Consider the following 56,064-nt stretch of genomic DNA (forward strand, 5'->3'; position numbering starts at 1 on the left):
CAGCGACGCGGCGTTCTTGCAGACGATCCGAACCACCTTCAGCGACGCGGCGCTCCAGCAGACGATCCGAGCCACCTTCAGCGACACGGCGCTCCAGCAGACGATCCGAGCCACCTTCAGCGACGCGGCGCTCCAGCAGACGATCCGAGCCACCTTCGGCAACACGGCGCTCCAGCAGACGATCCGAGCCACCTTCAGCCAGACGGCTTTCAATCAACTTGTCCGAGCCGCCTTCAGCGACCAAGGTGTGAACGGGTGTTGCTGCAAAAGCGTTGACTGCAAGTACCGAGAAAGCGATGCCGAGGATGGTTTGGCGTTTCATGATCGTGTGCTCCGGGGTGTATTGGGTTGGTATGGAGCTGATGTTACGCCGCGGATTTTTTATGAGAACTTCATTGGCGTGATGGTGACTATCGACGCCAGCGATGTATGCCGCAAGTCCGGATTCAGAGCTTCTGCGCCCGAATGCATAGTTCTCCGGTGGCGCGGGTCAGGGCCAGATCATGCAGTGAGTCGTGTGTCAGGCCCTGCCGGGCCTTGGCCAGCCAGACCGGGCAATTCGGGTCGCGTCGATGCGGCGCGAAGTCGGCGTACTGGCGCAGCAGGCGGGTTTGCAGCTCGTCCAGGCGCGGACGAATCTGCCCGGCCAGATCCGGTCGCGGGGTGTCCGGCGCCGCACCAGCCGCTTGCCATTGCGCGAGCAATCCGTACTGCACCAGTTTGTTTGCCTCCATTTGTGCAGCGATCAACTGGGCGACTTCTTCGGGGTCGAGCTGGTGTTCGGTCGCCAGGGTGCGGGCATTGGCGATGACCTGGGCTTCGCGCGGGCTGTCCTGAATCGGCTTGCCACTGTCCCATTTTGTCAGGGCGACGAGGTCGCCGATGTTCAGGCGTTCGTTCAAGGTTGTCAGCAACGGACGCAACGATTCGGAGGAAACAGGGAGCTCGGCGGCGCCGGCAGCGTGGCTGAACAGAACCAGCAGGGAACAGGTCAGAGCATTTCGCAACGGAGTCATGGGCAGGCGCGTTCCACAAAAAATAGTGCCGACATTTAAGCCTTGAGCAGAGGCGATGTCGACCCGACTTTATCCCGCCCATCTAGCGTAATATCCCTCGCATCTCCCACCCCGAGAACGATCCTCAATGCAAACCCCCAGCACCATCAAACCGCTCTGGCAAACCTACCTGCTGTTCCTTGCGCCGATGGTGTTGTCCAACTTCCTGCAATCGATGTCGGGCACGGTCAACAGCATTTACATTGGGCAGATGCTCGGTACGCAAGCGCTGGCGGCGGTGTCGGGGATGTTTCCGGTGATCTTTTTCTTTATCGCGCTGGTGATCGGCCTGGGCGCGGGCGCCGGGGTGTTGATCGGCCAGGCGTGGGGCGCGCGCGAGGCACACATGGTCAAGGCGATCGCCGGGGCAACGCTGTTGCTGGGGGTGTTGATCGGCTTGCTCGCGGCGGTTCTGGGCAGTGTATTTGCGCGGCAGGCCTTGCAGGGGCTGGGGACCCCGGAGGATGTACTGGACGACGCAGTGGCGTATGCGCATGTGATGATGTGGATTCTGCCGTCGATGCTGGTGTTTGTGCTGTTCACGCAATTGCTGCGCGGAGTCAGCGACACCGTGTCGCCACTGTTGGCGCTGATCGTGTCGACCTCGGTCGGGCTGGCGCTGACCCCGGCGTTGATTCGTGGCTGGTTCGGTCTGCCACAGTTGGGCATTCAAAGTGCCGCCTTCGCCGGCCTGGCCGGTAACCTGTCGGCCATGACGTGGCTGGCGTGGCGGCTGATTCGCAAGGACCATCCGCTGGCGCCGGACCGCGAGTTCTTCGCGGCACTGCGCCTGGACGCGGCGATTCTCGGCAAGGTGCTGCGCATCGGCCTGCCGACCGGGGTGCAGATGATCGTGTTGTCGCTGTCGGAGCTGGTGATTCTGGCGCTGGTCAACCAGCACGGCTCGCAGGCGACAGCGGCCTATGGCGCGGTGACGCAGATCGTCAACTACGTACAGTTTCCGGCGCTGTCGATTGCCATCACCGCCTCGATCCTTGGCGCCCAGGCCATTGGTGCCGGGCAACTGCAACGCCTGGCAGCGATCCTGCGCACCGGGTTGTTGATCAACGTGTGCCTGACCGGCGGTTTGATCGTGCTCGGTTACCTGTTGTCGCACTGGTTGCTGGGATTGTTCCTGACCGAAGATTCGACCCGGGCGATGGCTGAGCACTTGCTGCACATCATGCTGTGGAGCCTGTTGGTGTTCGGCTTCCAGGCGATCATCGGTGGCATCATGCGCGCCAGCGGAACGGTGCTGGTGCCGGTGATTATTGCGATTGTCTGCGTGGTCGGCGTGCAGTTGCCGGCAGCTTACTGGCTGGACGGTCAGTACGGTTTGCAGGGCGTTTGGATGGCGTTCCCGGTGGCGTATCTGGGCATGCTGGTGTTGCAGACGCTGTATTACAAACTGATCTGGCAGCATCAGAAGATCGAGCGGCTGGTCTGAGCCCGAGCCACATCGGCAGACAAATGACATGGCGCATTCGCCGGTTGTTTGCTTAAGTCAGTCGAGGCCTCGAAGGTTTGCCCTGTCCGGAGAATCCCATGCGTGCCCGATTCACCGCTGTGGCCCTGTTTGCCTGCCTGTGCGTCACGAGCGCGGCGCAGGCCGCTGAATACAACCGCGTCAACACCACCGCCAGCCAGATCAGTTTCACCTACAGCCAGATGGGCTCGCAGATGTACGGCACCTTCGGCAAGTTCGACGCGACATTGCAGTTCGACAGCGACAACCTCGCCGACGCCCACACCACATTGCACATCGACCTCAACAGCATCGACGCCGGCAGCACCGACGCCAACACCGAACTGGTGAAACCGGCGTGGTTCGATACGCAGCGCTTTCCCGTGGCGGTGTTCGAGTCCAGTCGTTTTACCCGGGTCACGGGCAATCATTATCTGATCGTCGGCCAGCTCACCCTCAAGGGCATCACCCGCGAGGTGCAGGTGCCGGTCGAGCTGAAACCGGACAGTTCGATCGGCATTTTCGACGGTGAACTGGTGCTCAAGCGTGACCAGTTCGGACTCGGGGCGGGGGAGTGGGCGGACACTGTGGTGTCCAACGACATCGCGATCAAGTTCAAGGTGGTGGCGCCACAGCAGTGACGCCAGCCGGTCAGGTCAGTAGGCGCGCCAGTGTCCCGGTGCCCAGCGCCATTCACGTCCATCCCAACGATAGTGACCGGCGACCCAGTGATAACCGGGCGCTGGCATGACCGGCACGACTTCCACCGGCGGCGGTGGCCGATGCGGCCGTACCGGTTCGACAATGCAGCCCGACAGGGTGATCGCGACCAGTGAGGCGGCGAGCAGGGTTTTCAGGTTTCGCGACATGGTGGTCTTCCCGGTAGATAAGTTGTTGTTGCCGAGCGGGCTCAACGGGCCCAGTGGCCTTCGACCCAGTACCAGTTAGGACCGCGCGCCTGCCAGTGGCCTGGTCGCCAGTGCGCGCCGTACCTCACTGGTTGCCAATGACCGGGCATCCACACGTAGCCGCGTCCTTCCCAGCGCCAGTGACCCTGATCCCAGACATAACCGGGACGCGGGCCGGGCATCACTTCCATGCGCATCGGCGGCGGGGCTTGCTGAACGATCACCACCTGCTGGGCAAACGCAGGCGCACTGGCCAGCGCCGCCAGTGTCACAGGCACCAGCAACAGGGTTTTTCGCCATTTGAACAGTGAACGCAAAACGCTCATGACAACTCCTCAAGGCCTGCGTTAAAAAAGTGAACGCAGCTGAAGAATTGGACGCCAAATCGACGAAAGATCCGCTCCACGGAGGATGAAATTTTCTTCAGGTCAACCGCGAGCTCCTACATAAAGCAGGTGGCGGGACACGGTATGATGTCGCGGTTTTTCGTCGGAGTTCAGCTGTCATGCCACGCATCACCCACTACAAATCCCCATGCCCCGAAAGCGTCAACAGCCAGATTCTGCAACTGGTGGTCGATTACCTGACCGACATCAGCGCGGTCGGTCTTGGCCCGAGCAATCTGCTGTACAACGTCTATCAGTACGCGGTCGGCTATGAGGTGCATCTGTATCTGGAAGCGCTGAATGGCGAGAAGGGCACCGAGGTGGAATTGCTGGTGGCGACGGCCGAGGACGACCCGGAGCGGGTCACCGGTTTCCTCTTGTACCTGCCGGTGCAAGGCGATTGGGAAGCGTGCAGCGTCGCCTACATGGGCGTGCGCGAAGGTTATCGGCGCCAGGGTGTGGCGCGGGCAATGATCGGCGAGATGATCGGCCGTTATCCGCACGCCGAGCTGACCTGCAGTGTCGGCAAAGTGCCGTACTTCGAGGCGCTGGGTTTCGAGGTGATCGGCGCGCGCGAAACCCAGGTGTTGATGAGCACCCGGCATTACCGCAGCAATGGCCTGCGCGGTTTCATCGACACCACACCGATCTATCGCTCGCTGGAAGTGCAGCAGATCCACACCTACCTGCTGCAGAAAAACGGCAAGCGCGCGATGCTCGATGCCGAAAAACAGCGCGACCGGCATCTGGATCAAACTATCCGTCACGTCGAAGAATTTGTCCGTCAGCGCCTGACGCTGCACTGAGTCCTGAGTCCGGCGCAAAAAAACGGACAAAAAAAGAGCCTCAAGGCTCTTTGATGGGGAGAAGTAGAGCCCATGAGGCTCAAGCTGCGCATGAAACAGGGAACAGGCTTGATTTGGGGTTCAGAACACCCGTTCCCTACGCAGTCGCTCAGGAGTCAAGCGCCTGCGTACCTTCATCATGGGAACGCGCGGGGGCCGACTCAAGTACCGCTAGTCGCACGGGCGGCGGCCCGTTCCACCATTGCGATGATGGTCGCGAACAATTCGTCCTTCGCTTGCCCGGCACTGATTTCAGCACTGGCGGCAGCATTCGACAACGCCTCGGCGGCACCGAGCATCGCGCGCAAACCGGCCTGGGTGATTTCCCCGCCAGCAGCCAGCGGTTGCAGCACACTGCGGCACTTTTCGAGGAAGATTGCCTCGTAGTCGCGCTTGATCTTTTCCAGTTCCGGCGTGCTGCCCAGCGCTGCAATGACCCCCGGAATCTCATTGCCCTGCAATAACACGCAATCGACGTACGCCGTGGCAATCACCGTCGCGGTGTCGATCAGCGTTGGCGGGCACTGGTCGATCGCTGCATCCATCACCGCAGTCTGGCGAGTATCGAAGTCGCGATACAGCGCCGCGAGCAAGCCCGAGCGAGTGGTGAAGTGGTCGTAGACCACCGGTTTGGTCACCCCGGCCTTGTCCGCCAGATAACCCAGGGTCAGGGCATCGGTGCCCTCGGCCCGAATGATCTGCCAGGCGACGTCGAGCAACTGGCGGTTGCGATCTTCGCGCGACAGGCGACGTCGCGGTTGGGCAGGAGAATCGGCTTCGGTCATTTCTGTGGTTGACATCGGTTATATACCAAACGTAACTTACTGTTCGTAACTTACCAAGAGTACATAGCCCTTGGTCAGCGCAAACTTACAGGAGAATGACCATGCACGCATTGATTGTTGTGGCGCATCACGAACCGCGTTCGCTGACCCACAGCGTGGCAACGCAGATTGCCGAGGGCTTGACCCGCGCCAACCCCGCCAATACCCGGGAAATCGCCGATCTGTACGCCGAGGGATTTCAGCCGGTGTTCGGCGCAGCGGATTTCGCCGTGCATCACCGTGAGGCGCGGCCGCCAGCCGACGTATTGGCGGAACAGGCACGGATTGATCGGGCCGACGCTCTGGTGCTGGTATTCCCGGTGTACTGGTGGTCGATGCCGGCGTTGCTCAAGGGTTGGATTGATCGGGTGTTCAGCAATGGCTGGGCGTTTGATTTCGCTGGCGACCTCAAGCATGTGAAGAAGCTGCAGCGCCTGCGCGTGCATCTGGTCGGGCTTGCGGGGGCCGATGAACGCGCCTACGAACGTCACGGTTATGGCCCGGCGATGAAGGCGCAGATCGAACACGGGATTTTCGATTACAGCGGGGCGACGGTAGTGAGTTCGACGCTGATGGTGGAGTCGGAGGTGCGTGATCCGCAGGAGCATCTGCAAACGGCGCGACATATCGGCGCCCAGATGTTCACCTGAATCTCACCTCCTGCAGCAGCTGCCGAAGGCTGCGATCTTTTGATTTTTTTAAAGCAAGATCAAAAGATCGCAGCGTGCCGCAGCTCCTACAGTTCAGCGGGCGCCGGGCCAGCCAGCCTCGGCGAGGGCGGCGAGCAGTGTTCCTGGATCCAGCCCCGGCACCGCATGCCCGTTGCCCTCGGTGCTCTCGCTGGCGAGCAGGGCGTTGATGATCGCTTCTTCCACCGCTTCTGTGGCGGCAAGAAACAGCTCGCTGATGTGGTCGTTGTTGACCATGCGCAAGCCGTCGCAGGTTGGCGCGCCTTTACCCTCGTAAGCGGCGGATGGCACCTGCTCGTTGCCGGTGGCAAAGGCAATGAAAATGTCGCCGCTGTGGTCTTCGTTACCGCCGCCGCTGCGCGCCAGACCGAGGCTGGCGCGCTGTGCCAGGCGCGTGCATTGATGCGGCAGCAGCGGTGCGTCGGTGGCCAGGCAGACCACGATCGAACCCATGCCAGGATGCGGCAGCGAAGCCCGCAGGAACGGCGAATCCACCTGCTCCATGTAGCGACCCACCGGATAACCGTCGACCCGCAACTCGCTGCGAATGCCGTGGTTGGCCTGGACGATCGCGCCCACCGTCCAGCCGCCCTGAGCGCTGCTCAACCGGCGTGAGGCGCTGCCGATGCCACCCTTGAATTCATGGCAGATCATGCCGCTGCCGCCACCGACGGCGCCTTCTTCAACGGCACCGTCATGCGCTGAATGCAGCGCCTCGGCGACATGCTCGGGTTTGACGTGAAAACCATTGATGTCGTTGAGCAAGCCATCGAAAGTTTCCAGCACCACCGGCATGTTCCAGTAAAGGCGCCCGTCGTCCGGTTGCTGTTGGCGATCCAGCGCAATCAACGCATCGCGCACGACGCCGAGGCTGTGGGTGTTGGTGAAGGCGATGGGACTGGTCAGCAGCCCGGCCTCGCGAATCCACTCAAGGCCGGTGGCATCGCCATTGCCATTGAGCACATGCACCCCGGCGAAGCACGGTTGCTGGTTGGTCGAGCCGCGACGCGGTTCGATCACTGTGACGCCGGTGCAGATGTCACGTCCGCTGTCGCTGCGGCCACGCACGTTACTGTGGCCGACGCGCACGCCGGGGACGTCGGTGATGGCGTTGAGCGGGCCGGGTTGCAGTTGGCCGATGCGGATGTTGAGGTCACGGGCACGAGGTTTCATGGGATGTCTCTCTATAAAAAGGCAGAAATGAATGAGCGGGGCTGAACACGAAACCCTGTGGGAGCGCGGCTTGCCCGCGAAGGCGGTGTGTCATTCAAAGGAGATGTTGACTGACCCGACGCATTCGCGAGCAAGCTCGCTCCCACAGGGAAATGTGTTGGGGTTACTGGCCGTTCTTGACCTTGCTCCACACCCGCGTGCGCACGCGTTCGGTGGCTTTGGGCAGCGGTTCCAGGGTGTACAACGTGGCCATCGCCGACGCGGACGGATACACCGCCGGGTTATCCCGGGTGGCCGCGGCCACCAGTGGCGTCGCGGCGCGGTTGCCGTTGGGGTACGACAGGTGATCACTGACCGGCGCGATCACTTCCGGGCGCAGCAGGTAGTCGATAAACGCCAGACCCTGAGCGCGGTTCGGCGCATCCTTGAGCAGCACCAGCGTGTCGAACCACACTGGCGCGCCTTCCTTGGGCAGGCTGTAGGCGATCTTCACGCCGTTGTTCGCCTGTTCGGCGTTGGTTTTGGCTTCGAGCATCGCGCCGGACCAGCCCACCGCTACGCAGATGTTGCCGTTGGACAGGTCGCTGATGAATTTCGACGAGTTGAAGTAGGCGATGTGCGGGCGCAGTTTGAGCAGCAGCGCTTCGGCTTTCTGGTAGTCCTCGGGGTTGGTGCTGTTGGGCGGCAAGCCCAGGTAGTGCAGGGCCACCGGGAGCATCTCCGACGGCGAGTCGAGCATCGCCACCCCGCACTGGCCGAGCTTGGCGAGGTTCTCTTCCTTGAACACCAGATCCCACGAATCCAGCGGCGCCTTGTCGCCGAGCGCGGCGCGCACTTTGTCGACGTTGTAGCCGATGCCGTTGGTGCCCCACAGATAAGGCACGGCGTATTGATTGCCGGGATCGTTGTTGGCCAGTTTGCTCAGCAGATCGCTGTCCAGATTGTTCCAGCCCGCCAGTTGATCGCGAGGCAGCGGGGCGAGGGCGCCGGCCTTGATCAGCGTCGGCAGGCTGAAGTTGCTCGCCACCACCACGTCGTAACCGCTGCGGCTGGTCAGCAGTTTGCCTTCGAGCACTTCGGCGCTGTCGAACGTGTCGTAAACCGGCTGAATGCCGCTGTCGCGCTTGAAGTCAGCCAGGGTCGTGGGGCCGATGTAGTCGTACCAGTTGTAGACGTGCACGCTCGGCGCATCCGCGGCACTGGCGGCGAATGTGACGCCAAAACAGGCGAGCAGGCCAAGGTTGATGCCCCGGTTGATATAGCCACGACGACAACGCATGATGCGGCACTCCTGGCCTGCGGCAGGCCGGTGATTGACAGGAGTGCTCAGCCTATCGGGGCGGGCGCGCCTGACCCATTCCCATCATGGGTTACACAAAAGGGGTAGTGCGTGGACGCGTTGTTGCAGGAGTTGCCGGTGCACCAAAGTCTGGCGCGGGTATTTGCCGCCGTCGGCCAGGACGCTTTCTGGCGCGCGCTGGTCGACACGCTGCGCCTGCTGGTGCCGCTGGACAACGCGCTGGTGGCGCTGATGAAGGCGGGGCAGGCACCGCAATTGCTGATCGACTTCGACAGCAAGGGCCGCGCCGACGAGCAGGAAGAACTGGCCAGCTACACCGCTGGCATGTACCTGCTCGATCCGTTCTACCAAACCGCCTCGACCGGCATCGCCGACGGCCTGCACAGCCTGGCCTCGGTGGCGCCGGACCAGTTTATGCACAGCGAGTATTACCAGAGCTACTTTCGCTCGGTGGTCGGTGAGGACGAGTTGCAGTTCATGATCAACATCGAGGGCGGAGTGCTTGGCCTGTCACTCGGACGCTCGACGGCTTTCGATCTGGCGGAGCAGGGCCGTCTGCTGTGTGTGCGCGACTGGGTGTTGGCGGCGATGCGGCGCCATATGCAGCTGTTGCCGCCGCAAGGGACCGGCAGCGAGCCGGTGGCGGGGGATCTGGCAACGCTGCTCGATCGCTTCGATGCGCGCCTGACCATCCGTGAAGTCGACACCGCGCGGCTGATTCTGCAGGGCTTTTCCAGCAAGGCCATCGCCCAGCAGATGGGCATCTCGCCGGAGACGGTGAAGGTGCATCGGCGCAATCTCTATCACAAGCTCAATGTGACCGGGCATGGCGAGCTGTTTGCGCTGGTGTTGCGCCCACCCACCCCCTGACCCACCACAAATTCCTGTGGGAGCTGGCTTGCCAGCGATGACGCCCTTACAGCCAACCAATCCCAAACTGAATGCACTCAGTCAAATTGTGGGAGCTGGCTTGCCAGCGATGGCGGCCTGCCAACCGACCAACCTCCCACCTGAATGCACTCATTCCAACTGTGGGAGCGGGCTTGCTCGCGAAAGCGGCCTATCAGACAAAATCAAAACAACAGAGCAAACCCCGCAAATAAACATAACCCCGCAACCACGTTTAAAGTACATGAACCGTTACGCCATACCGGCTACAACGCCTTGCGCCGTTACCGACGCGTACGCCAGAATCCGCCGGCTTACACGGCTGTGCGACGGGCTTATCGTTTCCCTGTCACTGAAAATCAGTGATCGGGTTTGGTAGCCCGTCTGTAATAGCTGTATGGCAACACCTTTGCAGTCCCTTTGTGGGGCTCGTTTTTATGGTGGTCATGCGTGGGGCTCACTCGTGAGCGCCGGGTTCCTATTGCAGCCGGTCTACCAACCCGCGTATGGCCACCACCCCTCGTTTGGTAGCGAGAGTGATGGCTCCTGAATAACTGCAATAGGAGTACATCCATGTTCAAAGCCACACCCAATCCCCCGGACACCTCGATCCCGTACGACCCGGCCTTCGACCCGCAGAAGATAAAAGCGGCGACCGACCGCGCCATCAACTTCTACCTCAACCCCGGCGCCCTGAAGATCTCGATCCCTTCAACCTCGTCATGCAGGGCGAACAGAATCTTCCTCATCGACCCCCACCGTGGACGAAGAAACCTTGCTCGTCGAAGCCTGCGAATCCCTGGCCTCAGCCACGGTCATGCTCGGCGATTTCGCCGGCACGCTGGAGGGGCCGAGTCGTAATACGGTGTTGGGCATTGCGCAGGTGGTGATGCTGGGGGAGTTGGCGGTGAGTCAGGCGCTGGATAATGTGGTGCCATAGGAATAGTCGACAGCAGTAACGGCATCATCGCGAGCAGGCTCGCTCCTACAGTGGATCTGCGTTGGTCACTGGTTAAGTGCCCGGCAAAGATGCCTTGTAGGCGTGAGCCTGCTCGCAATTGCCATCAAATAAATAACAGACCCTTATCCCGATCACTGATAGCGACAGCCCCACAATAGATCCCGCCTTCGAGGCACGAAAGTCAGCGACTTTTGGTGTCTGAAGGCAATGACGCAAGTGTTCTTGTTTGTTTAGAGATCGCTTAAACATCCATGAGCTACATCGTGCCGGATCAGTGATTGAACAGGCACGATGTCGGGAAGTTTCTTTCATTACGGTATATCTACTTCAGCGTCCCATTTCTCAGCCCAGGTTGCGGCTTATAGTACTGATTCTTAACATTCCCACCCCAAAGCACGTAACTCCCGTCTCGACGTCTTGCCGCGAAAGATGGATCAATAGGCGGTGGATTGGGAGGCGGTGCCTGGTAAAACGGATAACGTTTGATTGAGTAGAGCTCCACGACCTCATCGCTGAGGTACTGGGCCAATTCTGGTGGAATTTCCCCAGCATCTTCCATCGCCAAAGTTGCTCCCCAGACGATGACCGCGCCGTACACACTCCCTTGAGTCGCCACAACGCCATACGCGCCATTTGTACAGTAAACGCCAGTAATCCTGCTGGCCATCAGTGCCTGGCGAACGCCTAGCGAGATTGCTCCCCCGTGAGTATTCATTCCCCAGACCACCACGGCTCGGGTCCTACCGTCGTCGTGCTGACTCAAAAGAAAGAAGCTCAAATCATTGGAATAAAGGCTGAGTATTCCTGGAACTGTAATGGCTCGACTACCAACATGACCGTGAGCATCTTCGGGCTTTGGCTGCATATCCTTGATGGCTGCTTCAATCTCGTTACGAGTGGCTGCAGTGATGGAGGCTCCTCCATAACGCTGCGCTCCCCAAGCTTCTGCCTCTCCGCGTTCGGTGATAATGCAAAACGCCCAACGAGTTGCCTTGCATAACAGTACACCGCCACGCGCTGCGATCAGGGAAGCCGATTCAGACATCAATCCGCCCTCACCATTGAGCCCCCAACTGACAGCCTTACGTCTGTCACGGGTGATTGCGCAAAATGCTGTGGTAGATGCCGTGACTGAATTAACGCCACCGTCATTGATGATCGTCTCCAGCTTGCCAGACGGAATTGCACCGCCATCGGCTGCCTTTCCCCACGTCACGATTTCGCCATTACGCCCAATTGCACAAAACGCCGCCGCCGCTGCAATAATTCGTTCGACGAATATATTGTCGAGTTGCACTTGTGCATCGGCGTTAATTGCTCCGCCATTATTAGTATTGCCCCACGCATAGACTTTGCCTTTTTGCGTACGAACGGCGAACGCGTTTTCCGTCGCGTGGATGGCGACCGGTGCATCAAACCAAAGGGCTCGCTGGATCAGTTCCGGAATGGTATCGCCGGAGCCTTTCAAACCAATAGCGCCTATTCTGTTTTGATCACCTGTCGGATCTTTATAGATGAAAGCGAAACACACTCGGTTGCTGTAAACCGACTCGATATCAGTCAGCTTCACGGAGTGGCCGGCCGGAATATTGGCTCCCCAGACCAGTAGCTGATTGCTCGAACCGTTGGTTACCAGTGCGGCAAAATCCTTTTCAGTTGAAAACAATCGAGTAGCCGGATTGTTTTTCAGAAAATTGATGATGTCGGGTGGAACCGGCAATCCCCAACCCGTCTGCCCCTCGAAGTAAATATCCTGCGTATCCGGATCAATCAGGCCAAAAGCGCCTCCCGTCGAGACAAATACTCGATCAGGCGGCTCAGGAACATGGGCGGAGAAATTTCCCCATTGCTTTAAAAAACTGTTCTCATTTTCCTCCCGGGTGATGCCTTGAAAATCAGGGTCTACAGTTTTGGCGACAGAGCGGGTTTCCTTACCGGTCTCACCATTAGCGGCCACCGGAGTGACAGCGAATATGATTGCTCGTCCGCTGTACTCAGACTTTATCCGCAAATCGATGGCTACACCTTCGGGCGCTTCGATTTTTACGTTATCGAGATACCACTGATAGCGGGAAACTCCTTCAGGATTTTCATCAGCATTGTCATAGCGATAACTGCCGCGTACAAAACCACCAATGACTGGTTCCCCGATGATGATCACGTCCCGCGCAATCGGTTCGGCTATCGTACTCATTGCGATGCTCCTTTGCGTTCAGGTGAACTGCTGTAGTCGCTAGCTCAGTTGCGCCCTGGTTCGAATTCTTCTTGTTTGACGTGGGCACCCCACGTCACATAATTGTTGTTAGATTTGCGTGCCGCGAAGGCGGCTGGAACCGTCGCGGTCGAAGGTGCTGGAGCGCCCTGGATGGTATAAATTTCGACAACACCGCTACTCAATGCGTCTCGAAGAGCGGCCGGAATTGTTCCGCCATCCTGTGAGGCACGTCCCCAGGTGACGACCACACCTTCGGTTGTGCCTTGGTCAACCAGAGCTGCGTAAGCACCATTGCTGCAGTAGATTTTTCTAATGCGACTGGCCATCAGTGTTTGCTTGATATCGCTGGGTATCGTGCCTCCCGTCGCAGCCAAACCCCAAGAGACCAGATTCTTTGTGCGTCCGTCGGGATGCCGGTTGAGCAAGACAAAGCTGCCATCGTTGCGCGTCAGTTCGATCGCCTCACCGTTGGTCAGGGTGACACTGGCAGACACGCGACTATTTAGGCTTTTTGAGAATCTGGCATTGCTGAACATGCTCTCGATCTGCGCCTGGGTTTCGCCTTGCTCCAATAACGGCTGTGCATTCAAGGGCAAAGTCGAGGTTTCTTCCCCGGCGCCTTGGGCCGGAATGGCTCCACCACCGTGGCCTGCCGATCCCCATGCAGCCGCTTGTCCGCTTTCGTTGATGAAGCACATGGCCCAAGGCGCAGCTGCGCAAAGCGCGAGATTTCCTCTGGCTGCAAGGCTGGCGGCGGCCTCTGACATGGTTCCGCCGTATGCAGCCAATCCCCATGTAGCGGCTTTTCTGCGGCCTCTGGTTATGGCGATGAATGCGCTGTCATTGGCAATGACATTCAGCGCTCCGCCATCGTCATAAATTTTCTCAAGAGTTGCTGCGGGAATAGCGCCGTTAGCGCCCCAGGCAATAATTTCTCCGGATTCCGTCAGGGCACAAAATGCTGTTCGGGAAGCAACAATGCGATCGACTGTCATGGAATTCAATTGAGTCTGTACATCGATCGGAATTGTCCCGCCATTCGCTGCGTTACCCCAGGCATATACGCGTCCACTGTTTGTGAGCACGGTGAAAGCATCGAGAGTGGCGTAGATGGCTTTCGGGCGATCAAACATCAGTTTGTTTTGTACTTCGACCGGCACCACACCGCCCGTTGCTGCCGTACCGACAGCGCCGATGGTGTTTTCCCCGGAGGGCGGATTTTCATATATGAACGCTAGCGAGGAGCCGTTGCTGTAGACCGACTTGATGTCTTGAAGGTTAGGTAACGTCGCCGGTATTCCAGGCCCCCAGACGAGCAACTGATTGTGTTCACCTATGGGCACCAGGGCACCAAAATTCGTTGTGGTGGTGAACATTCTGATAGCAGGGTTGTTTCTCAGGTATGACGCAATCTCTGGAGGGACTACGCCACCAAAGCTCTGCGTGCCTACAACAGTGACGTTTTGTGTGACTCTGCTCTTCAGGGCAAATGCTCCTGCGGTGGAGGTGAATACTCCGTCCTTTGGTCCGTTCGCATGAAAAGCGAACTGGCCTCTCTGTTTCAAAAAACTGTTTTCACTTTCTTCATCTGAAATGTTTTGAAAACCATCCTGGACTACTTGAACGGGACTGGAAAATGATTCGATGCCTGTTTCTCCCGATGCCGCAACGGGAGTCACCGAAAACGTAAGTTTCATCCCTGCATGCGCAGTGACCAAGGTCAGGTCGATTGAGGTCGCGATAACGGTTCCGCCGCTTGCCTCGTCATACCAGCAAAAGGTGGATTTCCCTTCGGGATTTTCATCTGGGTTTTCATATATGTAGCTGCCAGTCAGGGTTCCACCTATTTCAGGTTCCCCCATGATTGCTACTTGTTTGACGATCGGAATTGCTTTGGTGTTGGTGTTCATACCTGTAACTCCATTCGACGAGTGCCCTGTTCGCGGGCAGGCAATGTGAGCGAGATGAACTCACTCGGTGTAAGAAACCAGCCCTGACAATGCCTTCAGATCAGGCGCGTTCGGGCCTGCCGACTGCAGTTGCCTGTCCGCGCTCAGTAGCACCAGATGCGGGCCGGCTGCGTAGGCACAAGCAACGGATTGAAGTTGCGTAGATGAGGTGTTTACGCCCCAGGAAACGGCGCGATGTGTGGTGAGCACTGCACTGAATGAGCCATAGGAACTGGCGATTGAAAGGGCAGGGGCAAGTCCTTCGGGAATCTGTCCACCCTCCTCGGACACCCCCCATGCGAATAATGAACCGTCGGTTTTGAGCGCACAAAAAGCCGTCGTCGACCCCGATAGATGTGACACGCTTTGAAGACCGCTGGGCGTCTCGCCACCAAACCGTTGGTTTCCCCACGCGATGACCGTCCCGTCAGATCTCAGGGCGGCGAATGCGGCACTGGTGGAGGTGACAAGAACGACTTCTTCTGCAGAATTATGTGTTCTGCCAGGCATCACGCCCCCGTGCTCGGGCGATCCCCATGCGACGACACTGCGATCAGCGTTCAGCGCACAAAAGGCGCGGTCACTTGCAGACAGTTGGATAGCTCCGCGCGCACCGGATACCCAAAATCCCTCAGGCCAACTGGCTCCCCAACTGAATACGCGACCGTCAATTAATAGCACTGTGAAGTCTGCGGTGTTGCCGATGACTTTTTTGGCAGGACCGAGCTCAGAGATAGCAGATACAGGGATCGAGCCTCCATATTCAGGGTTGCCCCATGCGACAAGTTGGCCGTCTTTACGGAGGGCGACGAAAGCGCCATCGGTCGCTGCCAGTTTTCCTACATTCGTAAGTTCTTTCTCGATTTCTGGCGCAATGTAGCCTCCAAGAGAAGTAGCTCCCCAGGCAACGACGGTGTCGTCTTTTTTCAGTGCAGCAAATGCGTGGCCGCCAGCTGCCACATAACGCACATCTTTCAACTCGGATGGCGGCAACATTTCAGTGTTATCACTCCATCCAAAAACACTTCCGTCGTCTTTGATAATGCAGCCGCTGTGACGGTTTGCGAGATTGAATATCCCGCTGACGTTGCCGGGACGCAGCACTGTGCGAGCAATGATGTTCTCACCGTCCAGCAGGGAAACGATCAAGGGTTTCTCTGGTTCGGTATCAAGAAACGACTGGGCTAGGGCACCTTCGGTATCGCCCGCGTACATCCATACAGCTTCAGTTGGGGTATTGATTCTTCCATTTATTAGAAAAGAGGCGGTCAGACGGCTCAAGTTCGAATGGTAGCGTGGGGAGGTCTGTGACCGGTTGCCTACTACAGTGAGCTTTCCGGAGTGTGAATTACCCACCACAAAAACCAACGGGTTCGAATGACTGGTATTGCCTGTTTCGAACCGCAGAATGCTGTAGCTGACACTGAGTGTTTCCCCTCGTCGGGCTTCGAAATACTGCTGGACAAATGCCGCATCAAGGGTGAAATCCACAGGTTTGCCGGCATTGAGGGCGTTGAGGATTTTGCTGCCTTCGTCAAGCAGCACGTTATAGGCATCACGCAATTGCCAGATGACCACATCTTTGGCTTTGGTCGGGTTGGCGATCGGGTTCGGACAGGTGATTTTGCTCGTGCCGGTGGGCAGGTCCTTGGGTTCCAGTGCGCCGTCCTGTTCACCAAGGACGATCGGTGGCACCAGTTCCGGTTTTGCTTCGCCCACCGTCAGCAGTGGCGCATGCAAGGATGCCCGAATGACGATCTCATCGTCCTCGTCGCTGAGCACGTTGTAGGACAGATCCAGAGTACCGCCCTCGAGGGTCTTGAGGTGCCGGTTATCATCTACGCTGACGATGAACCCTGCCGGATGTGTGGCCTCGTCCGCGTCGGGGAAATGCCACGGCAGCTCCGGCTCATAGGTGCTCAGGTCGGCCCGGGTGCCCAGCCATTTGAGTTCAATGGCCATGCCTTCTTCGATACGCTCGTCGTTAGGGATACGGACGCGAATCGGCGCCAGGTCTGGGTGGAGCGCACCACCGACGGCATCCACGGCGATCGGCGCTGCGAGACGATAAGGTTCACCGATGATGCTGATGAAGCGACCTCTGGAGTGCTGAATGACCGCGCCGCCCCGTTCCAGCTCGTAGAAGAACAGCGCCTGGGTGTTGGCCAGTGCCCGAGCGGCGCTGTTGGGCAAAAGGATTTCGACCACCACCGGCGGTCGTTTGCTGATGGTTTGACGAGACTGGCGCTTCACTGGCTCGCCGCTTTCGGAAGTGCCCTTGATGTACATGATGATCACATCGTTTTCCTGGTACACCCCCTCTGGGTCAGCCCAGACCTTCAGCAGCAGTTCCTCGTCATTGAGCAAATCGAGGTCCAGGACGTGACCGTTGGCCTGATCAAGGATCGGTGCATCCAGTCGCGAGTTGCCGGTGTCGACGACGATGCGGGTTTCCGTGCACCAGTCTTCGGCCGCGTTGTTTACAAGGTCGTGGACGGTGAAGGTCACGGCCAGTCCGTCGGGACCTGAGTCCCCAGCCTCGAGAATGTCCGCTTCAGTGACCAGGACAACGATGGGATGGGCGTCCGGGTCGTCGACCTGGGGCTGCGTGACCGGTATGGAGTAAACCCGCACGCCGCCCCAACTGAGCGTGATCACATCACCGGCTGCGCAGTTCGGATAAGGCAGTTTCGAAGGGCTGCCGGGTTTGGCCTGGATGATGACCTGCACGCCATTTTTGGCGCTGTCACTGTCCACGCCGTCGGCGACGATTTGCGGATCGATGTATTGGTACAGCTCCGAATGCTCACCGGGCCTGGGGTTCACATCCTGGCCACCGGGCAGTTCGAGCTTGATATAGATCCTGACTGGCGGCTCGTAAGGTTCAGCGACCTGGTTGGCGCGATGCACGGTATAGCCCAGTGTATGAGGGCCGCTGTTGATGCGACCCGGTTGCACCCACAAGGTCACGCGCTCGTCGATCTCGATGTCCTCGGTGATCGTGTGCTGATCGACGCTGGCGCCATCGTAGTACAACTCGACCCAGTCGCTCTTCCTCATGTCGGCCCATGGCAGGATGAAAACTTTCAGGCCCTTGAGCGGGAAGTTGTCCAGTGCGGCTGCACGATTGATGCCCCATTCACCGGATGGCAATGGCGGCTCGGTACGTCCGGGGATTTCCGGAGCTCGCAAGGCCTGTGGGGCAATGCCGTTAACGGGGTGGGTCAGCATGGCAGGTACTCCGGCACGAGTTTGAGTGACGGAGTCATTTAAGGCGGGTGACTGAGGGTTGGCTACTGTCAGAAATTACAGGTGAGGAGGTATTTGCGATGAACGGTCGTGAGGCGCTGGGGTGATTGTTCGCGGGCAGGACAGGGCGAAAGTCGTCAGCGGCATGCTCAGTGAGCACGCATTGTAGGTGGGGACGGTTTGATCTCGGCCTGAACGACAAAACCCGCCGCCCCGGTTGATCGGGGCGGCGGGTTTTGTCCTTCTGAAGAAATGGGTTGCCGGTGAGTCAGTCTTCGCGAGCAGGCTCACTCCTACAGGGATGAGCGGGGTTCGCGGGATGTCGGGTCAGTCGAGGCGTTTGAAGACGAGCGCCTTCAGACCGCTCTCAGGATCAATATCCGGAAACTCCGGCGGATTCTCCAGCCGCTGCTCAAAGCGCAAGCTTGGCGCCTCTTGCGTCACGCCATCGATCAAAAAATCCGAACCAAATGACGGATCATTCATGCACGCCAGCACCGTGCCGTCTGCCGTGAGCAATTCCGGTAAACGACGCAATACGCGCTGGTAATCCTTGGTCAGCAGAAAACTGCCTTTCTGGAACGATGGCGGGTCGATGATCACCAAGTCGTACGGGCCGCTGTTGATCACCTTGCCCCACGACTTGAACAGGTCGTGGCCAAGGAAACTCACCTTGCTCAGGTCATGCCCGTTCAAGCGATGATTGTCGCGGCCACGGCTGAGGGCGGCGCGGGACATGTCGAGGTTGACCACATGGCTGGCGCCGCCTTCGATCGCTGCCACGGAAAACCCGCAGGTGTAGGCGAACAGGTTCAGTACGCGTTTGCCCGCTGCCTGCTCACGCACCCAGTTGCGCCCGTAGCGCATGTCGAGAAACAGCCCGGCGTTTTGCTTGCGGCCCAAGTCGACGCGGTACTGCAAGCCGCCCTCGACGATGCTCATCTCCTCGATTTCATTGCCCAGCAGCCATTCGGCGGTGCTCTGCGGCAGGTAACGATGTTGCACCAGCAAGGTGTGGGCGCCGGACTGTTGCCACTCGGCCGAGGTGCTGAGGTCGAGCAGCGATTGCTTGAGCGCTTCGAGCTGTTCGGGCTGCGGCTCCTTGAACAGCGACACCAGCACCACGCCTTGCAGCCAGTCCACCGTCAGCTGTTCCAGCCCCGGCCAGCAACGCCCGCGGCCATGGAACAGGCGGCGGGTTTCGCTCGGTGTCGCAGCGATTGCAGACAGCAGATGGGCGCGGAGGGTGGCGAGGGCTTCAGGGTTCATCAGTCACGGTCGGCAAGCAAAAGGGCCGGCATTTTAACCACAAAAACCGCCTGACGAACGCCGGTCAGCCAAGGCCACTGTCGACTGTTAAGAAAAGACCTGTATCAAAAATGAATTTATGCAGGGCGCGCTGCTCATACCAGATAAGCAGCGGATTTGAGCCGCTAAGTCGTTAATGCAATTCAGGGAGTGCCAGTTCATGAGTCCAACACCGACACCGAGCGCGCTCCTTCCTGGCGGGTTGATTCTGGTGGTTGAGGACGACCCGTTGATTCTGGAGTTTCTCTGCGAAATTCTTCAGGAGGAAGGTTTTAAGGTCGAGCCGCAAACCAGCGCGGATGCCGCCAAGCTGTATCTGGAAAAGCACGCGTCGGATGTCGCGTTGCTGCTGACCGACATCACCATGCCCGGTGAAATCAACGGCGCCGGGCTGGCCAATCTGGTTGGCGACCGCTGGCCGGAAAAGCCGGTGATGGTCATGTCCGGTTATGAAACCCCGGAAACTTCCGGGGTCAAGCATCCGGTGGCGTTCATCAAAAAGCCCTGGGCGATCGGCCAGTTGCTTGACTGTGTCGACAGCGCTTTCAAGTCCAAGGCGCCACGTCTGCACTGAGATGGCGGGTCGAACTGCCGGGTAAAAATGCTACATTGCCCGGCCAATCCGCCCAGTTCTGTCAAAGGATGCGACCTTTTGTCTGCTCACGATAACGTCTTTGATCGCGCGTTCGGCGCGTTCCTGTTCGACATGGACGGCACCGTCCTCAATTCCATCGCTGCTGCCGAGCGAGTCTGGGCAGCGTGGGCTGAGCGCCACGGGGTTGATGTCGAGCGTTTCCTGCCGACCATCCACGGTGCTCGTGCCATCGACACCATCCGCCGGCTGAACCTGCCGGGAGTGGACGCCGAGGCGCAAGCGGCGTTTATCGCGCAGGCGGAAATCGATGATGTCGAAGGGATTGTGCAGATACCTGGGGCCGCGGCGTTTCTCGCCAGCCTGCCTGTCGAACGCTGGGCCATGGTGACCTCGGCGCCACGGGCTCTGGCGTTGCGGCGGATGGCTGCGGCGAGGATTTGCGAGCCAGCAGTGATGATCACGGCGGAGGATGTGACGGCTGGCAAACCTGATCCGGCGGGTTATCTTCTGGCCGCGCAACGTCTGGGGCTTGGTCCCGCTGATTGCCTGATTTTCGAAGATGCCACCGTCGGCATCCAGGCTGCTGAAGCGGCAGGTGCAGCGCTGATGATCATCACCACGACGCACCAGCATCCCCTCGAAACTCGCCACGCGACTATCGACAGTTATGAGCCGCTGAGCGTTGTCGTCGATAGCCAAGGTCAACTGCACCTGCAAAAGGCCTGACACTACAAAGTCCCCTGTGGCAGCGGGCTTGCTCGCGAATGCGGTCTTTCAGTTGCATGCGATGTCGACTGATTCAGCGCATTCGCGAGCAAGCCCGCTCCCACATTCGATCAATGTCGGGCCGTAAATGTTGCCCGCTATCCAACACTGCAGGAGCCGGTTCAGTCTGCTGGTGATGGCGTCAGTAAACCCCCGGCAACAATCGCCAGCTGCGCGCGCAATAAGCCTCGTACTCAGCACCAAACTGCCCGCGCAGCAGCGCCTCTTCCGAGTGAATACGTGCGATCAGTGGAATCAGCGTCAGCGCCGCCAGAATCAACCCGACACTGGAACGAAACGCCAGCGCCCAGCCCACGGCGTTGACCACCAACCCCAGATAGCTCGGATTGCGCAGGCGTGTGTAAATACCGTCGGTGACCAGCCGATGCCCCGGCTGAATCGCCACCAGGCCGCTGAACCGACGGCCCAGCACAAACACCGGCCACAGCCGCAGCGTGCCACCGACGATAAACAACAGCGCGCCGAGCCAGCGCACGTCTTCAGCGCCGAAGGTCCAGAAGTCGATGCGCTCGCAGTATGCCGGGAGAAAACCGCTGACCAGACCGATCACGCCGAACGTCGGAATCACCCAGCGATTGGCGCGGTCCTCGCGCTCGCCCGAGCTCATGTTTACATCGGTGAACAGCGACGCCACCACCATCAGCACCGTGGCCAGCGCCACCAGCACCAGCGCCCCATGCGAAAAGAACACCGCCGGCCCACCAATGCCCCACACCGCAAGGCCCAGGTAGGCGAGGGTGGCGAGCACCGCAACCACGGTCATTTGCGCAGACATTTTCATGGTCATCTCTTGAAAAGCGGCTGATCCTTTCAGTGTAGGACGCCGCTGAATCCGTGAAGGCGTCGGGTCAGTGACCATTGATGCCGGATGTCCCGGCCCCGTCGTGAGCAAGCCCACTCCCATCCTTGATCCGGGCCAGCCCGAGAGCCTCCATCGACCGACAATCCCCAGTGGGAGCGGGCTTGCTCGCGTAGGCGTCGGATCGGACGTGACCAGTCTTTGGTCGGCAACGCCTTCATCCGGCCAACATCGCGTCTACGCTGATCCATTCCTTCTATTTGTCCGTGTATTGCCCATCAAAGAGGTGAACCCATGAAAATCGACTTGAGTGGAAAACTGGCCATAGTCAGCGGCAGCACGGGTGGCATTGGTCTGGGCATCAGTCAGTCACTGGCCGAGGCCGGAGCCACGGTTGTGGTGATCGGGCGTGAAACGGCCAAGGTCGAGCAAGCGCTGGCGAGCATTCGCCAGCAGGTGCCGGGTGCGCAACTGCGCGGACTGACGGCCGACCTGGGCACTGCCGAAGGTGCGGAAAAACTGTTCGCCGCTGAACCGCGCGCAGACATTCTGGTGAACAACCTCGGCATCTTCGACGCCGTGGATTTCTTTGACACCCCGGACAGCGAGTGGACGCGTTTCTACGAGGTCAACGTGATTTCCGGCGTGCGCCTGTCGCGGCATTACGTGCCGGCGATGGTCGAGCAGGGCTGGGGACGGGTGATTTTCCTGTCCTCGGAATCCGGTGTGGCGACCCCGGCCGACATGCTTAATTACGGCGTGACCAAAAGCGCTAACCTTGCGGTGTCCCATGGCCTGGCCAAGCGTCTGGCGGGCACCGGTGTGACGGTCAATGCGATCCTGCCGGGGCCGACCTTTACCGGTGGCGTGGAACACATGCTCAAGGATGCTGCGGCCGAGTCCGGCCGTAATCTGCGTGAAGAGGCTGATGCGTTTGTGCGCAGAGCGCGGCCGACGTCGATCATCCAGCGGGTGGCCGATGTTGCCGAGGTGGCGCATCTGGTCACGTACATCGCTTCGCCGTTTTCCTCCGCCACCACTGGCGCGGCCTTGCGCGTGGATGGCGGTGTAGTCGACAGTATGGCGATCTGAACCGCGAAGACTCTGGAGAAACGTTTATTTATGGCAACTGCATCAGCAACCATCGACATCCCGGCTTCGGCCGATCAGGTCTGGCACTTGATCGGCGGCTTCAACACGCTGCCGGATTGGCTGCCGTTGATTCGCAAGAGTGAACTGAGCGATGGCGGACGCGTGCGCACCCTGCAAACCGCCGATGGCGCGGTGGTGATCGAGCGTCTGCAAGCGTTCGACAACGCTGCCAGGACCTACAGCTACTCGATCGAACAGGCACCGTTCCCGGCGACTGACTATCTGGCGACGATCAAGGTTGAAGCTCAGGGGCAGGGCGCTCGAGTGACGTGGTCGGGACGCTTCAACGCCAAAGGCGTGAGCGAAGAGGAAGTGGTCGCGCTGTTCAATGGCATCTATCAGGGTGGCCTTGAGGCGCTGCGGGCCAATTACCCGACCTGACAGGCAAAACGCAAAAACTGTGGGAGCGAGCTTGCTCGCGAAGGCGTCGGATCAGTCAACATCTGCATTGACTGTCACACCGCATTCGCGAGCAGGCTCGCTCCCACAGGGGATCAGGAGTTGGCGATCAAACTCTGCCGACAATCCAGCACCAGTTTTGCACCGCCCAGCTCACTGCTGCCCACCTCAAGATTGAAGCCATGCAGGCTGACAATCGCCGCGACAATCGACAAGCCCAGGCCAAAGCCGCTCTGTGGTTGTCCACCCTCGGCCCGATAGAAACGCTGAAACACCGCCTCACGCTCGGCTTCGGGAATCCCCGGTCCGGAGTCGTGGACTTCAATCCGCGTATGCCCACCGTCATTCACTCCGCGCAAAATCACCGTACCGCCTGCCGGGGTGAACTTGATCGAGTTGCTCAACAGATTCGCCAGCGCCTCGAACAACAACGCCCGGTCGCCATTGAGCGGCGGCAGGGTTTCCGGCATGTTCAGTACGAACAGCAGTTCGCCTTCCTCGGCTAGTGGCAGATAAAACTCATGCAGTTCTTCCAGCAGTTGCACCGGATCGAGCTCGACAAAACCTGAGCGCCGCTGACGGTCTTCCAGCTCGGAAATCCGCAGCAACCCACGGAACCGCGCCATCAGCGTATCGGCCTCGGCCAGCACCAGATCCAGTTGCGCCGCTTCCTGCGAACCCTCACCAGCCTGCTGTTGCATGCGATACAACTGCGCGCGCAAACGCGTCAGCGGCGTGCGCAAATCGTGGGCGATGTTGTCGCACACACCTTTGACTTCATGCATCAGCCGTTCGATGCGATCGAGCATGGCGTTGACGATGGCGGCGAGCATGTCCAGTTCGTCGCGGCGGTTGGACAGCGGCAAACGGTGGGTCAGGTCGCCGGCAACAATCGCCTGGGCGCTGTCTTGAATCGCGCGGATGCGGCGCATTGGTCGGCGGCGCAGCAAATGCCAACCGGCAATCCCCGGCAGGATCGTCAGCGACACACCCCAGAACAACGCGTGCAGAATGATCCGCGTCACGGCGAACAACGAACCGTTATCGCGCAACAACACCAGCCAGCGACCGTCGCGGGTCTGGGTTGCCACCGCGTCGCAGCTGTCGGCGGGCAGGGTCGGGTCATCGGAATCGGCGCAGTCATCCAGGGTGTGGATCTTGCCATCCAGCGGCAGGCCTTCGGGCAGTTGCTGCAAGGCACCGCCGAGGTAAACGCCCTGGGCGTCGAACAGGCCATAGGCGTCGATGCCGCGGATGTCAAAGGTCATGCTGGCGGCGAGCGCTTCTTCCAGTTGTTCACCGCGAAAGTGCGAAAACAGATGCTGACGTTGCATCAGCGAATGCTTGGCAAGGTTATCGAGGTAGCTGGAGACCTCGAAATACATGACCCCCATGAGGATCGCGCTCCAGGCCATGAACAGCGAACTGTACAGCGCCAGCAGTCGACTGCTGGAGGAGCGCCAGCCGTCAGACGGGTTCGGCAATGACATAACCCGAGCCCCGTACCGTGCGAATCAGCGGAACATTGCCCGCCGCGTCGATCTTCTTGCGCAGACGACCGATGTGTACGTCGATCAGGTTGGTGCCCGGGTCGAAGTGATAGCCCCAGACTTCTTCGAAAATCATCATCCGCGACAGGATCTGCCCGCTGTTGCGCATGAGAAATTCCAGCAGCTTGTATTCGGTGGGCAGCAGCGTCAGCACCTGCCCGGCGCGGCGTGCTTCGTGGCTGATCAAATCCAGTTCGAGGTCGGCGACCTGCAACGTGGTGGCCTGGGTAGCGACGCTGTTTTGCCGGCGCAGCAGCACTTCCACACGTGCGGCCATTTCGTCGGTGGCGAACGGTTTGGTCAGGTAATCATCGCCACCGGCGCGCAAGCCGCGCACGCGCTCATCGACATCGGAGAGCGCGCTGATCATCAGAATCGGCGTGGCCACGCCCATGGTGCGCAGAGTGGTGACGATCGCCAGGCCATCGAGTTCCGGCAGCATGCGGTCGAGGGTGATCAGGTCGTAGTTGCCGCTGACGGCACGGTCGAGGCCTTCGCGGCCATTGTCGACCCAATCCACTTGCAGGCCGTGGCTGCTGAGTTCGGCGACGATTTCACGGGCAGTCACGGCGTCGTCTTCGATGGTCAAAATACGCGTCATAGGGCAGGCCTTGATCGGTTCAAACGGAATGGCTGCATTTTGCCAAGTATTTTGCGTCGCGCTTTAAATTAACTTTCATGTACAGCCTGTCACAAACGTCAATTCGGGGCGCTTCGCGGCGTTGGCGTCAATGCATAAAACCCGCTGCTTTCCGTCCATTGTTGCAAATTGCAATGAATGTAGAAGTTCAGTCTTTTTAAATCGTTGAAATTGAAAGATTTATTTCGTGCTCTCGACTGGCACGGTCGCTGCAATTCATCTCGTGACGAGTTGTAACACCATTTTTCATGCCTGGAGCACTACAACAATGAATAGATCCTCTGATGGGTTTTATCCTGCCTTCGAAGGAGAGTCGAGCAACGTGTCAGGCGTGTCCTGGGGCGCGATTTTTGCGGGCGCAGCGGCGGCCGCAGCACTGTCGATGATTTTAGTGCTGCTTGGCTTCGGTTTGGGATTCTCTGCCGTTTCACCTTGGGCCGGGGAGGGCATCAGCGCCAAGGGTCTGGGGATTTCGACGATTGTCTGGCTGGCGGCGACGCAAATCATCGCCTCCGGTCTGGGTGGCTACATCGCCGGTCGCCTGCGGGTGAAGTGGGCCAACATGCACGGGGATGAAGTGTATTTTCGTGATACTGCCCATGGCTTCCTCGCCTGGTGTGTGGCCACGCTGGTCACCGCAGTATTGGTAGTCGGCTCGGTCAGCAGTGTGATCAGTGGCGGTGTGCTGGCCGGTGCCAGTGTCGCCGGTGGCGCAGCGGCAGCCGCGACTCAGGCTGCCGGTAGCGCAGCGGCCAACACTGACAGCAATCAGTACGGTTACTACATCGACAATCTGTTCCGCGATGACCGTCCAGCATCGGTCAGTGATGATGCCGCCCATGGCGCCGTAGCGCGGATCTTCGCCCAGAGCCTGGCCAACGGCCAACTCAGTCCGGAAGACCGTACCTACCTCGCGCAACTGGTCGCACAACGAACCAATCTGAGTCAGGCCGACGCCGAGAAGCGTGTCGATGAAGTGTATGCCCGCACTCAGAAGGCCATCGCCGACGCCAAAGTCAAAGCCCAACAGGCTGCCGACACCGCTGCGAAAGTTGCTGCCTGGACCTCGCTGTGGATGTTCATCGCGTTGCTGGCCGGTGCGTTCTTCGCCAGTCTCGCCGCCACCTTCGGCGGTCGTCGCCGGGATGCGGTCGAGTACGTTGAAGTCGAGACCTACGCCACCACGACCACTCTGCCTCCAGTCCGTTAACAAGGAGAATCACCATGCGCTCTCTATTACTGTTTTTCCTCGGTGTGCCAATCCCGATCATCATCCTGATCGCCCTGTTCGTACACTGATTCCAATGCTCCATTGAGGCCCATGCCTCGGCCGCTTTCACTTCACGGTGAAAGCGGCTTTTTGCTTTCTGGCGTGCACCATTCGTCTTCTTCAACCGAATCGTTGAACAATCCGACCGCTTTCACTGGCCTGGATCAATATTCGCGTTTGTAACTTCCCCTAACGTAAATGTTCCAGGCCTTCGCTGAGGTTTGAACTACAGTGCTTCACGCGCACTTTGCTGCGCTGACGAAGTACCCGCGAGCCCGCCTGTAATCGAACAATTAAACGGGCCGCACGGTGTAGAGCAGCAAGGAGCTGACGCAATACCTTCCCCCTGAACCTTTTCACGGATGAACTTCGTAATGCACTGCCTAGAACGCACTTTCGATATCCAGCCCCTGACCCAGGCGGATATGACCGTCCACATCAATGGTCAACCGGTGACGGCGGCCATTGGCGAAACCGTCCTGAGCGTTATCCAGTCCCTTGGCGTGCGCCAGGTCGCACGCAACGACCATGGCCAGATCAGCGGCGCCTACTGCGGCATGGGTGTGTGCCAGTGCTGCCTGGTGAAGATCAACGGCCGCCACAAGCGCCGTGCCTGCCAGACCGTGGTGCGCGACGGCATGCAGATCGAAACCCAGGTCAACCGCATCAACGAGCAGGAGGTCGTATGAGCCTGCAACCGGTGATCGTCGGCGGTGGTCCGGCGGGAATGGCGGCGGCCATCGAGCTGGCGCGTCATGGGGTGCGCTGCACCTTGCTCGAAGAGGCCTCGCGTCTTGGTGGCGTGGTCTATCGCGGGCCACTGCGCGACGGCGTGCAACTGGATTATCTGGGGCCGCGCTATTCCGAAGCCCTGAGCAAACTGCACGGTGATTTCCAGGAACAGTCCGGGTTGATCGACGTGCGCCTCAATCATCGCGTGGTCGGCGCCGAAGGCACCCGCGCGCTGGTGGTGCTCGACGGCGACGAGCAGCTGCACGAGATCGAATATCCGCAATTGCTGCTGGCCGCCGGCTGCCACGAACGCAGCGTGCCGTTTCCCGGCTGGACCCTGCCGGGGGTGATCATGCTCGGCGGCCTGCAACTGCAAATCAAAAGTGGCGTGGTCAAGCCGCAGGGGCCGGTGGTCATCGCCGGTACCGGGCCGTTGCTGCCATTGGTGGCAACGCAGCTGCACGCGTCCGGCGTCAAGGTCGCGGGTGTGTACGAAGCCTGCGCCTTCGGCAAGATCGCCCGCGAAAGCCTGGCGTTGCTGAACAAGCCGCAGCTGTTCCTCGACGGTTTGAGCATGCTCGCTTACCTGAAACTGCACGGCATCCCGATGAACTACGGCTGGGGCGTGGTCGAAGCCCACGGCGACGGCGAGCTGAAAAGCGTCACCGTGGCACCTTACTCGGCCACCTGGGAGCCGGACCTGACGCGCATCGAGCGCTTCGAAGCGCAGACCCTGGCGGTCGGTTACGGCTTCATTCCGCGCACCCAGCTCAGTCAGCAGATGGGCCTCGATCACGGTTTCAGCGACGACGGTTACCTGCGCGCCAATTCGAACAACTGGCAGCAAAGCAACGAGCCGCACGTGCATCTGGCCGGTGACATGGGCGGGATTCGCGGTGGTGAAGCGGCGATGCTCGCCGGCAAGATCGCCGCCACCTCGATCCTGCTGCAACGCGGGGTGATCGAAGAAGAACTGGCACAGGTACGCCGCGATCGTTATCTGGGCAAACTCAAATCCATCGTGCGCTTCCGTGCGGCCGTCGACCGTTACACCGAACGCGGTGTCGGCCAGACCGCTTTGCCGGCCGCCGACACAGTGATCTGTCGCTGCGAACATGCAACCCGCGCGGACATTGATCTGGCACTGGAGCAGGGCGTGCAGGACATCGCCAGCCTGAAAATGCGCACCCGCGTCAGCATGGGCGATTGTCAGGGGCGGATGTGTGTCGGCTACTGCAGCGACCGTCTGCGTCAGGCCACCGGGCGCAAGGACGTCGGCTGGCTGCGTCCGCGTTTCCCGATTGATCCGATCCCTTTTTCCGCGTTCCAGTCCGTCGGCACGGAGGCCGCATCCCATGAGTAAGTTCTATGACGTGATCATCGCCGGCGGCGGCGTGATCGGGGCGTCCTGCGCCTATCAATTGTCCAAGCGCCAGGGCCTCAAGGTGGCGGTGATCGACGCCAAGCGCCCGGGCAACGCGACCCGCGCTTCGGCCGGAGGCTTGTGGGCCATCGGCGAGTCGGTGGGGCTGGGCTGCGGGGTGATTTTCTTCCGCATGATGTCGGCCAACCGCAAGCGCGAAACCCAGGGCGCGGCGGTCGCGGTGGACGCCAGCACGCCGCACATCCTGCCGGAGTCCTTCTTCGATTTCGCCTTGCAGTCCAATGCGCTGTACCCGGCGCTGCATCGCGAGCTGAAGGACAGGCACGGGATGGATTTCAAGTTCGAAAAGACCGGGCTGAAGTTCGTCATCTATGACGACGAAGACCGCCTCTACGCCGAGCACATCGTCAGTTGCATTCCGCATCTGGCCGATCAGGTACGCTGGCTCGATCAGGCGGCGCTGCGTGAAGCGGAACCGAGCGTCAGCCATGAGGCCCGTGGCGCGCTGGAGTTTCTTTGCGATCACCAGGTCAGCCCGTTCCGTCTCGCCGACGCCTACATGGAAGGCGCGCGGCAGAATGGCGTCGACATCTTCGTCAACACCAACGTCACCGGTGTGTTGCACCACGGCAGCCGCGTGACTGGCGTGCAGACGGCCGAGGAGGGCGTGTTCCACTGCAAGACCCTGATCAACGCCGCTGGTACCTGGGCGGCGGACTTGAGTGAGTGGGCCACCGGTGTGCGGATTCCGGTGAAACCGGTGAAAGGCCAGATCCTGCTGACCGAGCGCATGCCGAAAATCCTCAACGGTTGCCTGACTACCAGCGATTGTTATGTGGCGCAGAAGGACAACGGCGAAATCCTGATCGGCAGCACCACCGAAGACAAAGGCTTCGACGTCACCACCACCTACCCGGAAATCGCCGGACTGGTGCAGGGCGCGGTGCGGTGCCTGCCGGAACTCAAGGACGTCAATCTAAAGCGCACCTGGGCCGGATTGCGTCCGGGCTCGCCGGATGAGCTGCCGATCCTCGGGCCGATGCGTGGGGTGGAGGGTTACCTGAATGCCTGCGGACACTTCCGCACCGGTATTCTGACCTCAGCGATCACCGGCGTGCTGCTGGACAAACTGGTCAATCAGGAGGCGCTGCCGCTGGATATCACACCGTTCCTGGCGGATCGGTTTGAGGTGGCGCCGGTCAAGCAAGAACGTGAATTGGAAATGGCCTAAGTCCATCCACAATTCCTGTAGGAGTGAGCCTGCTCGCGATGGCGGTGTGTCAGTAACAGAGATGGCTACTGATAGATTGCAATCGCGAGCAGGCTCACTCCTACAATTGGAATTGTGGTGAATTCAGACCTTGCGCGCTTCTTCTTCCAGTTGATCCGACTCGAACAACCGCGCCAGTTCCGCTCGGGCTTCCTGAGCGGTTTGCAGGACTTTGGCCGCGTCGTCGTAGACCGCGTGCTGGGCTTCCAGCACCTGTTCGTCATGGTGTTTGAAACGCTTGATCCGCGCATCGGCCTGGGCCTGGGTCAGACCGAGGCCGACCAGGGTACGGCGGCTCATTTCCAGGCTGGAGTAATAGGTCTCGCGAATCGCTTCGGCGCCGACATCGACCAGGCGGTGCACGTGCTGACGGTTACGTGCGCGAGCGATGATCTTCATGTGCGGATACAGCTTGCGCACGATCTCGGCGGTCTTGATGTTGGTCTCCGGATCATCCGTGGCAATCACGAAATACTCCGCCTCGCCAACCTTCGCCGCATTGAGGATTTCCGGGCGCATCGGGTCGCCGTAGAACACCGGCACGCCGCCAAAACTGCGCGACAGTTCGATGGTTTCCACCGAGGTGTCCAGCGCCACGAACTTGATGTTCTGCGCCCGCAGAATCCGCGCCACGATCTGGCCCATCCGGCCCATGCCGGCAATCACCACGCGCGGTGCCTCGGTGTCGATTTCGCGGAATTTCTCCGGCACCTCCACTGGCTGCACTTTCGGGCTGACCAATCGTGCACAGATCAACAGCAGCAACGGCGTCAAGGCCATCGACAGAGTGATGGTCAGTACCAGCAGGTCATACAGGCGCGGTTCGAACAGGCCCTGATCGCGCCCGATCTTGAACACCACAAAGGCAAATTCACCGCCGGCGGCGAGCACGATACCCAGGCGAATCGCACTGACTTTGGTCAGCCCACCGGCCAGACGCCCGACCACAAACAGCAGCGGCAACTTCAAGCCGATCAGCAGCAGCGTCAGGCCCAGCACGGTGATCGGCGCACTCAGCAGCAGACTCAGGTTGGCGCCCATGCCGACGCTGATGAAAAACAGCCCGAGCAGCAGGCCTTTGAACGGCTCGATCTGCGCTTCCAGTTCATGGCGATATTCCGAATCCGCCAGCAGCAGGCCGGCGAGGAAAGCCCCGAGCGCCATCGACACGCCGACCAGATCCATCAGCCACGCCGTACCGATCACCACCAGCAATGCGGTGGCGGTGGAGACCTCCGGCAGACCGGTTTTCGCCACCACGCGAAACACCGGACGCAACAGATACCGCCCGCCGACCACCACCACGGCGATCCCGCCGAGCACTTGCAAACCGTGGTTCAGGCTTTCCGCGTTGCTGCTGGCGTGGGCGCTGCCGGCGAGCATCGGCACCAGCGCGATCAACGGGATCGCGGCGATGTCCTGAAACAGCAGAATCGCAAACGCCAGTCGCCCGTGGGGGCTGGTCAGCTCCTTGCGCTCGGCCAGGCTTTGCAGGCCGAATGCGGTGGACGACAGCGCCAGACCAAGGCCGAGCACAATCGCACTGTTCAGCGGCTGTCCGAACACGTACAACGCCAGCACGCCGATCACTGCCGCCGTCAGCAGCACCTGCGCCAGACCTACGCCGAACACCGACTTGCGCATCACCCACAAGCGACGGGGTGACAGCTCAAGGCCGATGATGAACAACAGCAACACCACGCCCAGTTCGGAAATATGCGCAACGCTCTGCGGATTGCCAATCAGGCCGAGCACCGACGGGCCGATGATCACCCCCGCCAACAGATAACCGAGCACCGCGCCCAGTTGCAGACGCTTGGCCAGTGGTACGGTGAGCACGGCTGCGAAGAGAAACACGACAGCGGCTTGTAACAGGTTGCCTTCATGGGGCATGGGTTGACTCCTGACAGCGGTACGGCGGGGGGTGACAAGGATAAGGGCTGCGCCGCTCGTCAATCCACCACAAAACCCTGTGGGAGCGGGCTTGCTCGCGAATGCGTTGGTTCAGTCGATGTTAATGGCGACTGAACCAACGCATTCGCGAGCAAGCCCGCTCCCACTAGGGCGATATCATCAAATCTGTAATAAGTTGCATCATTTGGTTACATTGATAGCCTTCACGAATCAATCTTTTCGAGTCCGCCATGGCCATCAACTTCGACCTCAACGACCTGCAAGCCTTTCGTGCGGTGGTCGAGCAGGGCAGTTTCCGCAAGGCCGCCGACACCGTGCGCCTGTCGCAACCAGCTTTGAGCCGACGTATCGAGAAGCTTGAAGACGCCCTCGGCGTAAAGCTGTTCGAGCGCACCACGCGTAAGGTCAGCCTGACCCAGGCCGGGCGTGGCTTCATGCCAAGCGTCGAGCGTTTGCTGGATGATCTGGATGTGGCGTTGCTGGGCATCAGTGAAGTCGCTTCGACCCGACTCGGTCATGTCACCGTGGCCTGCGTGCCGTCGGCGGCCTATTACTTCATGCCGCGGGTGGTCGCTCGCTATCACCAGCAGTTTCCGCGAATCAAGGTCAAAGTCCTCGACTCCAGCGCCCACGACGTGTTGAGCGCAGTGGTCAACGGCGAGGCGGATTTCGGGTTGAGTTTTCTGGGCACGCAGGATGCCAAAGTCGATTTCGAACCGCTTGTGCAGGAGTGCTATGTCGTCGCTTGCCGGCGCGATCACCCTTTGGCCGGACGCAGCAGCGTGACCTGGGACGAGTTCTATCAGCAGGATTACATCTCGCTGGACAAGACGTCCGGCAACCGTTTTCTGCTCGATCAGGCCTTGAGCAGCGTGGTGCCGCAGCGCCCGAGCATCTGCGAGACGCGGCATGTGACCACGATGATTGGTCTGGTGGAGGCGGGGCTGGGGGTGGCGGCGGTGCCGCTGATGGCGATGCCCGGGCCGGATCATCCGATCCTGACGCGGGTGCCGTTGACCGATCCGCAAGTGATGCGCAGTGTCGGCATCCTCAAGCGCCGGGGTCGCACGTTGACCCCGGCGGCATTGGAACTGGAGCGGCTGGTAGTGGAAATGAAAGTCCAGCCGCCAACGCTTAACGCTTGACCGAATCCAGCCCGGTGGCTTGCACGTCAGCCTGGGCGGCAGGCGCGGCAAGATAGTCGAGCAGGGCCTTGGCCTCTTTTGGATGCTGCGCGCCGACCGGGATGCCGGCGGCGAAGCGCGTCACCGACTGCACCGACTCCGGAATCTTGCCGACAAAACTCACCCCCGGCACCGGCAGCAATTCGCTGACCTGCTGGAAGCCCAGTTGGTAATCGCCGGTGGCAACCACCGAGCCGACCGGGACTTTCGGGATCATCTTCGCTTTCGGTTTCAGTTGATCCTCGACACCGAGTTTGTTGAACAACTCCTTCTCGATGTACACGCCGCTGGCGCTGTCGGAGTAGGCCACCGATTTTGCGTCGAGCAGGGTTTTCTTCAGGCTTTCGACGCTGCTGATGTCCGGCTTCGGCGCGCCTTCACGCACCACCAGACCGATCCGTGAATCCGCCAGTTCGACCCGCGAGGCCGGGTCGACCTTGCCCTGTTTGATCAGGTCATCGAGGGCGTAGCCGACCATGATCACCACGTCGGCGTGCTCACCGCGAGCGAGGCGATTAGGGATGGCTTCCGGCGCCTTGCCCATCGACGGGCCGAGTTGGGTGTCGAGGGTGTTGCCGGTGGCGGCCGCGAATTTCGGGCCGAGGATTTTGTAGGCGGCGGTGAAGCCGCCCGACGTCATCACATTCAGCTGTTCAGCATGGGCCAGGGCGCTGAAAGCGAAGAGGGCGATGGCGCTGAGATTGATCAGTTTTTTCAAGGTGATTGCTCCTTATGCGGCAACCGGTTGCAAACGGCCGCCTGCGCGGCGATAGAGGTACAACGTGGCGCACAACGCACACAGTGCGCCGACGCTCATCCAGTAACCCGGCGCCGCTTTGTCGCCGGTGTACTGGATCAGGAAGGTCGACATCGCCGGGGTGAAACCGCCGAAAATCGCGGTCGCCAGGCTGTAGGCGAGGGAGAAACCGGCTACTCGCACTTCCACCGGCATGATCTCGGTCAGCGCCGGAATCATCGCGCCGTTGTACATGCCGTAGATGAACGACAGCCACAGCAGCGACAGCAACATGTGACTGAAGCTCGGCGCCTGCACCAGGTACGACAGGGCCGGATAGGTGGTGGCCAGTGCCAGCAGCGCCATGGCGATCAGCACCGGGCGCCGGCCGACACGGTCGGACAACATGCCGCCAATCGGCAGCCAGAAGAAGTTCGACACGCCAACCAGCAAGGTCACCAGCAACGCATCGGAAGTGCTCAGGTGCAGCACGGTCTTGCCGAAGGTCGGCGCGTACACGGTGATCAGGTAGAACGCGGTGGTGGTCAGCGCGACCATCAACATGCCACCGAGCACCACGCCCCAGTTCTGGCCAAGCGTGCGGAACACTTCCTTCATGCTCGGGCGGTGTTTGCGTGCGGCGAACTCTTCAGTTTCCGCCAGGTTACGCCGCAGGAAAAAGATGAAGGGCACGATCATGCAACCGACGAAAAACGGAATGCGCCAGCCCCAATCGGCAACCACATCCGGCGCCATCCACGCGTTCAGCGCATAGCCCAAGGCTGCCGCGACGATGATCGCCACTTGCTGACTGGCGGACTGCCAAGCGGTGAAAAAGCCCTTGCGGCCAGGGGTGGCGATTTCCGACAAGTACACCGAAACACCGCCCAGTTCCGCACCGGCGGAGAAGCCTTGCAATAGCCGTCCGACCAGCACCAGCGCTGGCGCAAACAGACCAATGGTCTCGTATCCGGGCACCAGCACAATCAGGATCGTGCCGCTGGCCATGATCGACAGGGTGACGATCAACCCTTTGCGCCGACCGACGTCATCGATGTACGCACCCAGCACGATGGCACCCAGTGGACGCATCAGAAAGCCTGCGCCGAATACGGCAAAAGTCATCATCAGGGAAGCGAACTCACTGCTCGCCGGGAAGAACACCGCCGCGATCTGCGTGGCATAGAAGCCGAACAGAAAGAAGTCGAACTGTTCGAGGAAGTTGCCCGAGGTGACCCGGAAAATGGCGCCGGCCCGCGAGCCGCCGTGTGGGATTGAGGCTGTCATAGAAAAATCTCCACCGCTTTTATGACGTGCGCGACGTGGAAGCGGCGCACGGTTGTTATTGCGGCGGATGGTCGCGCAGCTGTAACAGGATGTTAATTGCATTGTTGGCATGGATTGATGTGCAAAACGGATCAATCCCCTGAAACACCACTTCCTGTGGGAGCGAGCCTGCTCGCGAAAGCGGTGGTTCAGGTAATGAAGATGCTGCATGTACCGATGTCATCGCTGGCAAGCCAGCTCCCACAGTTTTTGCGGTGTACCCGCTGTCCCTGCAACACCAAGCAAACCTGTGGGAGCTGACTTGCCAGCGATAGCGGCCTCACAGGCAACTACAATCCCTGGCCAGTCCACGCAAAAACAAGGAATGATTCCAGTCCTCCGCAGTCGGAGTTCAGGTATCACACATCTGAAGGAGGTTCACCGATGAACAGCAAAACCCTAATCGCCAGCCTGGCCCTGGTCGCCGGCATTGCCGGGATCAGCCCACTTGTTCAAGCGGCGCAAACCTCAAGCGAACCCACGGTCCAGTCGCCGACCAGCGACCGCGAATTGAAGGTCAACGACCGGGCTCCAGACATTTATCAGCGCAGCGACAAAGCGTTGAAAAACTGGAAACAGAAAGGCTTGAAAGCACCGGTCGATCAGGCGCAGTGGGTGCAGATCAATGACAAGTACGTGATGGTCATGATCACCAATGGCACCATTGTCGAGATGCAACCTGTCGAGCGTTAAGCACTTCGGTAACAATTGGCCATGGACGGTCGATTGCATTCGGGCGCTATTCGGGTAAAACGCGAAGGGCGTTTCGAGTGACTGGATGTCAGGAGCAATCGTTGGAAAAGAAACCGCTTTATCGCAAAGTAAATACCACTGCTCACAATGTCTGGCGCAACAATCAGGGCAGTCACTATCGGAATGAGCGTAATACCAAAGCCGAGAGGCGTAGCGAGGCGACGCGGGGTTCGATGCATGGAATCAAGCATCACGGCTACGATTACACGCCATTATTTCGCTTTCTGTTATCTCGCGTCGGAGGTAACTGGGATGAGATTTACAGTGAGGCGCTGGCGCGCCTTGATCGTCCGGAGCCAGTGTTCTGGATGGTGTCCATCCATGAAGATGATCGCGAGGACATTGTGCGACTGGGTGAGTCGAGCTACTTCAATGGCCTGTACGTCGATGAGCAAAAGCGTCTGCAAATCGTCAACCCGGACTTGAAGGCCGAGGAGATGAAACCCCATTGCCAGTGTTGCACCCATACTTTCAATGGCGTTGTGTTTGGCTTGCCTCCTGATTGAGTGTTTCCACTCGATAAACCGCCAATCATTGGTTAATGAGTTGCGAACAGCTGCCATTTCTGGGAAAACGCCCGCCAGTTAAGCAATTGAGTGAATGTCATGAATGATGAATTGCAGGTAATCGATCTTCAGGTGGGCGAGGGCAAGGCTGCCGTCAAAGGCGCGCTGATTACCACCCATTACACCGGCTGGCTGGAAGACGGCAGCGAGTTCGATTTTTCTCACAGCCGTGGCAAACCTTTCCAGTGCGTGATTGGCACGGGCCGGGTGATCAAGGGTTGGGATCAGGGACTGATGGGCATGCAAGTGGGCGGCAAGCGCAAGTTACTGGTGCCGGCGCACTTGGGCTATGGCGAGCGGACGATGGGCAAGATTCCGCCGAATTCGAATCTGGTGTTTGAGATTGAATTGTTGGAGGTTTTGACGCGGGAGGATTGAGGCGGATGCAGTAACGACATCGCCTCTTGGCCTAAGAATCCGAGCTGCCTTCAAGCCCAGTGCAGCGGTGCGGCCTGGGGGAAACAGATGTCTACTTCCAGTTTCGCTGCGGCCGACAGATTGACCAGCGCATCCAGAGAAAATTTGTCGATTTTACCGTTGAGTACGTCATTGAGGCGTGGCTGAGTAATCCCCAAGCGCTTGGCGGCTTCCTTCTGAGGAAGCTCCCAGGCACGAACCGTCTCGCAAAGCGTGCGCATGAGTTTGGCCCGCAGGCGCATGTTGGCCGCGTCCTGCGGCGTGTCTTCCAGCGCGTCCCAGATGCTTGAGAAATGCTGGGAAGGGTGTTGATGATCCTTCATGGCTTAACCTATTTCCTGGTATCTGGCGCGTGCCAGTTCTATATCTCGCGTTTCAGTTTTGCGAGTGGTCTTTTGCATGGCGTGCAGCACATAAATCGCGTCAGGCCGATTGACCACATAAAACACTCGAAACGCTCCTGAGTCTTCGGTGATTCTGATTTCATTGACACCCCGTCCTACGGTTTTCATGGGGCGCCAATCAAAAGGCTCGTCGCCCTGTTGCAACAGATCCAATTGAAATCCCGCAGCTCTGCGAGCATCCAAAGGAAAAGCTCTCAGATCCTTGAGTGCACTTGCGACAAACACCACATCCTTGTGTCTTGGCATCGACTTCTCCTTTGTTGAAAGGATAAGCGTAATGGCTCCGACGAAAATGCGTTGCGGCGGTGTGTTGCAAAGAGTGGCAGAGGTCACCTATCAGCAGGCTATATCGAAACCGATATAAATCAAGCTTGATTTTCTTTATCTGATATTCGGTATCGACATCGCCAGTTTGCTTCTACAGGGGATTAGAGCAGGGCACGCGTATCATGAGCCTCAACCCCAAGCGCTGAGCCACAGTGCCTAAGGCTGTGCCGCGCTGAACAGTGGAATCCGCCCATTGAGCGATGGGCGGTAATGCCACGTCAGTTGTTGCAGATTCACACCCTGATCAAGGATTTCTCTGACAGTCGCAGCGGCAATGCTCAGCGCCAGCGTCTGCCCCGGACACTGATGCCGGCCGCTGCCAAAGCTGAAACTGCCCCGGTCAGGACGATCCAGCAGAAACCGCTCGGGCTCTGCATTCAACAATGGATCGCGGTTGGCCGAGGCCAGCAGTACCAGAATCACCTCTCCGGCCTCGAGCCGCACGCCATCGATCTCGCAAGTCTGCGCGACAAAGCGCCGAGTGTTCTGCACTGGCGGATCAAAGCGCTGAACCTCGGCCAACAGTGCGTCCACTGAGGCATGGCGCAATTCGGGCTGACGTCGCAGCGCAATCAGTGCATTGCCGATCAGTCCCGCACTGGCCTCGAACGTCTGCGAACAGAGACCGATCAGGTTGGCGATCAGGGTTTCTTCGTCTCCTGTAAATCGCTGCTCGATCGCCTTGAGCAACTCGCTATCGGCTTCGGCCAGCAACTCGATGAAATAGCCGTGCAATTGCTCCGCCGCCGCATGCGCCGCCGCCAGTTGCAGGTCATTGCTCAGCGGCGACAGGCAGGCGACGAAATCCGCGGTCAGCTCACTGATTGCCCGGCCTTGCGCCGGGGAGAAGCCGAGCAGCGCCGCGACCACGCACACCGGGCCGCGAAACATCGCCTTATATAAGCCGTCGGCGTCCGCTGTAATCAAACGCGCGGCCACCAGTGCGCGTACTTGCTCCTCATCTATCAACTGCAGTGACGGCTCGATTGCCGCACGCGGACAGCGCTGACGTTCGCCATCGTTCATCCGCATCAACTGCCCGAACACCTTGCCGGCCAGCCCCGAGGCAATCGCCTTGGGCACCGGTTCCTGCAACGGTCGCACCCGACAATCGGCATGCGTCAGCACCGCACGCACCGCTCGGGCGCTGCTGGCGACCCACAGCTTCAATCCATGATCAAAGGTCAGTCCGCCCTCGGCGCGCAGTTTGGCGTAGTAGGGGTAGGGATCGGCATGCGTCGCAGCGATGATCGGGTCCATGGTTCACAGCCTTGTCGTCGGGAAAGTGATGCGAGTATCTTCAGTCCGCAGCGACGACGATTCGTCGGGGAGCGAAATATGCACGCAGAACATCAAGACATCGGCGTTTCGCAGGTGGCGGCCGCCATCGCCGAACCGGCACGCACGAAAATTCTCTGCTCGCTGATGGACGGCCACGCCCGCACCAGCACTGAATTAGCGGCCGTGGCGGAAGTCAGCGCCTCCACCGCCAGTGCACATCTGGCCAAGCTCAAGGATCTGGCACTGGTGCGCCTGCACGTGCAGGGCCGCCATCGTTATTACAGCCTCGCCGATCAGCGCGTGGCTCAGGCGCTGGAAGCGTTGATGGTGATCGGACAGAACGCCGCACCTAGCTTCAAGCCGCACACCCCGGATCGCCTGCAATTCGCCCGCACCTGCTACGACCACATGGCCGGCACGCTGGCGGTGTTGCTCCACGACCGTTTGCTCGAGGCGGGGTGGCTGGTGGAAACCGACGAGCGGGTTTATCGCTTGAGCGGCACCGGCGACGCGTTGTTTGCGAGCTTGGGAATTGAGGTGCAGGACTTGAGTACCTTGCGCCGCAAGTTTGCTTGCCCGTGCCTGGACTGGAGCATGCGCCGGCCGCATCTGGGCGGTTCGTTGGGCGCGGCGTTGTTGCAGATGGCATTGAAACGCAAGTGGGTGACGCAGGATCTTGATAGTCGGGCGTTGGCGCTCACCGTGGCGGGGCGAAAGGAAATGGGTATGCGGTTTGGTCTTGAGTTGCCTTTAGACGCGAAGATCAAAAGATCGCAGCCTGCGGCAGCTCCTACAGGAAGTGTGCACATTTGAAAAATGTCGACTGTTGCGAATTAATGTAGGAGCTGCCGAAGGCTGCGATCCTTTGATCTTGAGCTTCTGCCCGACGAGGTGCGCTTCTGGCACCTTGTAACCCCGTGCTCGGACCTATACTGTATATCCACACAGTAAAGAGCCCGCGCCATGCAAATCATCGACAAGCTCAGCATTCTCGCCGACGCCGCCAAGTACGACGCCTCCTGCGCCAGCAGCGGTGCGCCCAAGCGCAGCTCCGAAGGCAAGAGCGGGTTGGGCTCGACTGATGGCATGGGCATCTGCCACAGCTACACGCCGGACGGCCGTTGCGTGTCGCTGCTGAAAATCCTCCTGACCAATTTCTGTCTCTACGACTGCCAGTATTGCGTCAACCGCCGCTCCAGCGATGTGCCGCGCGCACGCTTCACCCCCGAGGAAGTGGTCACGCTGACCCTGGATTTCTATCGGCGTAACTGCGTCAGCGGGCTGTTTCTCAGTTCGGGGATCATCCGTTCGGCGGACTACACCATGGAACAACTGGTACGCGTGGCAAAGCTGTTGCGCGAACAGCACGAGTTTCGCGGCTACATTCACCTCAAGACCATTCCCGAGGCCGATCCGGCATTGATCGAGGAGGCGGGCCGTTACGCCGATCGCCTCAGCGTCAATATCGAACTGCCCACCGACGCCAGCCTGCAAACCCTGGCGCCGGAGAAGCAGATCGGTTCGATCAAGCAGGCAATGAACACCATTTACACCGGCGTACAAACGGTGCTCAACGAACCGCGTTCGGCGAAGTTCGCCCCGGCCGGGCAAAGTACGCAAATGATCGTCGGCGCGGATGACACCGACGACAGCACGATTTTGCACAGCGCTCAGTCGCTGTATGGCAACTACCGCTTGCGGCGCGTCTACTATTCGGCCTTCAGCCCGATTCCCGACAGCCCGAAAAGCGTGCCACTGGCCGCGCCACCGCTGATGCGCGAACACCGGTTGTATCAGGCCGATTTCCTCTTGCGCAGTTACGGCTACAGCGCCGATGAGCTGCTCAAGGGCCCGGGTAATCTAGCGCTGGACATCGACCCGAAACTGGCTTGGGCGCTGCAGAATCGCGAGGTGTTTCCGCTGGACCTGAATCGCGCCGAGCCGTCGCTGATCGCCCGTATCCCCGGCATCGGCCTGCGTACCACCGAACGTCTGGTGCAATTGCGCCAGCAACGGCGCATTCGCTACGAAGATGTGGCGCGCATGCGTTGTGTGCTGGCCAAGGCCAAGCCGTTCATCATCACCAGCGACTACCACCCGCAACAGGCCGAAGTCACCAGCCACATGCTCTATCAGCAACTGCGCGACCGGCCGCAGCCGCAGCAGATGGGGTTGTGGGGATGATCAATCTCGATTGCGACGACCTGTTCGACACCTGGCGCCAGCAGGCACGCTGGCTGCTCAGCCATGAAGTCGACCCGAGTCTGGTGAGCTGGGCGGCGGAAGGGGTGAGCGATCTGTTTGCCAGTGACGTTTCGGTACCGGAGGGGCAGGGGCCGTTTCAGGCACGCATCCCCCGTGCACTGCTCGACACCCTGGAGCAAGCCGCGCGCTACCGGGGCGACCAGCGCTGGAGTCTGTTGTATGAAGTGCTGTGGCGAGTCAGCCATGGTGATCGCACGGCGATGATGGCCGGCGACAAACTCGGCAGCGAGTTGCAGCGGCGGATCAAGCAGGTGCAGCGCGAAGCCCACCATTTGCATGCGTTCGTGCGTTTCATCGAGCGCCTGCAAGGTCAGCCAGGCCCACAATACGTCGCGTGGCACGAACCGGCCCATGACATCCTGCACAGCGCCAGCGAACATTTCATCGGGCGCATGGGCCGGCATCGCTGGTTGATTGCCACGCCGCGTGACGGGGTTTATTACGATGGCGAACAGTTGATTCATCAGCGCCAGTGCCCTGTGGAATGGCAGCAACTGGCGCAGAACGTCGATGATCCGCACGGCGAGTTATGGCTGACGTACTACAGCCACATCTTCAACCCGGCGCGGTTGAACGAGAAGGTCATGCAAGGGCATTTGCCGGTGCGGTTCTGGAAGAATCTGCCGGAAGGGGAATTGATCCCCGGGTTGATCACCCAGGCGCGGATGGGCAAACAGCAAAATGGTCAGGCCAGCGGAATAGCCGCGCGAGCCGGCAAGCGAATTGCCTTGAAACAGAATGAGCCTGAGCAGGTCGATCAGCGGGTTGCCGACGCCATCAGCAGACCAAAACCGACAAAGGTCACCCCCGAGACTTTTGCCGCCAGCCAGGATCCTTTCGGGCTCGACAGCCAGCCTTTGGCCGCATTGGCGAGCAGGGCGTAGCTGCCGTGCACCAGAATTACCAGCACCGCGTAAGAGGCCACCAGTTTGAAGAACTGCGGGTAAAAAGCCTGTTCAGTGTCGATGAACTGCGGGAATACGGCCAGAAAGAAGAAGATCGCTTTCGGATTGAGAAACTGCAGGGACGCGGCTTCGAGAAAACGGTAGCCCGGACGAGAAGGGCGAACCTGCTGCAGGCTACGGAAACGATCTGAACGCCAGCTCTTGAAGCCCAAGTACAACAGGTATGCAGCTCCGGCGTATTTCAGCACGGTAAACGCCTCGGCCGAGGCGCTGAGGATCAATCCGACGCTGGTGGCACTGAGGGCAGCCACCACGAAAGCGCCCGAGGCGATGCCCAGAATGCCGGGTACTGCGCCGGTCCAGCCCAGGCGCACGGCGTTGGACAGGGTCAGCACCACGCCCGGGCCGGGGCTCAAAATGGTCAGGGCGGCGAACAATACAAAGAGTCCGTAGCTGTGCATGATGTTGCTCCGTCGAATCGCGTATCTGCGTGCGGGCAGATTGGCGTGGCGGCAACGCGCTGACAAACGCTTTAAATGCAGTGCATATGTGACTAAATTAGACCCATGAAAAATTCACTTCCCCCGCTCAATGCGGTTCGCGCCTTCGCTGTGGCTGCTCGTCATCAGAGTTTCAGCCTGGCGGCCGACGAGCTGCATGTCAGCCATAGTGCGGTCAGCCGCCACGTCAAACTGCTTGAAGAACATCTGGGCGTTTTGTTGTTTGAGCGGCGCATCAGGCAGTCGCTGCTGACGCCGGCGGGTGAGCTTTTTTATCAGCAAGTCAGCGCCGGTCTGGCGCAGATTGCCGACGCCGCTGCCGAGTTGAGGCGACAGGCAGCGCGGCCGACGATCACGATCAATGTCCGGCCGTCCTTCGCCTTGTTATGGCTGACGCCTCGTTTGGCGGACTTTTCGGTGCAGCATCCGCACATCGACACCCAGGTCGTCACGCAGACCCAGTCGCCGAATCCGGCCCGCGACGATTTCGACATTGTCATCCGCCGGGGCCGTGACGATTGGGCGCCGACGCTGGAGGCGCACGCGTTGTTCGAAGATGAATTGGTCATGGTCGCGGCGCCGGCATTGATTGAGCGACTGCCGCTGACAAATCTCGCCGGCCTCAGTGCGCATACCTTGCTGACCGTCAGGGCGCGGCGTGAAGACTGGCACCACTGGGCGAGGCATTTTGGCCAGAGTCAGAGCAGCACTCAGGTGATCCGTCAGTTTGATTACATGCACCGGGTGCTGGAAGCGGCCGTGGCGGGCGAGGGCATCGCGCTGTGTCCAACCACTTTGCTCGGCACGCATTTGTCGAGTGGTCGCCTGATCTGCCCTTTGCCCGAACTGCGCATGCCGCTGCCACGCTATTACTACGGTGTTGCCCCGCAAGCGTCGGCGCACACCGAAGTGTTCATTGACTGGCTACAGCAACAGCGTCCATGAAAAAGCCCCCATCGATCACTCGATGGGGGCTTTTGTGCATCAGCAGCCGTCAGATCAAACCTTGACGATCCAGCCCGCTGGCGCTTCGATGTCGCCGGTCTGTACGCCAGTCAGCTCTTTGTAGAGCTTCTGGGTGACCGGGCCGACTTCGGTTTCGCTGTGGAACACGTGCAGGTGGTCGTTGTAACTGATCCCGCCGATCGGGGTGATCACCGCCGCGGTACCGCAGGCGCCGGCTTCCTTGAAGTCCGAAAGTTTGTCGATCAGCACGTCGCCTTCAATCACTTCCAGACCCAGACGGGTTTTCGCCAGTTCGATCAGCGACAGACGGGTGATGCCTGGCAGCACGGATGGCGAGTTCGGGGTGATGAACTTGTTGTCGTGGGTGATCCCGAAGAAGTTGGCCGAACCGACTTCCTCGATCTTCTTGTGGGTCAGCGGATCCAGGTAGATGGCGTCAGCGAAGTGCGCTTTCTTGGCCTGGGAGCCCGGCATCAGGCTGGCGGCATAGTTGCCACCGACCTTGGCCGCACCAGTGCCTTGTGGGGCGGCGCGGTCGAAGCTGGAGATCTGGAAGTTGTGCGGAGTCAGGCCGCCCTTGAAGTAGGCGCCGACCGGGATCGCGAATACCGAGAAGATGAACTCCGGCGCGGTACGCACGCCGATGTTGTCACCCACGCCGATCACGAACGGACGCAGGTACAGCGCGCCGCCGGTGCCGTATGGCGGGATGAAGCGCTCGTTGGCGCGAACCACTTCCTTGCACGCTTCAATGAACTGCTCGGTCGACACGTGCGGCATCAGCAGGCGAGCGCAGCTGCGTTGCATGCGCGCGGCGTTCTGGTCAGGACGGAACAGGTTGATCGAGCCGTCCTTGCAACGATAAGCCTTCAGGCCTTCGAAGCACTGCTGGCCATAGTGAAGGGCAGTCGAGCCTTCGCTGATGTGCAGCACGTTGTCTTCGGTCAGGGTGCCTTTGTCCCACTCGCCATTGCGAAAGTACGACAGATAGCGTTTGTCGGTCTTGATGTAGTCAAAACCCAGCTTGTCCCAATTGATGCTTTCGTTACCCATGACACCCTCTATCACTGAACAACCGTCGAAACGGTTCAAGGCTTCTGACGTTTTTTTGGATGGGCACAACAATACTTCATTCTTGAGCGGTTTCGCAGCCCGGACTATCGGATGACAGACAGATAATTCCGGTTGCGCCTGAGAATTCGCGAGCAGGCTCGCTCCCACATTTGAAATGCATTCCCATTGTGGGAGCGAGCCTGCTCGCGAAGGGGCCATTACAGCCACCCACCATCACAGGTGCAACGCATGCCCCAAAGCACGCAACGCCGCTTCCTGCACCGCTTCACCCAGGGTCGGATGCGCATGAATGGTGCCGCCGATGTCTTCGAGGCGCGCACCCATTTCCAGGCTTTGCGCGAACGCGGTCGACAACTCCGACACGCCAACCCCGACCGCCTGCCAGCCGACAATCACATGATTGTCGCGCCGCGCGACCACCCGCACGAAGCCGCTTTTTGATTCCAGGGTCATCGCCCGGCCATTGGCAGCGAACGGGAAGCTGGAAACGATGCAGTCCAGCCCGGCAGCCTTGGCTTCGTCCGGGGTCTGGCCGACCACCACCAGTTCCGGGTCGGTAAAGCACACGGCGGCGATGGCGGTCGGGTTGAATTCGCGGGATTTGCCGCTGATCAGCTCGGCAACCATTTCGCCCTGAGCCATGGCGCGATGGGCGAGCATCGGCTCGCCGCTGAGGTCGCCGATGGCGTAGACGTTGCGCATGCTGGTCTGGCAGCGGCTGTCGATCTTGATCGCCGAGCCGTTCATGTCCAGGTTCAGCGCTTCAAGGTTCCAGCCCTGCGTATTCGGCTTGCGCCCGACTGCCACCAGCACCTGATCGGTTTCCAGATTGAGGGTGTCGCCGTTCGGGTCACGCACCTGCAAGGTGCCGTCGAAACCCAGCACGCTGTGCTTGAGATAGAGCTTCACGCCCAGTTGCTTCAGTGCTTCGTGGACCGGTTGGGTCAGCTCGGCATCGTAGGCCGGCAGGATACGATCCTGCGCCTCGACCACGCTGACCTCGGCGCCGAGCTTGCGGTAAGCAATGCCCAGCTCCAGACCGATGTAACCGCCGCCCACCACCACCAGACGTTTGGGCACGGACTTCGGCGACAGCGCTTCGGTGGAGGAGATGATCGGCCCGCCGATTGGCAGGATCGGCAGGTTGACGCTGGTCGAACCGGTGGCCAGCAGCAGATGCTCGCACTGAATCCGCGTATCGCCGACTTCCACGGTTTTGCCGTCGATGACTTTGGCCCAGCCATTGATGACCTGGACCTTGTTCTTTTTCAGCAGTGCGGCGACGCCGGTGGTCAGGCGATCGACGATGCCGTCCTTCCACTCGACGCTTTTGCCGATGTCGAGACTCGGCGCCGAAACGCTGATACCCAGCGCAGAATGCTGACTGTGATGTTGTGTCTGGTGAAACTGCTCGGCCACGTGAATCAACGCTTTGGACGGAATGCAGCCGATGTTCAGGCAAGTGCCACCCAGCGATTGGCCTTCGACCAGAATCGTCGAAATGCCCAGTTGTCCGGCGCGAATCGCCGTGACGTAACCGCCGGGGCCGCCGCCGATGATCAGCAGCGTGGTGTTCAAGGTTTGCATGGCGTCACTCCACAAACAGGGTTGCGGGTTGTTCGATCAAGCCACGAATGGCCTGGATGAAAAGCGCCGCGTCCATGCCGTCGACCACGCGGTGATCGAAGGAGCTGGAGAGGTTCATCATCTTGCGGATCACCACCTGGCCCTTGATGACCATCGGCCGTTCGACGATTTTGTTCACGCCGACGATAGCCACTTCCGGCAGGTTCAGCACCGGGGTGCTGACGATGCCGCCCAGCGCACCGAGGCTGGTCAGGGTGATGGTCGAACCAGACAATTCGTCGCGGCTGGCCTTGCCAGTGCGTGCGGCGTTAGCCAGACGCGAGATTTCCGCGGCGCTGTCCCACAGGCTGCGCGCTTCGGCGTGACGCACCACCGGCACCATCAGGCCGACATCGCTCTGCGTGGCGACACCGACATGCACTGCGCCGAGGCGGGTGATGACCTGGGCTTCGTCGTCGTAACGGGCGTTCATCTGCGGGAAGTCACGCAGGGCGACGACCAGTGCGCGGACCAGGAACGGCAGCAAGGTCAACTTGCCCCGGCTGGCGCCGTGTTTTTCATTCAGATACGCGCGCAGTTCTTCAATCGCGGTAACGTCGATTTCCTCGACGTAGCTGAAGTGTGCGGCACGCTGGGTGGCGTCCTGCATGCGCTGGGCAATCTTGCGGCGCATGCCGATTACTTGAATCTGTTCTTCATCGTGACGCTGGGCGTACGCGGCAGCTGCCGGCGCCGAAGCGTTCGACTGACCTTGCGCCAGATAGGCTTCGAGGTCTTCGTGCAGCACACGACCGGCCGGGCCGGAACCGCGCACCAGACGCAATTGAATGCCCAGATCCAGCGCATGTTTGCGCACGGCCGGCGAGGCCAGCGGACGTTCATCGGCCTCGCGGGCAACCATCGGGCCCTGGCAAACCGGTGCCGGGCGCGGCCCAGCAGCAGCGGCAGGTTTGCTCTCGGCAACTGTTTCAACTTTCGGAGCAGCAGGCGGCTCTTGCGCAGCAACCGGTGCTGGCGCGGCGGACTCTTTCAGATTCCCGGCGCCTTCAACTTCAATGCTGATCAGCACACTGCCGACCGCCATCACTTCACCCGGCTGACCGCCGAGCGCAATGACCTTTCCGTGCACCGGCGATGGAATATCGACCATTGCCTTGTCGGTCATCACGTCCGCCAACACCTGGTCTTCAACCACCAGATCGCCAACCTTGACGTGCCACTGCGACAGTTCGACTTCTGCGATGCCTTCGCCGATGTCCGGCATCTTGATAACGTGCGTGCCCATTCAGACCTCCATGACCCGTTTCAACGCCGCGCCCACTCGGGACGGCCCTGGGAAATACGCCCACTCTTGCGCGTGCGGGTAGGGGGTGTCCCAACCGGTAACGCGTTCGATCGGCGCTTCCAGGTGATGGAAGCAATGCTCTTGCACCAGCGACACCAGCTCGGCGCCAAAACCGCAGGTACGGGTGGCTTCGTGCACCACCACGCAGCGACCGGTTTTCTTCACCGACTTGACGATGGTTTCCAGATCCAGCGGCCACAGGCTACGCAGGTCGATGACTTCGGCGTCAACGCCACTTTCTTCAGCGGCAACTTGCGACACGTACACGGTGGTGCCGTAGGTCAATACGGTCACGTCCTTGCCCGGACGAGTGATCGCGGCGACGTCCAGCGGCACGGTGTAGTAACCGTCCGGCACCTGGGCTTGCGGGTGTTTCGACCACGGGGTTACCGGACGGTCGTGGTGGCCGTCGAACGGGCCGTTGTACAGGCGTTTCGGCTCAAGGAAGATCACCGGATCATCGTTTTCGATGGAGGCGATCAGCAGGCCTTTGGCGTCATAAGGATTGGACGGCATCACGGTGCGCAGACCACAGACCTGAGTGAACATCGCCTCGATGCTCTGGCTGTGGGTCTGGCCGCCGTAGATCCCGCCGCCGCACGGCATGCGCAGGGTCATCGGCGCGGTGAACTCGCCGGCCGAGCGATAACGCAGGCGCGCCGCTTCGGAAATGATCTGGTCGGAAGCCGGGTAGACGTAGTCGGCGAACTGAATCTCGGCCACCGGGCGCAGGCCGTAAGCGCCCATGCCCACCGCAACACCGACGATGCCGCTTTCGGAGATCGGCGCGTCGAATACCCGCGAGGTGCCGTACTTGGTCTGCAGGCCTTCGGTGCAACGGAACACGCCGCCGAAGTAGCCGACGTCCTGACCGAACACCACCACATTGTCGTCACGCTCAAGCATCACATCCATGGCCGAGCGCAGGGCCTGGATCATGGTCATGGTGGTCGTGGTCATGGCGGTTTCCAACTGAATATTGTTGTTGTGATCGTTCATGTCAAATCCCCAACTGCTGACGCTGGCGCTTCAAGTGCTCCGGCATCTCTTTGTAGACGTCTTCGAACATGGTTGCGGCGCTTGGAATCTGCCCGCCGGCGAGGGTGCCGTACTGTTCGGCCTGTTTCTGCGCGGCAATCACTTCGGCTTCGAGCTCGGCGCTGACGGCGGCGTGCTCTTCTTCCGACCAGTGGCCGACCTTGATCAGGTGCTGCTTCAGGCGGGCAATCGGGTCGCCCAGCGGGAAGTGGCTCCAGTCATCGGCAGGACGGTATTTCGACGGATCGTCGGAGGTCGAGTGCGGGCCGGCGCGGTAGGTGACCCATTCGATCATGGTCGGGCCGAGGTTGCGCCGGGCGCGTTCGGCAGCCCAAGCGGAAGCGGCGTAGACCGCGTAGAAGTCGTTGCCATCGACGCGCAGCGAGGCGATGCCGCAACCGACGCCGCGTCCGGCGAAAGTGGTGGCTTCACCCCCGGCGATGGCCTGGAAGGTCGAGATCGCCCACTGGTTGTTGACCACGTTGAGGATCACCGGCGCGCGGTAAACGTGTGCGAAGGTGAGGGCGGTGTGGAAGTCCGATTCGGCGGTGGCGCCGTCACCGATCCACGCCGAGGCGATTTTCGTGTCGCCCTTGATCGCCGAGGCCATGCCCCAGCCGACGGCTTGAATGAACTGGGTGGCGAGGTTGCCGGAGATGGTGAAGAAACCGGCGTCCTTGACCGAGTACATGATCGGCAACTGCCGGCCCTTGAGTGGATCGCGCTCGTTGGACAGCAGTTGGCAGATCAGGTCGACCAGCGGCACTTCGCGGGCCATCAGGATGCTTTGCTGGCGGTAGGTCGGGAAGCACATGTCGTCGATGTTCAAGGCCAGGGCCTGGGCGCTGCCGATGGCTTCTTCGCCAAGGCTCTGCATGTAGAACGACATTTTCTTCTGACGCTGGGCGACCACCATGCGGTTGTCGTAGATCCGCGTCTTGAGCATGGCGCGCATGCCCTTGCGCAGGATCTCGACCGGCACGTTTTCAGCCCAGGGGCCGAGGGCGTTGCCCTGGTCGTCGAGCACACGAATCAGCCCGCGCGCCAAGTCGGCGGTGTCGGCGGGTTCTACGTCAATGGAGGGTTTGCGCACCGTGCCGGCATCGGTCAGATGCAGGTAGGAGAAGTCGGTTTTGCAGCCTGGGCGGCCCGAGGGTTCAGGGACGTGCAGACGCAGCGGTTCATACGCTTGGGTCATGGCTTCTACGCTCGATCTTGTGAATTTCTTGTAGTGAGCTGGCAATCATTCTTGGGTGAAAGAAATCTTGTCCTACAACAATCATAGGCCCGGCCAAGAAGAATATTTCTCTCTGTTTCGTTGCGCTGGAGACGATTTGCAGATAGAAATTCTGCATAAACATAAAAAACAGGTGGTTTTGTCTCATGCGCAAACTGGACCGTACCGACATTGGCATTCTCAACAGCCTTCAGGAGAATGCGCGCATCACCAACGCCGACCTCGCGCGCTCGGTGAATCTGTCGCCGACGCCGTGTTTCAACCGGGTCAAGGCGATGGAGGAATTGGGCCTGATTCGCGAGCAGGTGACGCTGCTGGATGCCGATCTGCTGGGCCTGCACGTGAACGTGTTCATTCACGTCAGCCTGGAGAAACAGGTCGAGGAGGCGTTGCAGCATTTCGAAGAGGCGATTTCCGATCGCCCCGAGGTGATGGAGTGCTACCTGATGGCCGGCGACCCGGACTATCTGATCCGGGTGCTGGTGCCGACGATTCAGGCGCTGGAGCGGTTCATGATGGACTTTCTGACCAAGGTGCCGGGGGTGGCGAACATTCGGTCGAGTTTTGCCTTGAAGCAGGTGCGCTACAAGACGGCGTTGCCGTTGCCGGCGAATGGGTTGACCCTCGGGTCCTGAAAATCAAAAGATCGCAGCCTTCGTCAGCTCCTACACAGAGCACGCATAAACCGTGTTCCTGTAGGAGCTGCCGAAGGCTGCGATCTTTTGCTTCTAGAGCTTGTTGATCGGCACTTTCAAATAAACCACACCATTGTCCTCGGCGGGCGGCATGTTCCCCGCCCGCACATTCACCTGAATCGCCGGCAACAGCAGCGTCGGCATGCCCAGCCCGGCGTCACGCTTTGTCCGCATTTCGACAAACGCCGCTTCATCAATCCCGTCATGCACATGAATATTGCTCTTGCGCTGTTCGCCAACGGTGGTCTGGCACTGCGCGGCGCGGCCTTCGGGCGGGTAATCGTGGCAGACGTAGAGTTTGACACTGGCGGGGAAGGCCAGCAGTTTGTGGATCGAGTTGAACAGTTGGTGCGCGTTGCCGCCGGGGAAGTCGCAGCGGGCGGTGCCGACGTCGGGCATGAACAGCGTGTCGCCGACCAGAATCTGTTCGCCGTCGATCAGGTAAGCCATGTCCGCCGGGGTGTGGCCGGGCACATGCAGGGCGGTGGCCTTGAGGTTACCGATCATGAACGATTCGTTCGGTGCGAACAGGTGATCGAACTGCGAGCCGTCGACGCAGAATTCCGGTTCCAGGTTGAACAGCGCCTTGAACACGTTCTGCACCTTGCTGATCGACTGGCCGATCGCAATCTTGCCGCCCAGTTCGCGGCGCAGGTACGGCGCGGCGGACAGGTGGTCGGCGTGGGCGTGGGTTTCCAGCAGCCATTGCACCTGCAAGTGGTGTTCTCGGACGAAGGTGATGATTTTGTCGGCCTGCGCGGTGCAGGTGCGACCGGCAGCGCCGTCGTAATCGAGTACCGGATCGACGATTGCACACTGCCCGCCATCGGCTTCATAGACCACGTAGCTGTAGGTCGAGGAGGCGGGGTCGAGGAAAGCTTCAATCTGCGCGGGCATGGACACCAACCTGAACCAGGGAAATGGGTTGCAACACTTTATCTAAAAACATAATGTTCGCAGCTTAAGTGACGTTGAAGGCATCGTGCAAATGCAATCCAGTCTGACCGAATGTGAAGTCGCCCAGTTGCGGGCGTCCGCCTCCAAGGCCTGCGCGCTGCTCAAGGCGCTGGCCAATGAGGATCGCCTGTTGATCCTGTGCCAGCTGACCCAGGGCGAGCGCAACGTCGGCGAGCTGGAAAAAATGACCGGCGTGCGCCAGCCGACCCTGTCCCAGCAACTGGGCATCCTGCGCGATGAAGGGCTGGTGGCGACCCGTCGCGAAGGCAAATACATCTTTTACGGTCTGGCCAGTCCTGAAGTGATTCAGGTGATGAAGACCCTGTCCGGGTTGTATTGCGGAGCGGTGCTGAAAAGCCTGGGCCATCAATAAATGTCAGCCACCACACAATCTCTGTAGGAGTGAGCCTGCTCGCGATAGCGGTGTATCAGCCAACATCTTCATAGACTGACATACCGCTATCGCGAGCAGGCTCACTCCTACAATGGATTTGTGCGATGGCCGGAAATCCTTGCATGCAGCAATAAGGAACAAGCAATGAACGATCAACACTGGGGCCCATCCATCAGTGCCGATATCGTGGTCATCGGCGGTGGCACCGCCGGCATCGGCTTCGTCGCCAGTCTGCTCAAGCGTGATCCCACTCTAAAAGTCACCGTGATCGAGCCAAGCGCCCAGCACTACTACCAACCGGCGTGGACGCTGGTCGGCGGTGGCGCCTACGACGTCAAGGACACCGTGCGGCCGATGAGCAAAGTGATGCCGCGTCAGGCCACCTGGATTCAGGCGGCAGTGACTGCGGTTGATCCCGACGCACGTCAGCTCACGCTCAACGATCAACGCCGCGTCACTTACCAGAACCTGATCGTCTGCCCCGGCCTGCGGCTGGCCTGGGAGAAGATCGAAGGCCTGCAGGAAAGCCTCGGTCAGCACGGCGTAACCTCCAACTACAGCTATCAGCACTCGCAGTACAACTGGGATCAGGTGCAGAAACTGCGCGGCGGCAAGGCGTTGTTCACCCAGCCGGCGATGCCGATCAAATGCGCCGGCGCGCCGCAGAAGGCGTTGTACCTGTCGTGCGATCACTGGCGCAAAACCGCTGTGCTGAACAACATCAATGTCGAATTCAACCTGGCCGGCGCCGCGTTGTTCGGTGTCGCGACCTTCGTCCCGCCACTGATGAAGTACATCGAAAAGTACAACGCGCAACTGGCCTTCAACTCCAACCTGGTCAAGGTCGACGGCCCGGCGAAAACCGCGTGGTTCGAGATCAAGGACGCCGACGGCAACCTCACCACACAGGCGAAAACCTTCGATCTGCTGCACGTAGTCCCGCCGCAAGTCTCGCCGGATTTCATTGCGCAAAGTGCGCTGGCCGACGCTGCCGGCTGGTGCGAAGTCAATCCGCATAGCCTGCAACATCCGCGTTACCCCGAGGTGTTCGGCCTCGGTGATATCTGCGGCACCAGCAATGCGAAAACCGCTGCGGCGGTGCGCAAGCAGGTCGTGGTGGTCGCGGAAAACCTGCTGGCCCTGCGCAAGCAACAACCGCTGCCACTGAAGTACGACGGCTACGGTTCGTGCCCGCTGACGGTGGAGAAGGGCAAGGTGATCCTCGCCGAGTTCGGGTACGGCGGGAAGTTGCTGCCGACCTTCGCCCTCGATGCGACCGTGCCGCGCCGCTCGGCGTGGTTCCTCAAGGCGACGCTGCTGCCGTGGTTCTACTGGAACGGCATGCTCAAGGGCCGCGAGTGGCTGACCGGTTTGTCCAAAGTCGACTGAGAACTCCCTATGCTGCTGGCAAGTCTGTTTGGCGTATTGATGGGGCTGATTCTCGGGCTGACCGGGGCGGGTGGCGGAATTCTCGCGGTGCCGGCGCTGGTGCTTGGCCTCGGCTGGAGCATGACCCAGGCCGCGCCCGTGGCGTTGTTCGCCGTCGGTAGTGCGGCGGCAGTCGGGGCGATCGACGGTTTGCGCCATGGTCTGGTGCGCTACCGCGCGGCGCTGCTGATCGCCGCGCTTGGCGCGGTGTTTTCGCCGCTGGGCATCTATTTTGCGCACCAGTTGCCGGAGAAGATCCTGATGATCCTCTTCAGTCTGCTGATGGTCATGGTGGCCTGGCGCATGCTGCGCCGTGAGCGTGCGCAAGAGGGGCCGAGCGACCACGGCCACGCGAGCTGGGGGCAGAAAAACTGCATGCTCAATGAGCAGACCGGGCGTTTCGACTGGACCGCCAAATGCACCGCGACCCTCGCGGCGCTGGGGGCGGTGACCGGCGTGGTTTCGGGCTTGCTTGGCGTCGGCGGTGGCTTCCTGATCGTGCCGGCGTTCAAGCAACTGACCGATGTGCAGATGCGCGGGATCGTGGCGACGTCGCTGATGGTGATCAGCCTGATTTCGGCGATTGGCGTGATCGGCTCCTTCCATGCCGGAGTGCGCATCGACGCTCAAGGTGCGGCGTTTATCGTGGCCAGCATCGTCGGCATGATCATCGGCCGCAAACTCTGCGCGCGGGTGCCGGCGCGGACGTTGCAGGTGGGGTTTGCCAGCGTGTGTCTGCTGGTGGCGGGGTATATGTTGTTGCGTGCCTGAATGTTGGCAGATCAAAAGATCGCAGCCTTCGGCAGCTCCTACAGGAATCGCATTCCCATGCAGGAGCTGTTGAGTGAAACGAGGCTGCGATCTTTCAGGCTGTTACAACACCAGATGCGGTAGCCACAGGGAAATGGCGGGGATGTAAGTGACCAGCATCAACACCAGAAACAGCACCGCATAAAATGGCAGCAGCGCCTTCACGGTGCTCTCGATACTGACCTTGCCCACCGCCGAACCGACAAACAGCACCGCACCCACCGGCGGTGTTATCAGCCCGATCCCGAGGTTGACCAGCATGATCATGCCGAACTGCACCGGGTCGACACCGATGCCGAGAATCACCGGCATCAGGATCGGCGTCAGGATCAGGATCAGCGGCGCCATGTCCATCACCGTGCCGAGCAACAGCAGCATGACGTTGATGCACATCAGGATCACGTAGCGGTTGTCCGACAGGGTCAGGAACAGCGTGGTGATTTTCGCCGGAATCTGCATCAGGGTCATGATGTAGCCGAAGCTCGCGGCGAAGCCGATCAGGATCATCACGATGGAAATGGTGCGTACCGTGCGGTGCATCAGCTTCGGCAGTTCACGCCACTTGTAGTCGCGGTAGATGAACATGGTCACGAAGAACGACCACAACACGGCGATGGCCGCCGATTCCGTAGCGGTGAAAATCCCCGAGAGGATGCCACCGAGGATGATCACCATCGCCATCAGGCCCCAGAGGGCTTCGCCGACGATTTTCAACGCCTGGCGCATCGGGATGACTTCACCTTTGGGATAGTCGCGTTTTTTCGCGAAAATCAGGCACAGCACCATCAGGCAGGCGCTCATCAGCAACCCCGGCACGATGCCCGCCATGAACAGCGAGGCAATCGAAACCGTACCACCGGCGGCCAGGGAGTAGAGCACCGAGTTATGGCTGGGTGGCGTGAGCAGGGCTTGCACCGAGCCGCTGACGGTCACCGCGGTGGAGAAATCCCGAGGATAGCCCTTGCGTTCCATTTCCGGAATCAGCACCGAGCCCACCGACGCGGTGTCGGCCACCGAGGAACCGGAGATCGCGCCGAAGAAGGTCGAAGCAACAATGTTGACCAGCGACAGACCACCGCGCACAAAACCCACCAGCACCCCGGCACACGCCACCAAACGCCGGGACATGCCGCCCTCGGCCATGATCGCGCCGGCCAGGACGAAGAACGGAATGGCCAGCAGCGAGAACTTGTTCACCCCCGACGCGACCTGAATCATCACCGCCTGGAACGGGATGTCGATCCACCATGCCCCGATCAGCGCGGCGGCGCCCAGCGCATAGGCGACTGGCATGCCGATGAGGATCAACAGGATAAAACTGCCCAGCAGAATCAGAGCGTCCATTAAGCGCCACCTTCACTTTCTTCAACCAGATCGAACTGCACGACCCGCCGTTTGCTCTGGTCACCGAGCAAGAGTTTTTCCAGGACGAAAACCAGCGTCAGCAAGCCGCCCACGGGAATCGGCAGATAGGTCACGCCAACCCGCAGATCGGGCAGGGCCGCCATGAACTGGTTCCAGGTGGACATGCACAACTTGGCGCCCCAGATGGTCATGAAAATGCAGATCGACGCCATGAGCAGTTGCGAGGATATCGCCGCCGCAGATCTGAGTTCCGGTGGCATGCGGTCGGTGAGCATGGCCACGGCCATGTGCGCGCCGGCGCGGTAACTGGCGGCGGCACCGATGAAGGTGAACACCATCATCAGCAGGATCGCCGTCGGCTCTGGCCAGCTCGAACCGGTGCCCAGCACGTAGCGGGCGAAGACGCCCCAGGGAATCATCAGGGAAATCGCCAGGACGGAAAGGCCGGCGACCCAGATGCACGTCATGTAGATCTTGTCGTTGATACGCAGCAGTAGATTCTTCATCGGGTTCCACCGTAACCGGGCGCGCCTGAGTGATCAGGTGCGCCGGGCCTGGTTAATGAGGACGGGGCGGGAGGCGTTACTGCACGGCTTCGATTTTCTTGATCAGGTCGGCGTACTTCGCACCGTACTTTTCCCGCACCGGTGCGGTGGCGTCGTAGAAGGGTTTCTTGTCGACCTCGATGAACTCGACGCCAGCGGCCTTGAGTTTTTCTTCGCTGGCAGCGGACTTCTTGTCCCACAGCACGCGCTCTTCAGCCTGGGCAGCCTTGGCGGCGGTCTTGACCAGCGCCTG

The 56,064-nt window shown here is 60.1% G+C and carries 54 protein-coding genes and 2 pseudogenes (2 of these 56 only partly in view); 26 read left to right on the top strand and 30 right to left on the bottom strand.

The features are described 5' to 3' along the window. Together HDC30_RS10045 and HDC30_RS10050 are read right to left on the bottom strand one after the other, a co-directional pair. A protein-coding gene (locus HDC30_RS10045; protein ID WP_183782699.1) for a phage infection protein crosses the window boundary here: on the bottom strand, positions 1-322 show its 5' portion. 158 nt of this gene lie to the left of the window's left edge; the window shows 322 of its 480 coding nt (coding positions 1-322); the start codon lies at positions 320-322; the stop codon falls past the left edge of the window. 124 nt (positions 323-446) lie between these two features. Then, positions 447-1,016, bottom strand: a complete 570-nt coding sequence (locus tag HDC30_RS10050; protein ID WP_183782701.1) for a chorismate mutase — start codon at positions 1,014-1,016, stop codon at positions 447-449. Between the two features lie 127 nt (positions 1,017-1,143). On the opposite strand from HDC30_RS10050, the gene HDC30_RS10055 reads away from it, so the two are divergent. Together HDC30_RS10055 and HDC30_RS10060 are read left to right on the top strand one after the other, a co-directional pair. Continuing rightward, a complete protein-coding gene (locus HDC30_RS10055; protein WP_183782703.1) occupies positions 1,144-2,502 on the top strand; it encodes an MATE family efflux transporter in 1,359 nt (452 codons plus the stop codon). Between the two features lie 98 nt (positions 2,503-2,600). Beyond that, positions 2,601-3,161: a YceI family protein gene (locus HDC30_RS10060; RefSeq protein ID WP_183782705.1), complete on the top strand. Its 561-nt coding sequence runs from the start codon at positions 2,601-2,603 to the stop codon at positions 3,159-3,161. Between the two features lie 15 nt (positions 3,162-3,176). On the opposite strand, the gene HDC30_RS10065 is transcribed toward HDC30_RS10060, so the two are convergent. Next, positions 3,177-3,389 carry a YXWGXW repeat-containing protein gene (locus HDC30_RS10065; protein ID WP_027614713.1) on the bottom strand — a complete coding sequence of 71 codons (213 nt, stop codon included), beginning with the start codon at positions 3,387-3,389 and terminating at the stop codon, positions 3,177-3,179. Positions 3,390-3,430: 41 nt separating this feature from the next. Continuing rightward, positions 3,431-3,754, bottom strand: coding sequence for a YXWGXW repeat-containing protein (locus HDC30_RS10070; RefSeq protein ID WP_096795611.1), 324 nt, complete (start codon positions 3,752-3,754; stop codon positions 3,431-3,433). A gap of 179 nt (positions 3,755-3,933) precedes the next feature. On the opposite strand from HDC30_RS10070, the gene HDC30_RS10075 reads away from it, so the two are divergent. Next, positions 3,934-4,620 carry a GNAT family N-acetyltransferase gene (locus HDC30_RS10075; protein ID WP_183782707.1) on the top strand — a complete coding sequence of 229 codons (687 nt, stop codon included), beginning with the start codon at positions 3,934-3,936 and terminating at the stop codon, positions 4,618-4,620. 200 nt (positions 4,621-4,820) lie between these two features. Here HDC30_RS10075 and HDC30_RS10080 read toward each other — a convergent pair whose 3' ends face one another. Further along, complete coding sequence (locus HDC30_RS10080; protein WP_096795609.1) at positions 4,821-5,459, bottom strand: TetR/AcrR family transcriptional regulator; 639 nt, start codon at positions 5,457-5,459, stop codon at positions 4,821-4,823. Between the two features lie 86 nt (positions 5,460-5,545). Here HDC30_RS10080 and HDC30_RS10085 point away from each other — a divergent pair, with 86 nt between their 5' ends. Beyond that, positions 5,546-6,133, top strand: a complete 588-nt coding sequence (locus HDC30_RS10085) for an NAD(P)H-dependent oxidoreductase (RefSeq protein WP_027614717.1) — start codon at positions 5,546-5,548, stop codon at positions 6,131-6,133. Positions 6,134-6,226: 93 nt separating this feature from the next. Here HDC30_RS10085 and HDC30_RS10090 read toward each other — a convergent pair whose 3' ends face one another. Together HDC30_RS10090 and HDC30_RS10095 are read right to left on the bottom strand one after the other, a co-directional pair. Continuing rightward, on the bottom strand, positions 6,227-7,345 hold the full coding sequence (locus HDC30_RS10090) for a P1 family peptidase (protein WP_183782709.1): 1,119 nt from the start codon (positions 7,343-7,345) through the stop codon (positions 6,227-6,229). 163 nt (positions 7,346-7,508) lie between these two features. Further along, positions 7,509-8,624: a polyamine ABC transporter substrate-binding protein gene (locus HDC30_RS10095; protein WP_183782711.1), complete on the bottom strand. Its 1,116-nt coding sequence runs from the start codon at positions 8,622-8,624 to the stop codon at positions 7,509-7,511. Positions 8,625-8,735: 111 nt separating this feature from the next. On the opposite strand from HDC30_RS10095, the gene HDC30_RS10100 reads away from it, so the two are divergent. Continuing rightward, on the top strand, positions 8,736-9,515 hold the full coding sequence (locus HDC30_RS10100) for a LuxR C-terminal-related transcriptional regulator (RefSeq protein ID WP_183782713.1): 780 nt from the start codon (positions 8,736-8,738) through the stop codon (positions 9,513-9,515). 591 nt (positions 9,516-10,106) lie between these two features. Next, positions 10,107-10,473 (top strand): annotated as a pseudogene (locus HDC30_RS10105) (DUF6124 family protein). A gap of 343 nt (positions 10,474-10,816) precedes the next feature. Here the strand turns inward: HDC30_RS10105 and HDC30_RS10110 are convergent. From HDC30_RS10110 to HDC30_RS10125, 4 genes are all read right to left on the bottom strand, one after another. Next, entirely contained in the window at positions 10,817-12,688 is a 1,872-nt protein-coding gene (locus HDC30_RS10110; protein ID WP_096795883.1) for a hypothetical protein, read from the bottom strand. A 44-nt stretch (positions 12,689-12,732) separates the two neighbouring features. After that, on the bottom strand, positions 12,733-14,619 hold the full coding sequence (locus tag HDC30_RS10115) for a hypothetical protein (protein WP_183782715.1): 1,887 nt from the start codon (positions 14,617-14,619) through the stop codon (positions 12,733-12,735). Between the two features lie 60 nt (positions 14,620-14,679). Further along, entirely contained in the window at positions 14,680-17,889 is a 3,210-nt protein-coding gene (locus HDC30_RS10120) for a hypothetical protein (RefSeq protein ID WP_183782717.1), read from the bottom strand. Positions 17,890-18,234: 345 nt separating this feature from the next. Next, positions 18,235-19,176, bottom strand: a complete 942-nt coding sequence (locus tag HDC30_RS10125) for a class I SAM-dependent methyltransferase (protein ID WP_183782719.1) — start codon at positions 19,174-19,176, stop codon at positions 18,235-18,237. A 199-nt stretch (positions 19,177-19,375) separates the two neighbouring features. Between HDC30_RS10125 and HDC30_RS10130 the strand changes: the two genes are divergently transcribed. Both HDC30_RS10130 and HDC30_RS10135 read left to right on the top strand, forming a co-directional pair. Further along, on the top strand, positions 19,376-19,789 hold the full coding sequence (locus HDC30_RS10130) for a response regulator (protein ID WP_027613245.1): 414 nt from the start codon (positions 19,376-19,378) through the stop codon (positions 19,787-19,789). 78 nt (positions 19,790-19,867) lie between these two features. Beyond that, complete coding sequence (locus HDC30_RS10135; protein WP_183782721.1) at positions 19,868-20,536, top strand: HAD-IA family hydrolase; 669 nt, start codon at positions 19,868-19,870, stop codon at positions 20,534-20,536. Between the two features lie 181 nt (positions 20,537-20,717). Here HDC30_RS10135 and HDC30_RS10140 read toward each other — a convergent pair whose 3' ends face one another. Continuing rightward, on the bottom strand, positions 20,718-21,377 hold the full coding sequence (locus HDC30_RS10140; RefSeq protein WP_183782723.1) for an isoprenylcysteine carboxylmethyltransferase family protein: 660 nt from the start codon (positions 21,375-21,377) through the stop codon (positions 20,718-20,720). Between the two features lie 312 nt (positions 21,378-21,689). On the opposite strand from HDC30_RS10140, the gene HDC30_RS10145 reads away from it, so the two are divergent. Both HDC30_RS10145 and HDC30_RS10150 read left to right on the top strand, forming a co-directional pair. Continuing rightward, positions 21,690-22,487: an SDR family NAD(P)-dependent oxidoreductase gene (locus HDC30_RS10145; RefSeq protein WP_027613242.1), complete on the top strand. Its 798-nt coding sequence runs from the start codon at positions 21,690-21,692 to the stop codon at positions 22,485-22,487. A gap of 30 nt (positions 22,488-22,517) precedes the next feature. Further along, a complete protein-coding gene (locus HDC30_RS10150) occupies positions 22,518-22,928 on the top strand; it encodes an SRPBCC family protein (RefSeq protein ID WP_183782725.1) in 411 nt (136 codons plus the stop codon). Between the two features lie 113 nt (positions 22,929-23,041). Here HDC30_RS10150 and HDC30_RS10155 read toward each other — a convergent pair whose 3' ends face one another. Further along, positions 23,042-24,436 carry a HAMP domain-containing sensor histidine kinase gene (locus HDC30_RS10155; protein ID WP_183782727.1) on the bottom strand — a complete coding sequence of 465 codons (1,395 nt, stop codon included), beginning with the start codon at positions 24,434-24,436 and terminating at the stop codon, positions 23,042-23,044. Further along, complete coding sequence (locus HDC30_RS10160; RefSeq protein WP_027613239.1) at positions 24,414-25,097, bottom strand: response regulator transcription factor; 684 nt, start codon at positions 25,095-25,097, stop codon at positions 24,414-24,416. The genes HDC30_RS10155 and HDC30_RS10160 overlap by 23 nt, the downstream gene beginning before the upstream one ends. Positions 25,098-25,404: 307 nt before the next feature. On the opposite strand from HDC30_RS10160, the gene HDC30_RS10165 reads away from it, so the two are divergent. The 4 genes from HDC30_RS10165 (at position 25,405) to hcnC (ending at position 29,753) form a co-directional block, all read left to right on the top strand. Next, positions 25,405-26,346, top strand: a complete 942-nt coding sequence (locus HDC30_RS10165; RefSeq protein WP_183782729.1) for a hypothetical protein — start codon at positions 25,405-25,407, stop codon at positions 26,344-26,346. A gap of 434 nt (positions 26,347-26,780) precedes the next feature. Next, positions 26,781-27,095: a cyanide-forming glycine dehydrogenase subunit HcnA gene (gene hcnA / locus HDC30_RS10170; protein ID WP_027613237.1), complete on the top strand. Its 315-nt coding sequence runs from the start codon at positions 26,781-26,783 to the stop codon at positions 27,093-27,095. After that, positions 27,092-28,501, top strand: a complete 1,410-nt coding sequence (hcnB, locus tag HDC30_RS10175; RefSeq protein ID WP_097088037.1) for a cyanide-forming glycine dehydrogenase subunit HcnB — start codon at positions 27,092-27,094, stop codon at positions 28,499-28,501. Before hcnA ends, hcnB begins: the two co-directional genes overlap by 4 nt. Further along, positions 28,494-29,753: a cyanide-forming glycine dehydrogenase subunit HcnC gene (gene hcnC, locus HDC30_RS10180; protein ID WP_183782731.1), complete on the top strand. Its 1,260-nt coding sequence runs from the start codon at positions 28,494-28,496 to the stop codon at positions 29,751-29,753. The genes hcnB and hcnC overlap by 8 nt, the downstream gene beginning before the upstream one ends. A gap of 123 nt (positions 29,754-29,876) precedes the next feature. On the opposite strand, the gene HDC30_RS10185 is transcribed toward hcnC, so the two are convergent. Next, positions 29,877-31,685 carry a monovalent cation:proton antiporter-2 (CPA2) family protein gene (locus HDC30_RS10185; RefSeq protein WP_096795893.1) on the bottom strand — a complete coding sequence of 603 codons (1,809 nt, stop codon included), beginning with the start codon at positions 31,683-31,685 and terminating at the stop codon, positions 29,877-29,879. A gap of 251 nt (positions 31,686-31,936) precedes the next feature. On the opposite strand from HDC30_RS10185, the gene HDC30_RS10190 reads away from it, so the two are divergent. Continuing rightward, a complete protein-coding gene (locus tag HDC30_RS10190; protein ID WP_183782733.1) occupies positions 31,937-32,851 on the top strand; it encodes a LysR family transcriptional regulator in 915 nt (304 codons plus the stop codon). Here the strand turns inward: HDC30_RS10190 and HDC30_RS10195 are convergent. Both HDC30_RS10195 and HDC30_RS10200 read right to left on the bottom strand, forming a co-directional pair. Next, on the bottom strand, positions 32,841-33,608 hold the full coding sequence (locus tag HDC30_RS10195) for a substrate-binding domain-containing protein (RefSeq protein ID WP_183782735.1): 768 nt from the start codon (positions 33,606-33,608) through the stop codon (positions 32,841-32,843). The two genes, HDC30_RS10190 and HDC30_RS10195, sit on opposite strands and share 11 nt — an antisense overlap. Positions 33,609-33,620: 12 nt before the next feature. Continuing rightward, positions 33,621-34,913 carry an MFS transporter gene (locus tag HDC30_RS10200; protein WP_183782737.1) on the bottom strand — a complete coding sequence of 431 codons (1,293 nt, stop codon included), beginning with the start codon at positions 34,911-34,913 and terminating at the stop codon, positions 33,621-33,623. A 423-nt stretch (positions 34,914-35,336) separates the two neighbouring features. Between HDC30_RS10200 and HDC30_RS10205 the strand changes: the two genes are divergently transcribed. The 3 genes from HDC30_RS10205 to HDC30_RS10215 all read left to right on the top strand — a co-directional run bounded on the left by HDC30_RS10205 (position 35,337) and on the right by HDC30_RS10215 (position 36,649). After that, positions 35,337-35,645, top strand: a complete 309-nt coding sequence (locus HDC30_RS10205) for an RcnB family protein (protein WP_027613230.1) — start codon at positions 35,337-35,339, stop codon at positions 35,643-35,645. A gap of 101 nt (positions 35,646-35,746) precedes the next feature. After that, positions 35,747-36,211, top strand: coding sequence for a hypothetical protein (locus HDC30_RS10210; protein ID WP_115990137.1), 465 nt, complete (start codon positions 35,747-35,749; stop codon positions 36,209-36,211). Positions 36,212-36,310: 99 nt separating this feature from the next. Next, entirely contained in the window at positions 36,311-36,649 is a 339-nt protein-coding gene (locus HDC30_RS10215; protein ID WP_183782748.1) for an FKBP-type peptidyl-prolyl cis-trans isomerase, read from the top strand. A 50-nt stretch (positions 36,650-36,699) separates the two neighbouring features. Here HDC30_RS10215 and HDC30_RS10220 read toward each other — a convergent pair whose 3' ends face one another. The 3 genes from HDC30_RS10220 to HDC30_RS10230 form a co-directional block, all read right to left on the bottom strand. Next, positions 36,700-37,011 carry a helix-turn-helix domain-containing protein gene (locus HDC30_RS10220; RefSeq protein ID WP_095139682.1) on the bottom strand — a complete coding sequence of 104 codons (312 nt, stop codon included), beginning with the start codon at positions 37,009-37,011 and terminating at the stop codon, positions 36,700-36,702. A gap of 3 nt (positions 37,012-37,014) precedes the next feature. Continuing rightward, positions 37,015-37,338 (bottom strand): type II toxin-antitoxin system RelE/ParE family toxin, encoded by a 324-nt coding sequence (locus HDC30_RS10225; RefSeq protein WP_027613227.1) that lies wholly within the window; start codon positions 37,336-37,338, stop codon positions 37,015-37,017. A 237-nt stretch (positions 37,339-37,575) separates the two neighbouring features. After that, entirely contained in the window at positions 37,576-38,679 is a 1,104-nt protein-coding gene (locus HDC30_RS10230) for a cytochrome P450 (RefSeq protein WP_097088025.1), read from the bottom strand. Positions 38,680-38,757: 78 nt separating this feature from the next. Here HDC30_RS10230 and HDC30_RS10235 point away from each other — a divergent pair, with 78 nt between their 5' ends. The 3 genes and pseudogenes from HDC30_RS10235 to HDC30_RS10245 all read left to right on the top strand — a co-directional run. Further along, positions 38,758-39,513, top strand: a complete 756-nt coding sequence (locus HDC30_RS10235) for a helix-turn-helix transcriptional regulator (RefSeq protein ID WP_097088022.1) — start codon at positions 38,758-38,760, stop codon at positions 39,511-39,513. Between the two features lie 150 nt (positions 39,514-39,663). Continuing rightward, complete coding sequence (locus HDC30_RS10240; RefSeq protein WP_047601560.1) at positions 39,664-40,884, top strand: putative DNA modification/repair radical SAM protein; 1,221 nt, start codon at positions 39,664-39,666, stop codon at positions 40,882-40,884. Then, positions 40,881-41,699, top strand: a pseudogene (locus HDC30_RS10245) (TIGR03915 family putative DNA repair protein); the annotation flags it as partial. The gene HDC30_RS10240 and the pseudogene HDC30_RS10245, both read left to right, overlap by 4 nt. A 23-nt stretch (positions 41,700-41,722) precedes the next feature. Here the strand turns inward: HDC30_RS10245 and HDC30_RS10250 are convergent. Beyond that, positions 41,723-42,331: a LysE family translocator gene (locus tag HDC30_RS10250; protein WP_183782749.1), complete on the bottom strand. Its 609-nt coding sequence runs from the start codon at positions 42,329-42,331 to the stop codon at positions 41,723-41,725. A 105-nt stretch (positions 42,332-42,436) separates the two neighbouring features. Here HDC30_RS10250 and HDC30_RS10255 point away from each other — a divergent pair, with 105 nt between their 5' ends. Further along, complete coding sequence (locus tag HDC30_RS10255; protein ID WP_183782750.1) at positions 42,437-43,315, top strand: LysR substrate-binding domain-containing protein; 879 nt, start codon at positions 42,437-42,439, stop codon at positions 43,313-43,315. A gap of 54 nt (positions 43,316-43,369) precedes the next feature. Here HDC30_RS10255 and HDC30_RS10260 read toward each other — a convergent pair whose 3' ends face one another. The 5 genes from HDC30_RS10260 to HDC30_RS10280 form a co-directional block, all read right to left on the bottom strand. Further along, a complete protein-coding gene (locus HDC30_RS10260; RefSeq protein ID WP_027613221.1) occupies positions 43,370-44,389 on the bottom strand; it encodes a branched-chain amino acid aminotransferase in 1,020 nt (339 codons plus the stop codon). A gap of 234 nt (positions 44,390-44,623) precedes the next feature. Then, on the bottom strand, positions 44,624-45,997 hold the full coding sequence (gene lpdA, locus HDC30_RS10265) for a dihydrolipoyl dehydrogenase (protein ID WP_183782751.1): 1,374 nt from the start codon (positions 45,995-45,997) through the stop codon (positions 44,624-44,626). 4 nt (positions 45,998-46,001) lie between these two features. Further along, on the bottom strand, positions 46,002-47,282 hold the full coding sequence (locus HDC30_RS10270; protein ID WP_183782752.1) for a dihydrolipoamide acetyltransferase family protein: 1,281 nt from the start codon (positions 47,280-47,282) through the stop codon (positions 46,002-46,004). Then, positions 47,283-48,341 (bottom strand): alpha-ketoacid dehydrogenase subunit beta, encoded by a 1,059-nt coding sequence (locus HDC30_RS10275; protein WP_003224000.1) that lies wholly within the window; start codon positions 48,339-48,341, stop codon positions 47,283-47,285. A gap of 1 nt (position 48,342) precedes the next feature. Then, entirely contained in the window at positions 48,343-49,578 is a 1,236-nt protein-coding gene (locus HDC30_RS10280) for a 3-methyl-2-oxobutanoate dehydrogenase (2-methylpropanoyl-transferring) subunit alpha (protein WP_003224001.1), read from the bottom strand. A gap of 185 nt (positions 49,579-49,763) precedes the next feature. On the opposite strand from HDC30_RS10280, the gene bkdR reads away from it, so the two are divergent. Beyond that, positions 49,764-50,252, top strand: a complete 489-nt coding sequence (gene bkdR / locus HDC30_RS10285) for a Bkd operon transcriptional regulator BkdR (protein WP_027613216.1) — start codon at positions 49,764-49,766, stop codon at positions 50,250-50,252. A gap of 93 nt (positions 50,253-50,345) precedes the next feature. On the opposite strand, the gene HDC30_RS10290 is transcribed toward bkdR, so the two are convergent. Continuing rightward, the gene (locus HDC30_RS10290; protein WP_183782753.1) at positions 50,346-51,209 is read right to left on the bottom strand and encodes an MBL fold metallo-hydrolase; all 864 of its coding nucleotides are present in this window, start codon (positions 51,207-51,209) and stop codon (positions 50,346-50,348) included. Between the two features lie 91 nt (positions 51,210-51,300). Here HDC30_RS10290 and HDC30_RS10295 point away from each other — a divergent pair, with 91 nt between their 5' ends. The 3 genes from HDC30_RS10295 (at position 51,301) to HDC30_RS10305 (ending at position 53,862) form a co-directional block, all read left to right on the top strand. Further along, positions 51,301-51,642, top strand: coding sequence for a helix-turn-helix transcriptional regulator (locus HDC30_RS10295; RefSeq protein WP_007965280.1), 342 nt, complete (start codon positions 51,301-51,303; stop codon positions 51,640-51,642). A gap of 165 nt (positions 51,643-51,807) precedes the next feature. After that, positions 51,808-53,052 (top strand): FAD/NAD(P)-binding oxidoreductase, encoded by a 1,245-nt coding sequence (locus HDC30_RS10300; protein WP_183782754.1) that lies wholly within the window; start codon positions 51,808-51,810, stop codon positions 53,050-53,052. 9 nt (positions 53,053-53,061) lie between these two features. Beyond that, a complete protein-coding gene (locus tag HDC30_RS10305; RefSeq protein WP_183782755.1) occupies positions 53,062-53,862 on the top strand; it encodes a sulfite exporter TauE/SafE family protein in 801 nt (266 codons plus the stop codon). Between the two features lie 102 nt (positions 53,863-53,964). Here HDC30_RS10305 and HDC30_RS10310 read toward each other — a convergent pair whose 3' ends face one another. From HDC30_RS10310 to HDC30_RS10320, 3 genes are all read right to left on the bottom strand, one after another. Beyond that, the gene (locus HDC30_RS10310; protein ID WP_027613212.1) at positions 53,965-55,245 is read right to left on the bottom strand and encodes a TRAP transporter large permease; all 1,281 of its coding nucleotides are present in this window, start codon (positions 55,243-55,245) and stop codon (positions 53,965-53,967) included. After that, positions 55,245-55,772 (bottom strand): TRAP transporter small permease, encoded by a 528-nt coding sequence (locus HDC30_RS10315; RefSeq protein ID WP_183782756.1) that lies wholly within the window; start codon positions 55,770-55,772, stop codon positions 55,245-55,247. Before HDC30_RS10315 ends, HDC30_RS10310 begins: the two co-directional genes overlap by 1 nt. Before the next feature lie 76 nt (positions 55,773-55,848). Continuing rightward, positions 55,849-56,064, bottom strand: partial view of a TRAP transporter substrate-binding protein gene (locus HDC30_RS10320; protein ID WP_135295485.1) — the end only. 756 nt of this gene lie beyond the right edge of the window; 216 of the gene's 972 nt are visible here — the last part of the coding sequence; its start codon lies beyond the right edge, outside the window; its stop codon occupies positions 55,849-55,851.

Source organism: Pseudomonas sp. JAI115, from assembly GCF_014200835.1.
Lineage (GTDB): Bacteria > Pseudomonadota > Gammaproteobacteria > Pseudomonadales > Pseudomonadaceae > Aquipseudomonas > Aquipseudomonas putida_A.

Excerpts from the sequence above, each read along its gene's own strand:
- HDC30_RS10050 (WP_183782701.1), bottom strand. The coding sequence starts at position 1,016 with ATGACTCCGTTGCGAAATGCTCTGACCTGTTCCCTGCTGGTTCTGTTC.
- HDC30_RS10055 (WP_183782703.1), top strand. The coding sequence starts at position 1,144 with ATGCAAACCCCCAGCACCATCAAACCGCTCTGGCAAACCTACCTGCTG.
- HDC30_RS10060 (WP_183782705.1), top strand. The coding sequence starts at position 2,601 with ATGCGTGCCCGATTCACCGCTGTGGCCCTGTTTGCCTGCCTGTGCGTC.
- HDC30_RS10065 (WP_027614713.1), bottom strand. The coding sequence starts at position 3,389 with ATGTCGCGAAACCTGAAAACCCTGCTCGCCGCCTCACTGGTCGCGATC.
- HDC30_RS10070 (WP_096795611.1), bottom strand. The coding sequence starts at position 3,754 with ATGAGCGTTTTGCGTTCACTGTTCAAATGGCGAAAAACCCTGTTGCTG.
- HDC30_RS10075 (WP_183782707.1), top strand. The coding sequence starts at position 3,934 with ATGCCACGCATCACCCACTACAAATCCCCATGCCCCGAAAGCGTCAAC.
- HDC30_RS10080 (WP_096795609.1), bottom strand. The coding sequence starts at position 5,459 with ATGTCAACCACAGAAATGACCGAAGCCGATTCTCCTGCCCAACCGCGA.
- HDC30_RS10085 (WP_027614717.1), top strand. The coding sequence starts at position 5,546 with ATGCACGCATTGATTGTTGTGGCGCATCACGAACCGCGTTCGCTGACC.
- HDC30_RS10090 (WP_183782709.1), bottom strand. The coding sequence starts at position 7,345 with ATGAAACCTCGTGCCCGTGACCTCAACATCCGCATCGGCCAACTGCAA.
- HDC30_RS10095 (WP_183782711.1), bottom strand. The coding sequence starts at position 8,624 with ATGCGTTGTCGTCGTGGCTATATCAACCGGGGCATCAACCTTGGCCTG.
- HDC30_RS10110 (WP_096795883.1), bottom strand. The coding sequence starts at position 12,688 with ATGAGTACGATAGCCGAACCGATTGCGCGGGACGTGATCATCATCGGG.
- HDC30_RS10115 (WP_183782715.1), bottom strand. The coding sequence starts at position 14,619 with ATGAACACCAACACCAAAGCAATTCCGATCGTCAAACAAGTAGCAATC.
- HDC30_RS10120 (WP_183782717.1), bottom strand. The coding sequence starts at position 17,889 with ATGCTGACCCACCCCGTTAACGGCATTGCCCCACAGGCCTTGCGAGCT.
- HDC30_RS10125 (WP_183782719.1), bottom strand. The coding sequence starts at position 19,176 with ATGAACCCTGAAGCCCTCGCCACCCTCCGCGCCCATCTGCTGTCTGCA.
- HDC30_RS10130 (WP_027613245.1), top strand. The coding sequence starts at position 19,376 with ATGAGTCCAACACCGACACCGAGCGCGCTCCTTCCTGGCGGGTTGATT.
- HDC30_RS10140 (WP_183782723.1), bottom strand. The coding sequence starts at position 21,377 with ATGAAAATGTCTGCGCAAATGACCGTGGTTGCGGTGCTCGCCACCCTC.
- HDC30_RS10145 (WP_027613242.1), top strand. The coding sequence starts at position 21,690 with ATGAAAATCGACTTGAGTGGAAAACTGGCCATAGTCAGCGGCAGCACG.
- HDC30_RS10150 (WP_183782725.1), top strand. The coding sequence starts at position 22,518 with ATGGCAACTGCATCAGCAACCATCGACATCCCGGCTTCGGCCGATCAG.
- HDC30_RS10155 (WP_183782727.1), bottom strand. The coding sequence starts at position 24,436 with ATGTCATTGCCGAACCCGTCTGACGGCTGGCGCTCCTCCAGCAGTCGA.
- HDC30_RS10160 (WP_027613239.1), bottom strand. The coding sequence starts at position 25,097 with ATGACGCGTATTTTGACCATCGAAGACGACGCCGTGACTGCCCGTGAA.
- HDC30_RS10165 (WP_183782729.1), top strand. The coding sequence starts at position 25,405 with ATGAATAGATCCTCTGATGGGTTTTATCCTGCCTTCGAAGGAGAGTCG.
- hcnA (WP_027613237.1), top strand. The coding sequence starts at position 26,781 with ATGCACTGCCTAGAACGCACTTTCGATATCCAGCCCCTGACCCAGGCG.
- hcnB (WP_097088037.1), top strand. The coding sequence starts at position 27,092 with ATGAGCCTGCAACCGGTGATCGTCGGCGGTGGTCCGGCGGGAATGGCG.
- hcnC (WP_183782731.1), top strand. The coding sequence starts at position 28,494 with ATGAGTAAGTTCTATGACGTGATCATCGCCGGCGGCGGCGTGATCGGG.
- HDC30_RS10185 (WP_096795893.1), bottom strand. The coding sequence starts at position 31,685 with ATGCCCCATGAAGGCAACCTGTTACAAGCCGCTGTCGTGTTTCTCTTC.
- HDC30_RS10190 (WP_183782733.1), top strand. The coding sequence starts at position 31,937 with ATGGCCATCAACTTCGACCTCAACGACCTGCAAGCCTTTCGTGCGGTG.
- HDC30_RS10200 (WP_183782737.1), bottom strand. The coding sequence starts at position 34,913 with ATGACAGCCTCAATCCCACACGGCGGCTCGCGGGCCGGCGCCATTTTC.
- HDC30_RS10205 (WP_027613230.1), top strand. The coding sequence starts at position 35,337 with ATGAACAGCAAAACCCTAATCGCCAGCCTGGCCCTGGTCGCCGGCATT.
- HDC30_RS10215 (WP_183782748.1), top strand. The coding sequence starts at position 36,311 with ATGAATGATGAATTGCAGGTAATCGATCTTCAGGTGGGCGAGGGCAAG.
- HDC30_RS10220 (WP_095139682.1), bottom strand. The coding sequence starts at position 37,011 with ATGAAGGATCATCAACACCCTTCCCAGCATTTCTCAAGCATCTGGGAC.
- HDC30_RS10225 (WP_027613227.1), bottom strand. The coding sequence starts at position 37,338 with ATGCCAAGACACAAGGATGTGGTGTTTGTCGCAAGTGCACTCAAGGAT.
- HDC30_RS10230 (WP_097088025.1), bottom strand. The coding sequence starts at position 38,679 with ATGGACCCGATCATCGCTGCGACGCATGCCGATCCCTACCCCTACTAC.
- HDC30_RS10235 (WP_097088022.1), top strand. The coding sequence starts at position 38,758 with ATGCACGCAGAACATCAAGACATCGGCGTTTCGCAGGTGGCGGCCGCC.
- HDC30_RS10240 (WP_047601560.1), top strand. The coding sequence starts at position 39,664 with ATGCAAATCATCGACAAGCTCAGCATTCTCGCCGACGCCGCCAAGTAC.
- HDC30_RS10250 (WP_183782749.1), bottom strand. The coding sequence starts at position 42,331 with ATGCACAGCTACGGACTCTTTGTATTGTTCGCCGCCCTGACCATTTTG.
- HDC30_RS10255 (WP_183782750.1), top strand. The coding sequence starts at position 42,437 with ATGAAAAATTCACTTCCCCCGCTCAATGCGGTTCGCGCCTTCGCTGTG.
- HDC30_RS10260 (WP_027613221.1), bottom strand. The coding sequence starts at position 44,389 with ATGGGTAACGAAAGCATCAATTGGGACAAGCTGGGTTTTGACTACATC.
- lpdA (WP_183782751.1), bottom strand. The coding sequence starts at position 45,997 with ATGCAAACCTTGAACACCACGCTGCTGATCATCGGCGGCGGCCCCGGC.
- HDC30_RS10270 (WP_183782752.1), bottom strand. The coding sequence starts at position 47,282 with ATGGGCACGCACGTTATCAAGATGCCGGACATCGGCGAAGGCATCGCA.
- HDC30_RS10275 (WP_003224000.1), bottom strand. The coding sequence starts at position 48,341 with ATGAACGATCACAACAACAATATTCAGTTGGAAACCGCCATGACCACG.
- HDC30_RS10280 (WP_003224001.1), bottom strand. The coding sequence starts at position 49,578 with ATGACCCAAGCGTATGAACCGCTGCGTCTGCACGTCCCTGAACCCTCG.
- bkdR (WP_027613216.1), top strand. The coding sequence starts at position 49,764 with ATGCGCAAACTGGACCGTACCGACATTGGCATTCTCAACAGCCTTCAG.
- HDC30_RS10290 (WP_183782753.1), bottom strand. The coding sequence starts at position 51,209 with ATGCCCGCGCAGATTGAAGCTTTCCTCGACCCCGCCTCCTCGACCTAC.
- HDC30_RS10295 (WP_007965280.1), top strand. The coding sequence starts at position 51,301 with ATGCAATCCAGTCTGACCGAATGTGAAGTCGCCCAGTTGCGGGCGTCC.
- HDC30_RS10300 (WP_183782754.1), top strand. The coding sequence starts at position 51,808 with ATGAACGATCAACACTGGGGCCCATCCATCAGTGCCGATATCGTGGTC.
- HDC30_RS10305 (WP_183782755.1), top strand. The coding sequence starts at position 53,062 with ATGCTGCTGGCAAGTCTGTTTGGCGTATTGATGGGGCTGATTCTCGGG.
- HDC30_RS10310 (WP_027613212.1), bottom strand. The coding sequence starts at position 55,245 with ATGGACGCTCTGATTCTGCTGGGCAGTTTTATCCTGTTGATCCTCATC.
- HDC30_RS10315 (WP_183782756.1), bottom strand. The coding sequence starts at position 55,772 with ATGAAGAATCTACTGCTGCGTATCAACGACAAGATCTACATGACGTGC.